We start from the raw sequence: 55,359 nt of genomic DNA, 5'->3' as shown, positions 1-55,359 counted from the left end.
CTCTTCCCGCGCCGCCGCCCGCCGCGCCAGCCCCGCCCGTGCGCCCACATCACCACCCCGACGCCGGAAGCGGAGATCCGCGCGGCGTAGGGGTACGGCGGGACGTCCCGCCCGCCTCACCGGCCCAGGGGGTGTCATGCGGATCAGGGCGAGCCCGCAGGATCCGAAAGACACCCCCTAGGCTGGGCGTATGAGTACGTTGCGCGGACGGGGCACGGCCATCGGCCTGCCGGAGTGGGATCGCTGTGCGGTCATGGGGGTCGTCAATGTGACGCCCGATTCCTTCTCCGACGGCGGTCGCTGGTTCGACACCACCGCCGCGGTCAAGCGCGGCCTCGACCTGGTCGCCGAGGGCGCCGACCTCGTAGACGTCGGCGGTGAGTCGACCAGGCCGGGCGCCAGCCGCGTCGACGAGGACGAGGAGCTGCACCGGGTCATCCCCGTGGTCCACGGCCTCGCCTCCGAGGGTGTGACCGTCTCCGTCGACACGATGCGCGCCTGTGTCGCCGAGAAGGCGGTCGCCGCCGGCGCCGTGCTGGTCAACGACGTGAGCGGCGGCCTCGCCGACCCCCGCATGGTCCCGGCCGTCGCCGCCACCGGCGTCCCCTTCGTCGTCATGCACTGGCGCGGTTTCAGCCAGGACATGAACGCCCGAGCCGTCTACACCGACGTCGTCGCCGAAGTCGTCGCCGAACTGCGCGCCCGTATGGACGCAGTCGTCGCGGGCGGCATCGCCCCCGAGCGCATCGTCATCGACCCGGGCCTCGGTTTCGCCAAGCAGGCCGAGCACGACCTCGCCCTCGTCGCCCACCTCGACGAACTGCACGCACTCGGCCGCCCCCTCCTCGTCGCCGCCTCCCGCAAGCGTTTCCTCGGCCGCGTACTGGCCAAGGAGGGTGCCCCGCCACCGGCTCGCGAGCGGGACGCCGCGACCGCAGCCGTGTCCGCCATAGCGGCCCACGAGGGCGCGTGGGCCGTCCGCGTGCACGAAGTCCGCGCCACGGCCGACGCCGTCCGCGTCGCCCGTGCCGTCGAGGGTGCGCGGTGAGCCGTACCGACGTAGAGCTGGTCGAAGAGGCCAACACCACGTTCTACGAGACGATGGAGCGCGGTGACTTCGAGGAGCTCTCCGGCCTCTGGCTTGACGAGGGCATCTCCTGCATCCACCCTGGCTGGCCGGTCCTCACAGGCCGCGGTGAAGTGCTCCGCTCGTACGCCCTGATCATGGCGAACACCGAGTACATCCAGTTCTTCCTCACCGACGTGAAGGTCAGCCTCGCCGGCGACACCGCCCTGGTCACCTGTACGGAGAACATCCTCAGCGGCGGCCCCGCCGAGGAGGGCGGCGAACTCGGCCCCCTGGTCGGCCAGCTCGTCGTCGCCACCAATGTGTTTCGCCGCACATCGGACGGTTGGAAGATCTGGTCACATCACGGATCACCCGTTCTGGCGGAAAGTGACGACGAAGAGGACGACGAAAGCCCCTCATAAGTGGGTAGGCGGGCCTTCGGGGATTGGCAATCCGGCCCTCGGGGTAGGGGCGGCTACCAGCCTCGCGGGGGCCTCGTCCACAGCACCCGTTGGCGGGCACTGTCGGTGCTCGCAGGTAGATTCGATCGTGGACACCGTGCCGCCCGCACGCGGCATCGTGCCCGCAGGACCAACGACAGCAGGAGTGATTCGCGTGGATCGTGTCGCGCTGCGCGGCCTCAAGGCCCGCGGGCACCATGGCGTTTTCCCCCGGGAGCGCGAGGAGGGCCAGACCTTCATCGTGGATCTGGTGCTCGGCATCGACACCCGCTCCGCGGCGGCCAGCGACGACCTGGCCAAGACCGTGCACTACGGCGTCGTGGCGGAGGAGGTTGTGGCGGTCGTCGAGGGCGAACCCGTCGACCTGATCGAGACGCTGGCGGAGCGGATCGCGCAGCAGTGCCTCAAGCATGACGGCGTCGAACAGGTCGAGGTGGTCGTGCACAAGCCGGACGCACCGATCACGGTGCCTTTCGACGACGTGTCCATCACGATCACCCGGAGCCGAGTATGAATTCGATCCAGAGCGACCCGACCGTGCAGCCGGTGCCCGCCTCCGTGGTGGAACAGGTCGACGCGGCGGATGTCACCCTGTCCAACCCGAAACGGGCGGTGATCTCCCTCGGCTCCAACCTGGGCAACCGCCTGGAGACCCTGCAGGGCGCGATCGACGCGCTCGAGGACACGCCGGGCCTGCGGGTCAAGGCCGTCTCTCCGGTGTACGAGACGGAGCCGTGGGGCGTCGAGCCGGGCACCCAGCCCTCGTACTTCAACGCGGTGGTCGTGATCAAGACGACGCTTCCCCCGTCCTCCCTGCTGGAGCGCGGCCAGGCCATCGAGGAAGCCTTCGACCGGGTCCGGGAGGAGCGCTGGGGACCGCGCACGATCGACGTCGACATCGTGGCCTACGCCGATGTGGTCTCCGACGACCCGGCGCTCACGCTTCCCCACCCGCGCGCCCACGAGCGGGCGTTCGTACTCGCGCCGTGGCTCGATGTCGAGCCGGGGGCCCAGCTGCCCGGCCGCGGAGCGGTCGCCCAGCTGCTGGCCGGCGTCGGCCAGCACAATGTGCTCGCCCGGGCCGACCTGGAACTCCGTCTCCCCGAGTAGTCGTTAGGCTCTTCGAATACCCAGGACAGGTGAAGGGCGGCGCTCTCGGTGAAGCAACTACGGCTCGGAGTACTGGCCGGTCTCTTCGCCGCGGCGGGCGTGCTGTCGTGGGGCGGCGCCCGCCTGTGGGAGGCCTTCGGCACCCTGCCGAGCGTGCCGCTGGCCGCGCCGATCGTGCTGGCGGTGATCGCCGTCATCCTCACGGCGACGGCACTCTCCCTCCGCGCCCGCCTCCGGGCCCAGCGCGAACGCCGCCCGGGGGCGAAGGGCGTGGAACCCCTGATGGCGGCCCGGGCAGTGGTTTTCGGCCAGGCGAGCGCGCTGGTGGCGGCGCTGGTCTCGGGCATGTACGGCGGTACGGGCGTCTACCTGCTCGGCTCCCTGGACATTCCGGCCCGCCGGGACCAGGCGATCTATGCGGGCTTCTCGGTCGTGGCGGGCATCGGCGTGATCGCGGCGGCGTTCTTCCTCGAGCGGGTCTGCAAGCTCCCCGAGGACGAGGACAACGGGTCGGGTGCGGCCCCGACGGCTCACTGAGGCAGCTTCGGCTGCTGCGGCACCCCTCGCCCCTGACGCAGCTTCGCTCCTGAGGCTGGTTCCTCAGAGCTTGGTCACGGCCGTCACCGTCTCGATCGTCTCCAGCGTGACGTCTTTGCGCGGAATGTCCTGCGCGTCCGCGTCGATCGAGCGGCGCAGTGCCTCGTGCAGCCGGGCAGGGGTGAGCACCCCGAGGAAACGCCCGGTCTCCTCCTTGTCGATGACCGCGATCCAGCCCGCGTCGTGCTGGAGCATCGTGGCGAAGGCATGCTTGAGGGAGGCGCCTACGGGCAGCCAGGCCTCCATCCGGCGGGCGTGTTCGCCTACGGTGCCCTTCTGTCGTGCCTCCTCGGCGGAGATCCAGCCGTGCAGGTCGCCCGATCCGTCCAGGACGACGGCCCAGCGGGAGCCGAGGTCGAGCGGCAGCGGGTCATCGAGGCGGACGACGGGCGGCTGGTCGAGATCGCTCTCCTCGATGGGGGTGACCGACAGCCGCTTGAGACCGCGGTCCGCGCCGACGAAGTCCGCCACGTACGCGGTGGCCGGGGTGCCGAGAACCGCGGCCGGTGCGTCGAACTGCTCGATGCTCCCCTGTCCGTAGACGGCGATACGGTCGCCGAGGCGTACGGCTTCCTCGATGTCGTGGGTGACGAAGAGCACAGTCTTGCGCACCTGGGACTGGAGCCTGAGGAACTCGTTCTGAAGGTGCTCGCGCACCACCGGGTCGACCGCGCCGAACGGCTCGTCCATCAGCAGCACGGGCGGGTCGGCGGCCAGCGCCCGGGCCACTCCCACGCGCTGGCGCTGGCCGCCGGAGAGCTGCTCGGGGTAGCGGTCGCCGTACACCGACGGGTCCAGGCCCACCAGATCGAGGAGTTCGGCGGCGCGCTCGCGGCCCTTGCCGCGCTTCCAGCCGAGGAGATGAGGGACGGTCGCGACATTCTCCAGGACCGTTTTGTGGGGGAACAGGCCGACCTGCTGGATCACATAGCCGATGCGGCGGCGCAGTTGGACCGGGTCGATGGCGGATATGTCGTCCCCGTCGAGGAATATCCGGCCACTACTCGGCTCGATCAGGCGGTTGACCATCTTCATGGTGGTGGTCTTGCCGCAGCCGGACGGTCCGACGAGCGTGACCAGTTCGCCCTCGGCGACCTCGAACGACAGGTCGTCGACCGCTGTCGTTCCGTCCGGGTACCGCTTGGTGACGCGCTCGAATCGGATCATGGTTCCCCATTGTGACGGGTGTTGTGTGAAAGCCATGTTGCTGCAATGTGGCGGCCCTCGGCGATTGTCAGTGCTCGGGGATAGGGTCGCCAGACGTACGTTCGGTGCTGCTGGGGAGGTGGGTGTGCATGAGTTCGCAGGTGGCTGCCCAGAGCTGTCTGGCGGCCAATGACTGGATCTGCGGGGAGTATCTGCGCAGCCGCAGCCAGGAGTTGACCGACGCGACGATCCAGCACGTCTGGATCACCGCGGCGTCCGTCCTGATCGGCCTTGCCGTGGCCTTTCCGCTGGCTCTGCTGGCGCGCGCCGAACCGCGGTTCGCGGGCCCGGTCCTGGGGCTGACGACCCTGCTCTACACCATTCCGTCACTGGCGATGTTCTCGCTGCTGCTGCCCGTCTTCGGACTGTCTGCCGGGCTGGTTGTGACCGGTCTGGTGCTGTACTCGCTGACCATTCTCGTACGGAACATCATGGCGGGGCTCGACGCGGTGCCCGACGAGGCGAAGGAAGCCGCCCGCGGGATGGGGTACGGGCCGGGGCGACTGCTCTGGGAGGTCGAACTGCCCCTCGCGCTGCCCGCGTTGATGGCGGGCCTGCGCATAGCGACCGTCTCGACGATCGCGCTGACGACGGTCGGTGCGCTGGTCGGCAAGGGCGGTCTGGGCAATCTCATCGACGACGGCGTGCAGACCACCTTCAAGGCGCAGGTGCTGACCGCGTCCGTGCTCTGTGTGCTGCTCGCGGCCGTTGCTGATCTGCTGCTGCTCGGCCTGCAGCGGCTGTTCACCCCCTGGACCCGCATACGCACGGCGAAACCGGCCTCGGCGCCGGCGCCGAAGGTGAAGGTGGCGGTCTGATGGGTGTGCTCGCCGACGCCTGGACATGGCTGACCACCGGCTCCAACTGGTCGGGGGAGAGCGGTGCCTGGCGCCGGCTGGGCGAGCATGTGTATGTCAGCGGGGTGTCCCTGGCGCTGGCCTGCGCGATCGCCCTGCCGATCGCGCTGTGGCTCGGGCATCTCGGCAAGGGGGGCGCGCTCGCGGTCAATATCTCCAACGCGGGCCGGGCCATTCCGGTCTTCGCGGTCCTCGCCCTCTTCATGCTCACGCCGCTGCGCAGCGCCGGCTATCTGCCGACGATCATCGCTCTGGTGCTGTTCGCCCTGCCGCCGCTGCTGACCAATGCCTATGTGGGGATGCGGGAGGTGGACCGGGCGGTGGTCGAGGCCGCCCGGGGGATGGGCATGTCGGGCCCCCAGCTCTTCTTCCGGGTCGAACTGCCCCTCGCCTACCCCCTGCTCATGACCGGGCTCAGGTCGGCCGCCGTCCAGGTGGTGGCCACGGCCACGATTGCCTCGATGGTGGGCCAGGGCGGGCTGGGCCGGATCATCACCGCGGGCTTCAACACGTACAACACGCCGCAGGTCGTTGCGGGCGCACTCCTCGCGGCGCTGCTCGCGCTGCTCGTCGAGGGGGTGCTGGTCGCGGCCGACCGGCTGCTGAACCCCCTCCGTAAGACCGTGTGACACCACTTGGACGGAGAGAACCTGATGAGCAAGACCTCGCGCATCGCGGGAGCTGTACTCGGTGTGGTGGCCCTGACGGGTTCTCTCGCCGCATGCGGCGGCGACAGCCTGGAGAAGGCGAAGGACGGCCCGGCGTCGGGCGGCGGCTCGGACAAGAAGGGCTCCCTCGTCATCGGCGCCGCGTCCTTCACCGAGTCCAAGGTGCTCGCCGAGCTCTACGCACAGCTCCTGGGCGACGCCGGATACAAGACCTCGGTCACCACGGTGAAGAACCGTGAGCTGTACGAGCCGTCCCTGGAGAAGGGCGAGATAGACGTCGTACCGGAATACGCGGCGACGATCGCCGAATTCCTCAACGCGAAGGTGAACGGCCCGAAGGCGCCCGACGAGAAGCCGGTCGCGTCCGGCGATGTGACCGCCACCGTCGCGGCTCTCACCAAGCTTGCCGAGCCGCGCGGACTGAAGGTGCTGGCTGCCGGTGCGGCCGTCGACCAGAACGCCTTCGCGGTGAGCAAGGAATTCGCCGAGAAGAACAAGCTCAAGACGCTTTCCGACCTCGGGAAGTCGAAGCTCCAGGTGAAGATCGCGGCGGGCGACGAGTGCGAGGTGCGGCCCTTCTGTGCGCCGGGACTGAAGAAGACGTACGGCATTGATGTCACGGGCATCGACCCGAAGGGCGTGGGCACCCCCCAGTCGAAGCAGGCGGTCAAGGACGGCGCCGACCAGCTGGTGCTGACCACGACCACGGACGCCGTGCTGGACGGCCTGGTCTTCCTTGAGGACGACAAGAAGCTCCAGAACGCCGACAACGTTCTGCCGGTGGTCAATGCCAAGGAAGCGGATTCCCCGGAGATAGCCGCGGTACTCGACAAGCTCACCAAGGTGCTGACCACCGAGGATCTTGCCGAGCTGAACCGCAAGGTGGACGCGGAGCGCGCGAAGCCACAGGACGCGGCGAAGGCATATCTCGAGTCGAAGGGGCTGCTCAAGAAGTAGCGGGAAGCCGCCCGGGAAGGGGCAGCGGGGCGGCCCGGCGTTCTTGAACGAGAGATTTGCCGGGCCGACACCCCATTCGGCGTCTACGCAGGGTAAATTTCGGGCCATGCCACGTGGACGCCACCGCCATTCCCCGCCCCTTCACAGGCTGCTGCCGCCCTCGGCGGTCGCCGGAGCGTCGGTTATCTGTGCCGCCGGCGCGTGGTTTTTGACGGAGCCGGTCATGCTCCGCTCGCTGGTGACCGCGGCGACGGCCGCGGCCGTGACCGGCTCGGTCCTCATGCGCAGCTGGGACCGTTCCGCAGGTCGCCGCGTCGCGGAGCTCACCCGCGCACGCGCCAGCGACGCGTGGAAGACCGAGGAGCGCATAGCCGAACTCGAAACCGACATCGACGAATCGCGCGAGCTGCGCGCCAAGCTCGATGCGAAGCTGCGCGCCAAACGTGTCGAGCTGGCGGCGCTTCGCGGTGAGCACGCCGAGCTGCTGCGGCGTTATGCGACCGCCGAGACCGAGCGGGCCGGTGTCCTGGAGGACCGCCGTCAGCTCGCGCTGGAAGCGGCGTCCCCGGTCAAGGCGCTGCCCCCGGCGGGGACCACGCCCACCCCGGCGACCTATCTGCGGGCCAACAAGGCGTTGGACGAGCTGTCCCGCAACGCCGCCGCGCAAGAGGCGAAGAGGACCGTCGAAGAGGCCCGCGCCCGGGATCTGGCCGAGCGGTCCCGTGAGGCGGACGAACCGCAGGGGAAGCACGCGGCGGTCGCCGGGGAAGATCAGCACACCCGCCCGACGTCCGCCGTTCCCGCCCGTCGTCCCGTTCCCGCAGCCGCCGCGATCGTTCCGTACGGCCCGCAACCTCGCCCCAAGCGCCCCGAGAGCGGCTTCGACTTCTTCGGCACGGCCGAGGGGGCGGGTGCGCAGAAGGCCATCGAGGCCGTGCAGCACGAGGACCTCGCCGATGTGGTGGGCGAGGAGGCCCTGGCCGAGCAGCAGTCGACGGACTCCCGTGCGGTCGGCAAGGTCATCGACCTGACCGCGCACGACGAGACGGAGCAGTTCGACGTGGGCGAGCTGCGCAACGCGGTCAGCTGAGGCATTGCCCGACCGGTCGTGCCCCAGGGCCTGTCCGACCGGTCGTGCCCCAGGGCCTGTCCGGCCGGTCCTGCCAGGGGGCGCTCCCGCCGGGAGCGCCCCTACTTGTCGATGTCGCCGACGACGAAGAACAGCGATCCCAGGATCGCCACCATGTCGGCGACCAGCGTTCCCGGCAGCAGCACCGTCAGCGCCTGGATGTTGTTGTACGAAGCCGAGCGCAGCTTCAGCCGGTAGGGCGTCTTCTCGCCCTTGGAGACCAGGTAGTAGCCGTTGATCCCGAGAGGGTTCTCGGTCCAGGCGTAGGTGTGGCCCTCGGGGGCTTTCAGCACCTTCGGCAGCCGCTGGTTGATCGGGCCGGGCGGCAGGTCCGCGATCCGGTCCAGGCAGGCGTCCGCGAGTTCCAGCGCGTTGTGCGTCTGATCGAGCAGCACCTCGAAGCGGGCCAGACAGTCGCCCTCCGCGCGCGTGACGACCTTGAGGGTGTCCTGGAGTTCCCCGTACGCGAGGTACGGCTCGTCGCGCCGCAGATCGAAGTCGACACCGGACGCGCGGGCGATCGGGCCGCTCACTCCGAAGGCGTGCACCGCCTCGGCCGGGAGCACGCCCACGCCGCGGGTCCGGCCGCGGAAGATCTCGTTGCCGAGGACGAGGCGGTCGTACACGTCCATCCGCGAGCGGAGCTCGGCCACCGCGTGCCGGGCCCGGCCGAGCCAGCCGGCCGGGAGGTCCTCCTTGAGGCCGCCGACCCGGTTGAACATGTAGTGCATCCGGCCGCCGGAGACCTCCTCCATGACGTGCTGGAGATCTTCGCGTTCGCGGAAGGCGTGGAAGATCGGGGTGATTCCGCCCAGTTCGAGGGGGTACGACCCGAGGAACATCAGGTGGTTCAGTACCCGGTTGAGCTCGGCGAGGAGCGTACGGGTCCAGACCGCGCGCTCCGGGACCTCCATGCCGAGCATCCGCTCGACGGCCATGACGACGCCGAGTTCGTTGGAGAAGGCGGAGAGCCAGTCGTGGCGGTTGGCCAGCATGACGATCTGGCGGTAGTCGCGCGCCTCGAAGAGCTTCTCGGCGCCGCGGTGCATATAGCCGATGACCGGCTCGGCATGCTGGATGCGCTCGCCGTCCAGGACGAGGCGGAGGCGGAGGACGCCGTGGGTGGAGGGGTGCTGGGGGCCGATGTTGAGCACCATGTCGGTGCTCTCCGCCGCGCCGCCGATGCCGACCGTGGTCTCCGTCATGCGGCCAGTATCCCTTGTGCGGTCGGCGCCCAAGGCTCCGCCCCGGACCCCGGTCACCGGATGCGCTGCACCAGCCAGCCGAAGTCGCCGAGGCCGCCGCGGGCCGTCAGTTCGGCCGCCTCGCTCGCCGAGGCCAGCGCGCGGACGTAGGCCGTCGGGTCGGACGACGCCAGGGACAGCGGCGGGCGTTCGCCGGTGAGGCCCAGGTCGCGCAGGGCCTCCCGCTGGGTGCGCAGTTCCGCTCCGGGCAGCGCGCAGGCGTCCAGGGCCACATGCGCCGTGATGTCGCAGCTGCCGTCCGGGACCGGGCGCACCTCGCGGCCCGCGCGGAAGCCCGTCAGCGTGCCGAACGGCGGACGGGAACGCGCCGTGTGCGCGTAGTCGACCGCCACGGCGAGACCCGCCCGCAGCGTGCCCACCGCCGATGCCCACGCCTCGTCGCGCGGGCGCCCGATCTCCGCCCGTGTTCCGGGCTCGGTCAGCGGCCACCAGCGCGCCAGCCACCTCGCGTCCGCGCCGTCGACCGGAGAGCCGAGGCGCTCGGTGCCGTCCGGGCGTACGAGGACATAGCGCGCCACCCCGTTCGGGTCGGCCTCGGCGACGTCCACCGGGACGTTGTCCAGCCATTCGTTCGCGAACAGAAGTCCGCTCACGCCTGAGGGCGGCTCGGCGCACCACTCGATGCGCGGGTCCAGACCGGCGGGCCGGGGAGCCTGTTCGACCGCGTAGGCACGGACGGGGAAGCCGGAGGGGAGCGCGGCCAGTACGCCCGTGAGGAGTTCACCGCGACCCGCGCCGACGTCGACGAGTGCCATGTCGTCCACGCCGGGGCCGTCGAGTCCGAGCGAGGTCAGCAGACGGGCGACTGCCGAGGCGAACAGGGGCGAGGCGTGCACGGACGTACGGAAGTGCCCGGCAGGTCCCTCGGGCTGCAGATAGAAGCCGCCGGGACCGTACAGCGCGGCCTGGGCGGCTTCCTGCCAGCCCCGCCATTGACGCGTCACTTCCGTCACATCATCCATCACGCGCACAAGTCTCCACCTTGGGGAGTACGCCTCCGCCGCCCGGATCGCTCCTCCGGTTGACCCCTGCACCTATCCGCTTTCCCTACTCTGGGTTACGTGCAGCGCCTCTACGACTTCATCCGCAGACACCCGACGGGCGTCGACACCTTCTGGGCTGTCGTGCTCTTCGGGTTCTCCATGCTGTGGGTGATCGACGTGCCGGTCGGGGTCGAGACCCAGTGGTCGGCCGGATTCATCGTTCTCCTGCTGAGCGTGGTGGTGGCGCTGCGCCGCCGGATGCCGGAGAAGATGCTGATCCTCGCCGCGCTCCTCGGAGCCGCCCAGCTCGCGCTCGACGTCGAGGTCAATCCGGGCGACTTCGCGATGCTCGTGATCATCTACACCGTCGCCGCGCATGACGGGCCGCGCTGGACGTCCCGTCTCGCGCTGGCCGGAGGACTGTCCGCGGCCACCCTGGCGCAGCTGCGCTGGCCGGAGGAGGGCGGCGGCGTCGGCAGCAGGATCTTCGTCACGATCGTCATGAGCGTGCCCTTCGCCCTCGCCTGGGTGCTCGGCGACTCGATACGCACCCGGCGGGCGTACTTCGCCCAGCTCGAAGAGCGTGCCACCCGGCTGGAGAAGGAGCGCGAGGCGCAGGCGAAGGTCGCCGTCGCGGCGGAACGGGCGCGGATCGCCCGCGAACTGCACGACGTCGTCGCGCACAACGTCTCGGTGATGGTTGTGCAGGCCGACGGGGCCGCATATGTGCTGGACGCCGCCCCCGACCAGGCCAAGCAGGCGCTGGAGACCATCTCCAGCACCGGTCGCCAGGCGCTGGCGGAGATGCGCAGACTGCTCGGCGTCCTGCGCACCGGCGACGCCCCCGAGAGCGGTGAGTACGTCCCGCAGCCCGATGTGCAGCAGATCGAGGACCTGGTCGAGCAGGTGCGCCGCGCGGGCCTGACGGTGAACTTCAAGATCGAGGGCACCCCGCGGTCACTGCCGAGCGGCGTCGAGCTCACCGCCTACCGCATCGTCCAGGAGGCGCTGACCAACACCCGCAAGCACGGCGGCCCCGAAGCCGGTGCGAGTGTGCGGCTGGTGTACTTCGACGACGGCCTCGGCCTGCTGGTCGAGGACGACGGCCGCGGTTCGGCGCACGAGCTGTACGAGGACGGCGGGGCCGACGGTAAAGGCCATGGTCTGATCGGCATGCGTGAGCGCGTCGGTATGGTCGGCGGCACGCTCGACGCGGGGCCGCGGCCCGGCGGCGGCTTCCGGATCAGCGCACTGCTTCCCCTCAAGCCCGCCCACTAGGCAGGGCCCGCCCGACCCGCCCACTAGAGACCGAGGAACCGACTGACATGTCCATCCGCGTGATGCTCGTCGACGATCAGGTGCTGCTGCGCACCGGATTCCGTATGGTGCTCGCCGCCCAGCCGGACATGGAGGTCGTCGCGGAGGCGGGCGACGGAGCGGAGGCGATCGAGAACCTCCGCTCCACGGCCGTGGACGTGGTGCTGATGGACGTACGCATGCCGAGGCTGGACGGAGTCGAGGCGACCCGCCGCATCTGTGCCGAGCCCGACGCGCCCAAGGTACTGATCCTGACCACCTTCGACCTGGACGAGTACGCGTTCTCCGGGCTGAAGGCGGGCGCCAGCGGCTTCATGCTCAAGGACGTGCCGCCCGCCGAACTGCTCGGCGCGATCCGCTCAGTGCACAGCGGCGACGCGGTGGTCGCGCCGTCCACGACCCGCCGGCTCCTCGACCGCTTCTCGCCGATGCTGCCGAGCAGCGTGAACGAGCCACAGCACAAGGAGCTGGAGCGGCTCACCGAGCGCGAGCGCGAGGTGATGATGCTTGTCGCCCAGGGCTTGTCGAACGGCGAGATCGCCGCGCGTCTGGTGCTGTCCGAAGCGACGGTCAAGACCCATGTGGGCCGCATCCTCACCAAGTTGGGCCTGCGGGACCGGGTCCAGGTGGTGGTGCTGGCGTACGAGAGCGGCCTGGTGCGGGCGGGCGGCGGACACTGACGCGAAGCTGGCCCGACAGGAGCTAGTCGATGACGACAGGGCCGTCCGTCGGCTTGCCCGGGCCGTCCTGCTTCTCCAGGCCCTTTTCGGCCAGGCGCCCCACCAGACCGAGCGGGCCTTCGCCCTTCTCCGGGCGGTGGTCGGAACCGCTCAGGTTCTTCCTGACCGAGTCCAGGATGGTCAGCCCCTGGCCCACCAGACCCGCAGCGATCTCTCCGAGGCCGTCGGCGCCGTTGAGCACATTGACATTGGCGCCCGCGAGGCCGCCCGCCGCCTCCTTCACGATCAAAGGCAGCTGGTCGATCAGCATCCGGTCCAGCGCCACCCGGTCGTACGAGGCGGCGGCCGCGGCCTGGATCTTCATCCGCTCCGCTTCGGCCACTGCCAGCACTCGGATCCGTTCGGCCTCGGCCTCGGCCGGCTTGACGATCTCGGCCATCAGTTCCTGCTGGCGGAGCTTGGCAGCGCGCTGGGCCAGCTCGGTCTGCGCGGCGAGCACCTCCTGCTGCGCGTGCGCCTTCGCCAGGGGCCCGGCCTGAGCCGCCTTGGCCTGTGCGCGTTCCACCTCCGCGGAGTACTCCGCCTTCACCACCGCGGTCTGCCGGGCGTACTCGGCCTGGTTCCGCGCGGCCACCTGCTCCGCCTCGACCGCCGCCTGGGTGGCCTGGGCCTGGGCGATCTGGGCCTGCCGCTGGATGGCCGCCTTGTGCGGGGCCGACATCGCGTCGATGTAGCCGGTGTCGCCGTCGTCGATCGACTGGATCTGCAGTGAGTCCACGATCAGGCCGATCTTGGCCATCTCGGTCTTCGAGGTGTCCAGGACCTCGGCCGCGAGCTTCTGCCGCTCGGTGACGATCTCCTCGACCGTCATCGAGCCGATGATGGCCCGCAGATGGCCGGCGAAGATCCGCCCGGTCAGCACCGACATCTGGTCCTGGTCGGAGAGGAATCGCTGGCCGGCGTTGATGATGCTCTCGTGGTCGTTGCCGACCTTGAAAGCGATCACGGCACGGACGTGAAGTGCGATGCCCTGCCGGGTGACACAGGTCTCGGTGACTTCGGACTCGCACATCGACAGGGTGAGGAAGCGCGTCTTGCGGAAGACCGGGAGTACGAACTTGCCGTGGCCCGTCACCACACGGAACGGCGCACCCCCAAGACCGCGCCTGCCTCCCGAGATCAGCATCGCCTCGTCGGGAGCGGGAACCCGGTAACCGAACATCCTTCGTCTCCTTAACCGGCGCCGACGGCGTCGCCGCCCAGCGCATCCAACGGATCGGCCCACTCGATGACGTCCACCTGGCGATGGCCGCGGGATCCGATCACAAGCACGGTCGCGCCTCTGGGCAGAGGCTCTTCCGACCAGGCGACGAATGTCTCCGATCCGCCTCTGACCCGCACCAGGATCTCGCCGGGACCGCCCGGTCCGCGTGTGCCGATGAGCAGCTCTCCGGGACAGCCGATCACGGCGTCGTCCTGTGCCACTGGCGGCCGCCTCCCTCGTTCTGTTCCCATTTCAGACCTTAGACCCGCCGGGATCGGCGGGACATCCTCGGGGTGCCGAACAACCGCTCCGCGGCCTGCGGTCGGCGGCGCCCTTCGGGCGGGCGGTGAACGTCGGCAACGCAGGTGAGGGGGACCGGAGTTCAGCCCGTCCTTCGATGGAGGTCAGAGGGCGGGGTGGGCGGGCTGTCCCAGCCGCCGCACAAACTCCTCCACCGCCTCCCGCACGTCCTGTCCCGTCCACTCAAGCCCCTTTGCCCCCACCGTCACCTCTGTGACCGCGATCCCGGGCGGGCACCCCTCCGTGAACCAGCGGCGGAACAGCGTCACGCCCGTTTCCTCCGCCTGGGTCAGCGACGCCTCGTTCAGCGCCTCCTCGTCGCCGGCCAGCCAGACCTGGAACTGGTGGGTGTGCGGCTCGCCGGGGTGGACCCGGAACCACGGCACCGACGCGGCCTCCAGACCCTCCGCCAGTGCCGCCGCGACGACCTTCGCGTGGGCGACGTACGACGGCAGCCGGGGCAGCTCGCGCTCCAGTCCGAGCAGTGCCGACAGCGCCGCCGGGTACTGCTGGAAGAGCATGCCGCCGTATCGGTGCCGCCAGGCGCGGGCCTCGTCCATCAGGTCCGTGGGCCCCGCCAGTGCCGCGCCCGAGAGCGCGTCGAGCGACTTGTAGAACGACACGTACACGCTGTCCGCGAGCGAGGCGATCTCCTCCAGCGGGCGGCCGAAGTGCGAGACGCACTCCCACAGACGCGCGCCGTCGAAGTGGACCACGGCGTCGCGGGAGCGCGCCGCCTCGACCACGGCCACCAGTTCGTCCCACGTCGGCAGCACGAAACCCGCGTCGCGCAGCGGCAGTTCGAGCATCAGCGCCCCGAAGGGCTCCTCGAATTCCCGTACGTCGTCCTCGGTGGGCAGTCGCGGTTCACTCGTCGGGTGGACAGTGCGCAGCCCGCTCAGCGCCCCGAACGCGCCCCGCTCGTGCACTTGTGGATGTGCCATCGGATGCAGCGCGACCGTCGTGTTCCCGGTACGTCCCGCCCAGCAGCGCAGCGCCACCTGCTGTGCCATCGTCCCGGTCGGGAAGTAGACCGCCGCCGGGAAGCCGAGCAGTCCGGCCACCCGCTGCTCCAGTTCGGCGACGACCCCGTTTCCGTAGATGTCGGTCCATTCGTCCAGGTCGTAGACCGATCGCGCGTCCGCCGCCAGCACCGACAACCGCTCCCCGACGCTGTGGTCGGCGGAGCCCCGCCACAGCACCCGGTCACAGGCCCGCCATGCCCTGAGCCTCCGCCGGCGCTGGTCCTGCTCGCTCTGCTCAGTCATCCACAGATCATCGCGCACGCTCCGCTCTCGCGGATCACCCACAGCCTGTGGACAACTTCAAGAGAGGGACAGGCGCTGGCGTAGCATGACGAGAAATCGTCCGGTACCCCCCGCGGACTGGAACGGAAGGCCCCGCCGCGTGAATGCCACAGCACCACAGGAACCGCTCGACCCGCGGGACCGTCCCGCCCGCCTGAGCGTCGGCGTTGTCGGAGCGGGCCGTGTCGGTCCCGCTCTCGCGGCGTCGCTGCAGCTTGCGGGACACCGTCCGGTGGCGGTCTCCGGAGTCTCCGAAGCGTCGGTGAGGCGGGCGGCCGCTCTGCTCCCCGACGTTCCCCTGGTGACACCCGCCGATGTACTGGCCCTCGCCGACCTGGTGCTGCTGACCGTCCCGGACGACGCCCTGCCCGCGCTCGTCGAAGGACTCGTCGAGACCGGCGCGGTCCGCCCGGGCCAGCTGCTGGTGCACACCTCGGGGCGTTACGGCACGAGGGTGCTGGACCCCGCCAGGCGGGCCGGTGGGCTGCCGCTCGCGCTGCACCCCGCGATGACGTTCACGGGGACGAGCGTGGACGTCCAGCGGCTGGCCGGCTGCTCGTTCGGCGTGACCGCCCCCGACGAACTGCGGCTGGCCGCCGAGGCGCTCGTCATCGAGATGGGCGGCGAGCCCGAGTGGATCGAGGAGGGGAACCGCCCGCTCTACCACGCGGCCCTCGCGCTGGGCGCGAACCACCTGGTGACCCTGGTCGCCCAGTCGATGGAACTGCTGCGCAAGGCCGGAGTCACGGCTCCCGACCGGATGCTCGGCCCGCTCCTCGGCGCCGCCCTGGACAACGCCCTGCGCTCCGGTGACGCGGCCCTGACCGGACCCGTCGCCCGCGGCGACGCGGGCACCGTCGCCGCCCATGTCGCGGAGCTGCGCAAGCACGCCCCCGGAAGCGTCGCCGGATATCTGGCGATGGCCCGCACCACCGCCGACCGCGCCCTCGCGCACGGTCTGCTCAAGCCGGAGCTCGCGGAGGACCTGCTGGGCGTGCTTGCGGAGGATGACCAGCGATGAGTCATGGTTTCGCACTCGTTCCGGCCGTGGACGAACTGAACAGCGTCCTCGGCCGGCGCGCCGTCCCCGGCCGCACCGCCGTCGTGATGACCATGGGCGCGCTCCACGAGGGCCACGCCACCCTCATCCGCACGGCCCGCGCGCACGTGAGCCCGGAGGGTTTCGTCATCGTCACCGTCTTCGTCAACCCGCTGCAGTTCGGCGCGGGAGAGGACCTCGACAGATACCCGCGTACCCTCGACGCCGACCTGAAGACGGCCGAAGCAGCAGGCGCGGACGTTGTGTTCGCCCCCTCGGCCGACGAGGTCTACCCCGGTGGCAGGCCACAGGTCACCATCGCCGCGGGCCCGATGGGGGAACGGCTCGAAGGGGCCTCGCGCCCCGGCCACTTCGACGGCATGCTCACCGTCGTCGCCAAGCTGCTCAACCTCACCCGCCCCGATGCCGCCTTCTTCGGACAGAAGGACGCGCAGCAACTGGCCCTGATCCGCCGGATGGCGCGCGATCTGAACTTCCCGGTCGAGATCGTCGGCGTACCGACCGTGCGAGAGCCGGACGGACTCGCCCTGTCCAGCCGCAACCGCTACCTCTCCGCCGAGGAGCGCCGCACCGCACTCGCCCTGTCGGGGGCGCTGTTCGCGGCCCGTGACCGGCTCACCGCCCAGCAGGCGCTGCGCGCGCGTGCCCGGTCCCAGCCCGCGTCGCAGTCCCGGGCCGCCGCGCTGTCCAAGCTGGGCGAGGCCCGGGCCGCGGCGGACGCGCATGCGGTGGCGCAGGCGGGACCTGGCGGCGCCGATGCCGTACGGGCCGCCGCCCGCGCCGTCCTCGACGAGGCGGCCAGGGCCAGGCCCCCGCTCGTACTGGACTATCTGGCCCTCATCGACCCGGCCGACTTCACCGACGTCCCCGACGACCACACCGGCGACGCCGTCATGGCCGTCGCCGCCCGGGTCGGCACCACACGGCTGATCGACAACATTCCCCTGACCTTCGGAGCCCCCGCATGACCGGAATACGGCTGAACGCTCCCGCCCCCGGATGGGCCATCGACGCGGACGTCGTCGTGGTCGGCTCCGGCGTCGCAGGCCTGACCGCGGCGCTGCGCTGCGCCGCCGAGGGGCTGAGCACGGTCGTGGTCACCAAGGCCCGCCTGGACGACGGCTCCACGCGCTGGGCCCAGGGCGGGATCGCGGCCGCGCTCGGCGAGGGGGACACCCCCGAGCAGCATCTGGACGACACCCTCGTCGCGGGGGCGGGACTGTGCGACGAGCAGGCGGTACGCACCCTGGTCACCGAGGGGCCGGGCGCCGTACGCCGCCTGATCGCCACCGGCGCGCACTTCGACACCTCCGACGCCGGCGAGATAGAGCTCACGCGCGAGGGCGGCCACCACAGGCGCCGTATCGCTCACGCGGGCGGCGACGCGACCGGCGCCGAGATCTCCCGGGCGCTGGTCGAGGCGGTGCGCGACGCGGGCCTGCGGACGATCGAGAACGCCCTCGTGCTTGACCTGCTGACGGACGCCGGGGGCCGTACGGCCGGTATCACCCTGCATGTCATGGGCGAGGGTCAGCACGACGGCGTCGGCGCGGTCCACGCCCCCACGGTCGTCCTGGCCACCGGTGGCATGGGCCAAGTCTTCTCCGCCACCACCAACCCCGCGGTCTCCACCGGAGACGGCGTGGCGCTCGCGCTGCGCGCCGGGGCCGAGGTCAGCGACCTGGAATTCGTGCAGTTCCACCCCACGGTGCTCTTCCTCGGCACGGACTCCGAGGGCCAGCAGCCGCTGGTCTCCGAGGCGGTACGGGGCGAGGGCGCCCATCTCGTCGACGCGTCCGGGACCCGCTTCATGCTCGGACAGCACGAACTGGCCGAACTCGCGCCCCGCGACATCGTCGCCAAGGGCATCATGCGCCGGATGCAGGAGCAGGGCGCCGACCACATGTATCTCGACGCCCGCCACTTCGGCGCCGAGATGTGGGCCGCCCGCTTCCCCACGATCCTCGCCGCCTGCCGCGCCCACGGCATCGACCCCGTCACCGAGCCGATCCCGGTGGCCCCAGCCGCGCACTACGCCTCCGGCGGCGTCCGCACGGACCTGCACGGCCGCACCACGGTCCCGGGCCTGTACGCCTGCGGCGAGGTGGCCTGCACGGGCGTCCACGGTGCGAACCGGCTGGCGTCCAACTCCCTGTTGGAGGGCCTGGTCTTCGCCGAGCGCATCGCCGCCGACATCGCCTCCCGGGCCCCGCTGCGGGCCGGTGCACCGGCCGCGCCGGTGGCCCCCTCCGTACTGCCGCTCATCGCCCCCGAGGCGCGGGCCGAGATCCAGCGGATCATGTCGCACGGCGCGGGCGTGCTCCGCTCGGCCGAAAGCCTCACCGCTGCCGCCGCCGCGCTCGACGCCGTCCACCGCGACGCGGTCGAGGGCCGAGGCGGCTCCGCCGCCAAGACGGCCGAGCCCGGCGTCGAGACCTGGGAGACGTCGAACCTTCTGTGCGTGGCCCGCGTGCTGACCACCGCCGCGCTGCGCCGCGAGGAGACCCGCGGCTGCCACTGGCGCGAGGACCGTCCCGAGCGCGACGACGTCCAGTGGCGCCGCCACCTCGTCGTACGCCTCGCCCCCGACCTCCCGCCCGTCGCCTCCCTCGGCCCTGCAGAGGAGACGCTTCGCGTCGCACCTCCCCTTTTCGACGTCAGCCGCACCGAGAACACCGCATTCGCCCCGACCGACCCCGCCGTACCCGTCGCCCCCAGGGAGCCGTAACCGTGAGCACGCCCGAAGAACGTCCCCGTCCCGTGGACGTACCGCTGATCCAGATCGGCGCACCCGCCGCCGCCTCCACGGGCGGCTGTGGCGACGCCTGCGGCTGCGGAGGCGACGAGGAGGGGTACGACGAGCTGGAGTGCGGCCTCGACCCCGGCCTCGCCCAGCTGCTGGCAGACGCGGGCCTCGATCCCGTACAGGTCGAGGACATCGCGCACCTCGCCCTCGCCGAGGACCTGGACGGCGGCGTGGATGTCACCACCGTGGCGACCGTCCCCGAGGACGCCGTCGCCACCGGCGACTTCACGGCCCGCGAGGCAGGTACGGTCGCGGGCCTGCGCATCGCCGAGGCCGTCCTGTCCATCGTCTGCACCGACGCCTTCGAGGTCGAGCGGCATGTCGAGGACGGCGAGCGCGTCGTGGCGGGCCAGAAGCTGCTGTCCGTCACCACCAACACCCGCGATCTGCTCACCGGCGAGCGCAGCGCCCTCAATCTGCTGTGCCGCCTCTCCGGCATCGCGACCGCCACGCGCGCGTGGGCCGACGTGCTCGAAGGCACCGGCGCCAGGGTCCGCGACACCCGCAAGACCACGCCCGGACTACGCGCCCTGGAGAAGTACGCGGTGCGCTGCGGTGGCGGCGTCAACCACCGCATGTCGCTGTCGGATGCCGCGCTGGTCAAGGACAACCACGTCGTGGCCGCGGGCGGCGTAGCGGCGGCTTTCAAGGCCGTACGGGAGGCCTTCCCCGACCTCGCCATCGAGGTCGAGGTCGACACCCTGCACCAGGTCCGCGAGGTCCTGGACGCGGGCGCCGACCTGATCCTGCTGGACAACTTCACCCCCGCCGAGACCGAGGAGGCCGTCGCGATGGTCGCGCACCGTGCCCTGCTCGAGTCCTCCGGCCGCCTCAGCCTCGACACCGCTCGGGCCTACGCCGAGACAGGCGTCGACTACCTGGCGGTGGGCGCGCTCACGCACTCCTCCCGGATCCTCGACATCGGTCTCGACCTGCGCGAGGCAGGCATCTGATGCTGCTCACGATCGACGTCGGCAACACCCACACCGTCCTTGGCCTGTTCGACGGCGAGGAGATCGTCGAGCACTGGCGCATCTCCACCGACGCCCGGCGCACCGCCGACGAACTCGCGGTCCTGCTCCAGGGCCTGATGGGCATGCACCCACTGCTCGGCGACGAACTCGGCGACGGCATCGAGGGCATCGCGATCTGCTCCACCGTCCCCTCGGTCCTGCACGAGCTGCGCGAGGTGACCCGCCGCTACTACGGCGACGTCCCCGCCGTCCTCGTCGAGCCCGGCGTCAAGACCGGCGTGCCGGTCCTGACGGACAACCCCAAGGAGGTCGGCGCGGACCGCATCATCAACGCGGTCGCCGCGGTCGACCTGTACGGCGGTCCGGCGATCGTCGTCGACTTCGGTACGGCGACGACGTTCGATGCCGTCAGCGCCCGCGGTGAGTACGTGGGCGGTGTCATCGCCCCGGGCATCGAGATCTCGGTCGACGCGCTCGGCGTCAAGGGCGCCCAGCTGCGCAAGATCGAGGTGATCCGCCCGCGGAGCGTCATCGGCAAGAACACCGTCGAGGCGATGCAGTCGGGCATCGTCTACGGCTTCGCGGGCCAGGTCGACGGAGTGGTCCGCCGCATGAAGGGCGAACTGGCCGACGACCCGGACGACGTGACGGTGATCGCGACGGGCGGCCTGGCGCCGATGGTCCTGGGCGAGGCGTCGGCGATCGACGAACACGAGCCGTGGCTGACGCTGATCGGGCTGCGGCTGGTGTACGAGCGGAACGTCTCGCGTATGTAGCCGGGGCTTCCCCCAGACTCCGTACGGGGTCTGGGGGGAAGCCCCAGTTCGGGACAGGGGCCACCTCCCACGGCCGCCGGAGGGCGGGTCGGGGACCAGCCTCGCCGTGGGCGCACCCCGCCGCGCCCGGGGTCGCGGAATTAACCCGATTTTGTCCAAGTCGCACGTATCGTCGCCCCATGCCCACGCCATACGGATCCCGCGGCGGCATGGCCTTCAGCGCAGACGAGCTGCGTGTGCTCCGACGCGCTCTCGCCAGTGCCCTCCATCCCGCCCCTCTCGTCGACGAAGACGTCCAGGACTGCCTTCGTCTGGCCGATTCCGTGGACGAGGCGGTACGCGAGGCCGGCCGGCTGCGTACGTTTCTCCTCGCCGACCTCGTCCGCTACCGCGAAGCGCTCCCCGGCTCGGCAGCCGGCTATCTGGAGCTCCTCCAGGACGCCCTGGCCGCCGGCTACGACCCCCGCCCGGAGGATCTGGCCGCACTGCGCACCCTGCGCGGTCATCCCGTCGGTGCCGCCGTGCTGCGCCGCTGCCAGACACTCGCCGAGCACTCCGTACGCGCCCGGCTGGCCGGCCGCGCGGTACGGAGCGGGCCGAGCGCACCGACCCCCCGGGCCCGGCTGCTCGCGCTCCCCGGTGGTCGCGCCGCCGACGAGCCGAAGCCGCAGCAGAAACCCCGCGAGAAGCCCCAGCAGGAACCGAGGCCCAAGGCGCCAGCACCGGGCGATCGCCCGGTGCCCAAGCCATCCGAGGTCTTCCCGCCCCGCCGCAAGCCCGTCCCCCCACCGGAACAGCTCGCTGCGGGCTAGCTACTCTGGGGCCATGGACTACGTATCCGCGCTCCTGCCCCCCGTGGTGATGGCCATCTTCTTCACCTACCTGGTCGTGACGATCGTCAAGAGCCAGGGCGGCCCGAACAAGGCCAAGGAAGACGCGCTCGTGGACGCCGCGCTCGCCCGCGCCGAGTCCACCCGCCAGGCCGGCCGCGGCGACTGACGCTCAACGGCGGGCCCCTTCGTATCGAGGACGTACGGCAGATTTCCCGCCGTACGTCCTTTTCGCTGGGGTAATAACAGGCCATTTGGGCACAACTCGCACTATGGTGGCGCTGTGCCCCGCCAATTGGGAGAGCTGGAAGACGCCGTCATGACACGCGTCTGGCAATGGAACCGACCGGTCACCGTCCGGGAAGTCCTTGAAGACCTTCAGCAGGAACGGTCCATCGCCTACACCACCGTCATGACCGTAATGGACAATCTCCATCAGAAGGGCTGGGTGCGCAGGGAAGTCGACGGCCGCGCCTATCGATATACCGCGGTCTCCACCCGCGCCGCCTACGCGGCAGCACTGATGAACGAAGCCTGGTCCCTGAGCGACAACCCCGCCGCGGCACTGGTCGCCTTCTTCAGCATGATGTCGCCCGAGCAGCGAGAGTCCCTGCAAGCCGCCGTCCGTATGGTTCAGGACGACGAGGCCCCTGAGGGCGGTACCTCGCCGGGGCGATAGCGTCGGGCCATGCCTTATGCCGCAGCAAATGCCATCACCGTCCGGCGGGCCAGGACCAGCGATGTGCCCGAGGTCCGCCGGCTCGTCGACCCGTACGTGAGTGAAGGCATCCTGCTCGACAAAGCGACGGTCACCCTTTACGAGGACATCCAGGAGTTCTGGGTCGCGGAACGCGACGAGGACGCCCGGGTGGTCGGCTGCGGCGCACTCCATGTCATGTGGGAAGACCTCGCCGAAGTGCGAACTCTTGCCGTCGATCCCGTCTTCAAGGGCAGCGGCATCGGCCATCACGTACTCGGCAAGCTGCTCCAGACCGCCCGCTGGCTGGGGGTGCGCAAGGTTTTCTGCCTCACCTTCGAAGTGGACTTCTTCTCGAAGCACGGCTTCGTGGAGATCGGAGAAGCTCCGGTCGACGGAGATGTCTACAGCGAGCTGCTGCGTTCCTATGACGAGGGTGTCGCCGAGTTCCTCGGGCTCGAACGAGTGAAGCCGAACACCTTGGGCAACAGCCGGATGCTTCTGCACCTGTGATCACCGCAAGAGACGGAACCCTATGTCCGAATCGCGCATGTTTCCCGCGTTCTCGGGGTTCTGAACCTCTCCCAAGGGTTTGTGTTTTCCAAGGAAAAGCGGTTTCCTTTCCGCGTACTGCATTTTCGATGAAAGGAAATCCGGTGGCACAGAAGGTTCAGGTCCTTCTTGTCGATGACCTCGACGGCGGCGAGGCGGACGAGACGGTGACGTTCGCTCTGGACGGCAAGACCTACGAGATCGACCTCACCACCGCCAATGCGGACAAGCTCCGTGGTCTCCTCGAGCCGTACGCGAAGAGCGGTCGGCGCACGGGCGGTCGCGCCGCGTCCGGCCGTGGCAAGGGTCGTCCCGCCGCGGGCGGTAACAAGGACACCGCAGAAATCCGCGCCTGGGCCAAGGCGAACGGCTTCGAGGTGAACGACCGCGGCCGTGTCCCGGCCACGGTTCGTGAGGCTTACGAGAAGGCCAACGGCTGAGTATTAGTGCGCGGCGTATTCGTACGCAGCAATCGGGCCCGGTGGCACTCGGTCGCCACCGTGTCCACGAGTCGTACGAGATCGGGGCTGATACCCCCACCAGTTCCGGCACTGAGTCCGAATGGGGCCAGAGCCGGCAGCGTCGGCTCCACCTTGCGCCCCGGCACGGGGGGTCGCAGCCATACGGCGGCCCCCCGCGAGCCAGGCCATCCGGGCGGCGGCGGGGCGGTCATCAGTCCGCCCGCGCCGATGGCGGTCAGATCGAGCGCGATCCCGCCCCACTGAAGCCAGTCGAGCAGCCCGGGCAGCTCCTCCGCGCTTCCCGCGGCCACCAGGAACCGCATTCTGCGCCCCATCAGGACCACGGGCCCCGCCGCCCCCGTCCGGCGCAGCACAGCCGCGCCGACGTCCGCAGGCAGCTCCAGCACATCGAAGTGCAGCCCGGTGAGCAGCAGCACCGGAGACCCCTCCAGGGCGGCCCAGCCGAGTTCGTTCTCGTACCACCGTGCGGCACTGCCGTCGCAGGACGAGCGAGGAAGCGGGACGATGGAAGCCATACCCCCGGAACCGGAGAGCGGGCCCGGGAGTTACGCAAAGTGTGAATGCGATTGCACAGGGTGTCCGAGTTGAGGGCGTACGCGCAGATTGCCAGGCGCAAGGTTGTTCGCCCGTAGCTGAGGGAACCGGTGCGCGCCGCATGGACTGTCAGTCCTTACGGGTAAGACATTCCTAGTGGGGAGGGGCGACACGCTCGCAGGTCAGTCTCACGTTCGCCATCGGCGTAGCGGTGGTGAGGGTAACTGCCTGGCCTGCGGGAACATCGTCTCGCACCATCGGGTTGGAGCAGTTGTCGGCGTTCAGCGGTCAGGAGGCCACAGACGGGTGTCGGCAGTTGGAATGAGCGGTCCCCGCTTGCGGGACTAAGCTGCGGAAGGACAGGGAGGGGACCGACCCCTTACTGCCTGACCGCTCTGAGGAGCGATTAACGATGTTCGAGAGGTTCACCGACCGCGCGCGGCGGGTTGTCGTCCTGGCTCAGGAAGAAGCCCGGATGCTCAACCACAACTACATCGGCACCGAGCACATCCTCCTGGGCCTTATCCACGAGGGTGAGGGTGTCGCCGCTAAGGCCCTGGAGAGCCTCGGGATTTCGCTCGAGGCGGTCCGCCAGCAGGTGGAGGAGATCATCGGGCAGGGCCAGCAGGCTCCGTCCGGGCACATCCCCTTCACCCCCCGTGCCAAGAAGGTGCTGGAGCTTTCGCTCCGAGAGGCCCTTCAGCTGGGCCACAACTACATCGGCACGGAGCACATCCTGCTCGGCCTGATCCGCGAGGGCGAGGGCGTCGCCGCCCAGGTCCTCGTGAAGCTCGGCGCCGATCTCAACCGGGTGCGGCAGCAGGTCATCCAGCTGCTCTCCGGCTACCAGGGCAAGGAAGCCGCCACGGCAGGCGGCCCGGCCGAGGGCACGCCCTCGACCTCGCTCGTCCTGGACCAGTTCGGCCGGAATCTCACCCAGGCCGCTCGCGAATCCAAGCTCGACCCGGTCATCGGGCGCGAGAAGGAGATCGAGCGGGTCATGCAGGTGCTCTCCCGCCGTACCAAGAACAACCCGGTTCTCATCGGCGAGCCCGGCGTCGGCAAGACGGCGGTCGTCGAGGGCCTGGCGCAGGCCATCGTCAAGGGCGAGGTGCCCGAGACCCTCAAGGACAAGCACCTCTACACCCTGGACCTCGGCGCGTTGGTCGCCGGCTCCCGTTACCGCGGTGACTTCGAGGAGCGCCTGAAGAAGGTCCTCAAGGAGATCCGCACCCGCGGCGACATCATCCTGTTCATCGACGAGCTCCACACCCTGGTGGGTGCGGGTGCCGCCGAGGGCGCGATCGACGCCGCGTCGATCCTCAAGCCGATGCTGGCGCGGGGCGAGCTGCAGACCATCGGTGCTACGACGCTGGACGAGTACCGCAAGCACCTGGAGAAGGACGCCGCGCTGGAGCGCCGCTTCCAGCCCATCCAGGTCGCGGAGCCGTCGCTGCCGCACACCATCGAGATCCTCAAGGGCCTGCGGGACCGCTACGAGGCCCACCACCGCGTCTCCATCACGGACGAGGCGCTGGTCCAGGCCGCGACGCTGGCAGACAGGTACATCTCGGACCGCTTCCTGCCGGACAAGGCGATCGACCTGATCGACGAGGCCGGCTCCCGGATGCGTATCCGCCGGATGACCGCGCCGCCGGACCTCCGCGAGTTCGACGAGAAGATCGCGGGCGTCCGCCGCGACAAGGAGTCGGCGATCGACTCGCAGGACTTCGAGAAGGCGGCCTCTCTCCGCGACAAGGAGAAGCAGCTGCTGGCCGCCAAGACCAAGCGCGAGAAGGAATGGAAGGCCGGCGACATGGACGTCGTCGCCGAGGTCGACGGTGAGCTCATCGCCGAGGTCCTCGCCACGGCGACCGGCATTCCCGTCTTCAAGCTCACCGAGGAAGAGTCTTCCCGGCTGCTGCGCATGGAGGACGAGCTCCACAAGCGCGTCATCGGTCAGAAGGACGCCATCAAGGCCCTCTCGCAGGCCATTCGCCGTACGCGAGCGGGTCTGAAGGACCCGAAGCGCCCCGGTGGCTCGTTCATCTTCGCCGGCCCGTCCGGTGTCGGTAAGACCGAGCTCTCCAAGACGCTCGCCGAATTCCTCTTCGGCGACGAGGATGCGCTGATCTCCCTCGACATGTCGGAGTTCAGCGAGAAGCACACGGTTTCCCGTCTCTTCGGTTCCCCGCCCGGTTACGTGGGATACGAAGAGGGCGGCCAGCTCACCGAGAAGGTGCGCCGGAAGCCGTTCTCCGTCGTTCTCTTCGACGAGGTCGAGAAGGCCCACCCCGATATCTTCAATTCCCTTCTGCAGATCCTGGAGGACGGTCGGCTGACCGACTCCCAGGGCCGCGTCGTGGACTTCAAGAACACGGTCATCATCATGACGACCAACCTCGGGACCCGGGACATCTCGAAGGGCTTCAACCTGGGCTTCGCGGCGCAGGGAGACGTCAAGTCGAACTACGACCGGATGAAGGCCAAGGTCAACGAAGAGCTGAAGCAGCACTTCCGGCCCGAGTTCCTCAACCGTGTCGACGACACGGTGGTCTTCCACCAGCTGACCGAGGACGACATCATCCAGATCGTCGACCTCATGATCGCCAAGGTGGACGAGCGCCTGAAGGACCGCGACATGGGCCTGGAGCTCAGCCCCACGGCCAAGTCGCTGCTCGCGAAGAAGGGCTACGACCCGGTTCTGGGCGCCCGGCCGCTGCGCCGGACGATCCAGCGCGAGATCGAGGACATCCTGTCGGAGAAGATCCTCTTCGGCGAGCTGCGCCCCGGTCACATCGTGGTGGTGGACACCGAGGGCGAGGGTGAGGAGAAGACGTTCACCTTCCGCGGCGAGGAGAAGTCGGCGCTGCCGGACGTCCCGCCGATCGAGCAGGCGGCCGGCGGAGCCGGGCCGAACCTGTCGAAGGACGCGTAGCGCTCCGAGAGTCTGAAGGGGCTGCCCCGGACCGTTCGTACGGTCCGGGGCAGCCCCTTTTCTTTGCCCGTCCGGTCAGTGGCATCGCGAGGGCGACCGGAGTTTCAGCAGAACTTCGGCTTCTGCCAGGAGCATTCGAGGTCGGACGGAACCTCATGGGTGCGCACCGCGTTGGGCAGTGTGGCGGTGATCGTTCCCGCCCCCGTGTCCGACCCGGCCAGCGTGACCACGATCGCGTCCTCGATGCTCTTCACCGAGGACGCCAGGTAGTTGTTGAGAACGATGCTGTAGACGAGCTCGCGGCCCGCGGCGTCCTTCACATATCCCGACAGCGCCGAGGCTCCTGTCAACGACCCTGTCTTGCCACGGGCGTTGAGGGCCGCCGAGGTTCCGCACATGCGGGAGCGCAGGGTCCCGCCGATCGCGCGGTCGGTGTTGCAGGCCACCGGGAGAGAGGCGTGCCAGTCGCCGTACCAGGGGGCGTCACGTACGGAGAGGAGCAGCGTGGCGAGTTGTTCGGCCGGGAAGAGGTTCATACGGGTCAGGCCCGAGCCGTCCAACTGGCGGATTGTGGAGGTCCGTACGCCCTCCTTCTGCAGGTAATCGCCGATCGCCGACAGGCCCGCGTCCCAGCTGCCGCGACCGGCGGTCTCATAGCCGATCGTTTTGGTGAGTGTCTCGGCGTGCATGTTGTTGGACAGCTTCATGAAGGGGAACATCAGCTCCCGAAGCGGCATGGAGCTGTGGGAAGCCAGCAGTTTCGCGCCCGGCGGGGTCGCGCGGCCGAGGCGGGGGCTGCCCGCGACGCGTACGCCGTGCTGGGCGAGCGCATCGGAGAAAACCGCGGCGGCGTAGCCCGTGGGCTCCCAGGTGGTCACCCACTCCTTGGTCGCGCTCGCGCCGACGGGGATGTCCCCGCTGACCACGATCGTGTTCGTGCCGTGCTGCCTTTCGATGGCGAGGGTGTCGCTCTGACCGGCGGGGACCGTGGTGCCGAGGTTGTCGATGCGTACGTAGTCGGTGGGCGGGGTGAGGCTCACGCGCGGCTTGTCACCGGGGGCGGCGCCGGGCAGCGCCTCGACGATGACCGTGCCGGAGTCGTAGTCCGTGTCGGGCGCGACGGTGAGGGGGGAGATCTGCGCGGAGTAGTACGAGGACTCGTCGTCGGCTGCCCAGGAGCGGCCGAGGCGCTGGGTGTCGAAACGCGTGTCGTCCGCGACGAGGCGGCCGGTGACGCGCTTCACGCCCGAGGCGGCGAGGTCGGCGGCGAGCCGATCGTAGTCCTTGGCGAGGGTCGTGGGGTCGCCGCCGCCGCGCAGATAGAGGTCGCCGCGCAGGGTGGAGCCGTGACGGCCGCCGGTGGACAGGACGTCGGTGCGGAAGCGGTAGTCGGGACCGAGCAGGGCCATCGCCGCGGTGGAGGTGGCGAGTTTGGTGTTGGAGGCGGGCATCAGGCGGTCGCCGCCGTCCCGCTGGTAGAGCCGCTCCCCGGTGGCGGCGTCGGCGATGACCACGCTTGCTGCCCCGCCGTCCATGCGGGCGTCGGCGAGGATCGCGTCGATGGCGCCTTTGAGCCCGGTGTCGGAGGGTCCGGCTCCCGCGGGTGCGCTCCAGGTGAGTGCGGACGTGAGGATGCAGGCGAGGCCTAAGAGAGCGGGCCTGAGCCGGCCGCGGAGCTGTCCGCGGCCTCGGGAAGGGCGAATCACGGGTCTACTCATGGCACAGGAGCATCCCGGAGGCGGGGCGGGGCGTGAAGGTGGCGGTTCGGTCGTATCAGCCGCTTCCGATGGCTCAATATCGGGCGAAACGGGCAATTGCGGCATGGGAGTTGGTGTGTCGCGGGTAACATCCGCGGGCCCTGCCGCGCCCCGGGGCCGTGATAAGGCACACAGGCCCATCCGGCCCTACTAGCCGGAATAGGAGCACCGGCCGCCCCTCGAAGGGGACCTGCGGTCCGGGTCCCCCCGAGGCCTTTGGTCCATGACTGGGCGAGAGGTGCTTATCCGGGCGTGATGTCGGCTTCGCTCGGTTCGTACAAGGGCTTAAACCTCTCCTCTCTGGGATATTTTGTCCGATTTTCGAGCCACTCCGGTTGAGTCGGGGATGGCGTCAAGAAGTGAATCCAGGGCGCTCCGGCTACGACGCAATGTCGTAGATGGGGGGTTTGGGGTGGAACGGGAGCTCGGGTTACCAAGGGACGGCCAGCCCGGTGCCAGCGCGCCGGGTCCACTTACGCCCGGAGGTTCTCCCGTATGTCGAAGCGCGTCATCAACCACCGTCTCCGCCCGTCCGTGCTCCGCAACCGTGGTGCCGTCGTGGCCGCCGGACTCGGCGCCGTGATGGTCGTCGGAGCCGGTGCGGGTGTCGCCTCCGCAACTGCGGGCCAGGCGGCGGCCAAGACCCCCGCCGCCGCCGTGGCCGTCCAGGCCGACGTGCAGGCCAAGGCCGCCGCAGCAGCGAAGGCTGCCAAGGCCAAGGCCGCCGCGGCCGCCAAGGCCGCCGCCAAGGCGAAGGCCCTCAAGGCCGCGCACGCCAAGGCGCTGAAGGCCGCCGCCGCGAAGGCTGCCAAAGCCAAGGCCGCCAAGAAGGTCGGCTGGGTCAAGCCTGTCGCCCACTACAGCCTGAGCGCGAGCTTCAACCAGGGCGGCGCCATGTGGTCCCACAAGCACTCCGGCCAGGACTTCGCCGTTCCGGTGGGCACCCTGGTCAAGGCCACCCATGGCGGTGTCGTCGTGAAGGCCGGCCCCTACGGCGGCGGCGACGGTCCCGCGTACGGCAACGCGATTGTGATCAAGCACTCCAACGGCAGGTACTCGCAGTACGCCCACCTGTCGAAGATCAACGTGCGCGTCGGCCAGCACGTGAAGACCGGCCAGGGCATTGCCCGCTCGGGCAACACGGGCAACTCCTCCGGCCCGCACCTGCACTTCGAGATCCGTACCACCCCGGACTACGGCTCCGCGCTCAACCCGATCACCTTCCTGCGTGCCAAGGGCGTCTCCATCTGACCCACCGCGCCTGGCGCGGCAGCGCGTCAGCCCTTGACGCCGTGAGCCTGGCTCACGAGATCGATGGCGACCTCGAGGACGGCCATGCGCTTGTCCTCCGGGTCGCCTTCGACGTCCTTGAGCAGGAACATCCCGGCGTGCATCGTGAAGAGTGCGCTGAAGCAGCGGACCTGGTCGGGCAGCGCCGCCTCGGGCTCCTTGATCAGGTCGAGCATCAGCAGCATCCGGTCCTTGAAGGTCTCGCCGATGCTCAGATCCCGCAGCGTTGCCTGGTTCTCCTGCATGAAGCGGAAGAGCGGGGCCGCACCGAGCAGTGCCTCGCTGTAGCGGCGCAGGATCTCCTTCTTCGTCTCCAGGGTGTGCGGCTGGGTCTGCGCCCATTCGATCAGCAGGTCCATGGGCCTGGTCAGGTCCTGGAAGAGGCTGATGAGGATGTCTTCCTTGGTCTTGAAGTGGTAGTACAGCGCGGCCTTGGTGACGTCGAGGGCCTCCGCGATCTCGCGCAGTGACGTCTTCTCGTAGCCCTGCTCGGCGAAGAGCTCCAGGGCCACGTCCTGAATGCGCTGGCGGGTGTTGCCTCTGGCCATGGGGCTCTCCTGGAAACTTACTTGACGCCCGGCTAGTTGCGGGGCTACCGTCCCAGTGTAGTCAACTAGCCGGGCGGCAAGTAAGTGTCGGGGAGTGGGAACGATGGCCGGTATAGCGCGGAACAGGAAAAAGCCGGGCGCCGATGCGCAGGACCAGCAACAGGCGAAGCAACAGTCACAGGAGCAGCAGGAGGCTCAGCCGCAGGCGCGCAGCGTCCGGGTCGTCATCCTCGCGCTCATGATCGCCATGCTGCTGGCCATGCTCGACAACATGATCGTAGGCACCGCGATGCCGACCATCGTCGGTGAGCTCGGTGGCCTGGAGCATCTGTCCTGGGTCGTCACCGCGTACACCCTTGCCACCGCGGCCTCCACCCCGATCTGGGGCAAGCTCGGCGACATGTACGGCCGCAAGGGCACCTTCCTCACCTCCATCGTGCTCTTCCTGATCGGCTCGGCACTCAGCGGCATGGCGCAGGACATGGGCCAGCTCATCGGCTTCCGCGCCATCCAGGGACTGGGCGCGGGCGGTCTGATCGTCGGTGTCATGGCGATCATCGGCGATCTGGTTCCACCGCGGGAGCGCGGCAGGTACCAGGGCATGATGGCGGCCGTCATGGCCGTCGCGATGATCGGCGGACCGCTGGCCGGCGGCACCATCACCGACCACCTCGGCTGGCGCTGGTCCTTCTACATCAACCTGCCGCTCGGTGTCGTGGCCCTCGCCATGGTCACCGCGGTGCTGCACCTGCCGAAGAAGCAGCGGACCAAAGCGCGCATCGACTATCTGGGCGCCGGGCTGCTGACCGTGGGCATCACCTCGATCGTGCTCGTGACCACCTGGGGCGGTACGGAGTACGCCTGGGACTCAGCCGTGATCATGGAGCTCATCGCGATCGGAGTGGCCGCGCTCACCGGCTTCTTCTTCGTCGAGACCAAGGCCGCCGAGCCGATCATGCCGCTGCACATCTTCCGCAGCCGCAACTTCGCACTGATGTCGGTGATCGGCTTCCTGACGGGATTCGTGATGTTCGGCGCGGTGCTGTTCCTGCCGCTGTTCCAGCAGTCGGTCCAGGGCGCGTCCGCGACCAACTCCGGCCTGCTGCTGCTCCCGATGCTGATGTCGATGCTCGTGGTCTCGATGATCGCGGGCCGGGTCACCACCAGCACCGGCAAGTACCGGCTCTTCCCGATCATCGGTGGCGGGCTGATGATGACCGGCCTGTACCTGCTCTCGACGATGGACACCGAGACCTCGCGGCTGACCTCCGGCCTCTACATGGCGGTGCTCGGCGCCGGCATGGGTTTCCTGATGCAGATCACCATGCTGGTCGCCCAGAACAGTGTGGAGCTGAAGGACATGGGCGTCGCGTCCTCCGGCGCCACCCTCTTCCGTACGCTCGGCAGCTCCTTCGGCGTCGCGATCATGGGCGCGCTGTTCACCAGCCGGGTGCAGGACGAGATGGCGGCCAGGGGCGGCTCGGCGATCACCGAGCGTTCCGCGCAGCTGGACGCCGCGAGCCTGGCCAAGCTGCCGGACCCGGTGAGGGAGGCCTACCAGTTCGCGGTGTCGTCCGGCACCCACGCGGCTTTCCTTCTGGGGGCGGCGGTCGCGGTGATCGGCTTCCTGGCGGCGTTCTTCGTCAAGGAGGTGCCGCTGCGCGGGGCGGCACCGGCGCCCGCCTCGGAACCGGGCGCGGACGCCCAGCAGAGTGCGGTCGCGGAACAGGGTGGCGAGAAGGTCGCCGAGACGGTCTGACCGCCCGAACCCCGCAGAATGCCTGGCTGAGGCCCCCGGTGTGCACACCGGGGGCCGTTGTCAGTGGTGCGTGCCAGCATCGGACATGTGGAAAGCACCACTACGGCGCCGGCGCGCCTGGCCCATCTGCGGCAGCTGCGCCTCGCCAAGGACGCCATGGACCGCGACTGGGCCGAGCCGCTCGACCTCGACGCGGTGGCCGCCCATGCCGGGTATTCGCGGTATCACTTCGTTCGCGCCTTCAAGGCGGTGTATGGACAGACGCCCGGCCAGTACCTGTCCCGCAGGCGCATAGAGCGGGCCGAGGAGCTGCTGCGCTCGGCGGATCTGTCCGTCACCGAGATCTGCACGCTGGTCGGCTTCAGCAGCCTCGGCACCTTCTCGACGCGCTTCAAGAAACAGACCGGGCTCACGCCGAGCGAGTACCGCGCCCGGCACGTGGGGCGCGGGGCCGCGCTGATACCGGGGTGTTATGCCCTGCTGTGGGCGGGCGGCTTCCCCGCGAAACAGGGTCCGGGCCGACAGAGCAATTCTGGAGAAGCCGGCTGACCGGGGCGCTGCCTACGGTGGCACCACAAGCAGGGACCAACCCCACCGAGGAGCACCTCATGATCAAGGGTCTTGCCATTTCCACGGTCTGGGTCCTGGACCAGGACCGGGCCAAGGAGTTCTACACCGAGAAGCTCGGCCTCGAAGTCCGCACGGACATGACCATGGGCGACGGCGGAATGCGCTGGCTGACCGTCGGAGCCAAGAACCAGCCGGACGTGGAGCTGACGCTGATGGTGCCGGGCGCGCCCGCGATGGACCCGGAGGCGGCCGAGGCGATGAAGACGCTCATCAGCAAGGGCGTCATGGGAGCGGGGGTTCTGACCACCGACGACGTCCACGGGGACTACGAGAAGCTGAAGGCGCGCGGCGTGGAGTTCATACAGGCGCCGCAGGAGCGTCCGTACGGTACGGAGGCGATCCTGCGCGACGACTCGGGCAACTGGTACTCCTTCACGCAGCGGCGCGAGGGCGGCCTCGACCTCGACAAGGACTGGGCCCCCTAGCCCGCGAGCTCTCCAGTTCTCCAGTTCTCCGGTCCGGGAGTCCTGGAGGCCTCTAGTCCTGGAGCGGCATCATCGGGAAGCTGCCGGTGTTCGTCGGCGCGTGCTCGGGCAGCCACAGCACCGCGATCGCGCCGCCCGACTCGCCCAGCGGCGTCTCCATTCCTTCCGGCGCGGCATTGCGGAAAGTCAGCCGTGCCCCGAGGACGCGCGCCTGGCCCGCAGCGATCGTCAGACCCAGGCCGTGGCCCGTGCCGGCCCGGTCGCTGGCGCCCGTCCGGAAGCGGCTCGGACCCTCGCGCAGCAGCGCCTCGGGAAAGCCGGGGCCGTGGTCGCGGACGCGCACCACGCGGCCCTCCACGGTGACCTCGACCGGCGGCTTTCCGTACTTGGCGGCGTTGGTCAGCAGGTTGAGCAGGATGCGTTCGAGGCGGCGCGGGTCGGTGCTCACCCAGGACTCGTGCACGACCCGGACCACCACGTCCGGATTCAGTGCCGTGATCCTGCGGCTGACGAACTCGCCGAGCGCGATCTCCTGGAGTTCGGCCCGCTCCGACGCGCTGTCGAGCCTGGCCACCTCCAGGACGTCCTCGACCAGTGTCCGCATGGCCTGCGCCCGGTCCCGTACGAGCTCGCTGGGGCGGCCGGGCGGCAGCAGCTCGGCGGCCGTGAGCAGCCCGGTGACGGGAGTGCGCAGCTCGTGCGCGATGTCGGCGGTGACGCGGCGCTCGGCCTCGAGGCGCCCGTTCAGCGCGTCGGTGAGCGCGTCGACGGCGCGGGCCAGATCGTCGGTCTCGTCGCGTACGACACCGCTGATGGCGTGCCTGACCCGTACGTCCGTATTGCCCTGCGCGACATCGCGGGCGGCAGCGGCGGCCTTGCGCAGTCTGCGCGAGAGCTGTCCGCCTATCAGCACGCCGAGCGCGCACCCGCCGAACACCACCGAGACCGAGCCGATGATCAGCGCCCGGTCGAGGTCGTTCAGGATGGTGGCGCTCTGGCCCGCGAACTGGCTGTGCAGGGAGAGCACATCGCCGTTGGAGAGGGGGACGGCGGCCCAGATGTCGGGCGGGCTGCGGTGGCTCTCGTCCACGAAGCTGCCACGCCGCTTCTCCCGCATCAGCTTCTGGAGCGACTTGGGCAGCGCGGGATCATTGACCTTGGTGTTGAAGCGGGGGTCCTTGTTCTTGGACGTCTCGTACCAGCGCTGCGCGAGCAGCACCCGGTCCATCTGTACATCGCGCGCGTTGTCCAGCATCGAGACGCGGGCTGCGTTGTGCACGACAAGACTCAGCGCCACAGCGATCAGTGCACCCACGGACGCGATCGCGATGCTGATCTTCCATCGGACGCCGGTGCGCAGTACGAGCCGCCTCATGCCTTGTGGTCCTGTTCCATGCGCGCGGGCTGTGCGGCCTCTGCTGCCGGGGGTCCGGGGGTTGCCCCCGGGAGATGCAGCCGTCGGACGCCGGTGCGCAGTATGAGCCGCCTCATGCCTTGAGCTTGTAGCCGAAGCCGCGGACCGTCTCGATCCGGTCCTGTCCGATCTTGGTGCGCAGCCGCTGGACATGGACGTCCACGACCCGGGTGTCGCCGCCCCAGCCGTAGTCCCAGACCCGCTCCAGCAACTTGTCGCGCGAAAGGACGGTACCGGGCGCGGAGGAGAACTCCAGCAGCAGCCGCATCTCGGTCGGTGTCAGCGCCACCTGGTCACCGGCCTTGCGCACCTCCATGCCCTCCGTGTCGATCTCCAGGTCGCCGAAGACCAGCAGCGCCGCCTGCTCGTCCTGGCCCGCCGGGCCGGACTCGCCGCGCGCCGCTCCGCCTGCGTGGCCGAAGCGGCGCAGCACCGCGCGGATACGGGCGACCAGCACCGCGCCGTCGAAGGGCTTAGTGACATAGTCGTCGGCTCCGGCCTCCAGGCCGAGCACCACGTCGATGGAGTCCGCCCGCGCCGACAGCATGATCACCGGCACGGTCGACTCGTCCCGGATGCGGCGGCACAGACTCACTCCGTCCAGGCCCGGCACCATCACATCGAGCAGCGCGATGTCGGGACGGTTCGACCGGAACGCGTCGAGGCCCTGCAGCCCGTCGGGCATCGCCGTGACCCTGAAGCCGTCGCGCTCCAGCGCAAGCTGGGTCGCTTCGCGGATGACGTCGTCGTCCTCCACGAACAGGACATGGGTCTCTGCCATCCCGCTGTTCTCTCAGTTCTCGCTCGTCGACTGCGGTTCGGGGACGACGTCATCGCCCACCGCTCTGCTGAATTCGTTGCGTACCCAGTACTGCTGGACGAACTTCCCGCTCGCCCAGTGGTACGTGGTCACTTCCTCGCCTGACGGCTCGGCGACCGGATCACCCTTGGAGTACACCTGCTTGGTCACCACCAGGTCGCCCCGGTCGATCGCCGAGTACACCGCGGGCTCCTCGACCGCGAAGACATTCTCGTACCTCTCGCCATTGTCGCGGTACACGTACGTGCCCATGCCAACCGCGTCACCGCACGTCAAGACGTTGACAACCACGTCCGGCTTGGTCCCGCCGGTGAGGTTTCCATAGGACGTGTCCACAGGGTAGGAGTCCCGGGCGCACGGCTTGAGATCGGCCTTGACCCGCTCGCTGACCTTGGGGTCGGCCATGATCAGCTTCACCGGGCTCACGCCGTCGGTCTTCTGCGCACCGCTCGTGGCGCTCGCGCTCGGCGAGGGGGTGGCCTTGGCGACCACGTCGGCATGAGCCGCGCCCTCGTCCTGGACCCCGGTGCCCCCCGAGGAGCAGGCGACGGTGAACACGCCGACAGCGGCGAGCCCGGCCATTGCCGCGCCGCTCGCCGCCAGGCTTTTGTTGCCGCCTCTTACTTTCAGGCCGCGCACCGCTCCTGCCCCCGTTCGTCGAGCTCACGGTCGCGCCGCAGTTCGCCGCGCTCGAGGGCGCGGGCGTCCAGGTCACGGCTCTCCAGCTCCTGGCGGAGCCGGGCGAGCGCCCGGTGCAGCGTGCTCTTCACCGTACCCGCCGACATGCCCAGCGCGGCAGCCGTCTCTTCGGTGCTCATCTGCTCCCAGTGTCGCAGCACGACGACGCTGCGCTGCTTGGGAGCCAGAACCTTCAGTACGTCCATCAACAGGGCGCGGTCCGCGCGCTGTTCGCTGCCGTCCTCGACGCTCGCGTCCGGCAGCTGCTCGGTGGGTACCTCTTCGAGCTTTCGGGCCCGCCACCACTCCGTACGCGTGTTGATCATCACGCGGCGGAGGTAGGCGTCGGCCAGCGACTTGTCGGCGATGCCGTCCCAGCGGCCGTAGGTGCGGACCAGGGCGGTCTGCAGCAGGTCCTGGGCATCGATCGGGTCGGGTACGAGACGCCGGGCGCTTCGCAGCAGAGCCTCCTGCCGGTTGCGTACGTACTCTTCGAATTCGAGCACCTCGCTGTGCGCCATTTCAACCGCCTCCGTCCCCGTGAATCCCCGTGACAAGCAACTGCCGTCCCCTTACAGCCCATGAAGCTACGGAGGTGTTGTCACGGGCCTGTGCGGTCCAGCCGTCGGAGGGCGCACGGCCATCCATCGGTTGTGTAACAGGAGATGTTTCAGGCACGGTTCGGGTGGGAAACGACCCCCGGGCGTGTGGCGGCGGGCGGCGGGCCCGGCTTTGGCTCTGCTGCCTCTGTGTCTGGTCGGCGTCAGTTCTGGGGGAGGCGGTACACGCCTTTCTCCAGCGGCTCCACCAGGCCGTCGGCGACCAGGCCGTCCAGCGCCCGGGCCCGCTGCACCGGCTCGTGCCAGACCGCGTCAAGCGCCGACTGCGGCACCGGCACCACGGCCTCGCGCAGCACCGCAAGGAGCCTGCCACGCACCTGGCGGTCCGTACCCGCGTACGTCTGGCCGCGGCGCGCCGGCCCCTGGTGCGCGGGCTTACCGGCCAGCCGCCAGGCGCACCGCGCGGCGATCGGGCAGCGCGCGCAGTCCTCGTTCTTGGCGGTGCACACCAGCGCGCCCAGCTCCATCGAGGCCGCGGCCCAGCGGGCGGCGGTCCCCTCGTCGTCGGGCAGCAGCGCCCGTGCCAGCTTGCGCTCGGCCGCGGTCGTCGCGGTCGGCGGGTACTGGATGCCACTCGCCGCGCGGGCGAAGACGCGGCGGACATTGGTGTCGAGGACGGCATGGCGCTGTCCGTACGCGAAGGATGCCACCGCGGCCGCCGTGTACTCCCCGATGCCGGGCAGCGCGAGCAACTGCGCGTGGTCGCTGGGCACATCGCCGCCGTGCCGCTCCGTTATCGCCTGCGCGGCCCCGTGCAGGCGCAGCGCACGGCGCGGATAGCCGAGCCGCCCCCAGGCGCGGACGGCCTCGCCGGGTGCGTCGGCCGCGAGGTCGGCCGGACGCGGCCAGCGGGCCAGCCACTGCTCGTATACGGGCAGCACCCGGCTGACCGGGGTCTGCTGCAACATGAACTCGCTGACCATCACACCCCAGGCACCGGCCTCGGGGCGGCGCCAGGGCAGATCGCGTGCGTGCTCGTCGAACCAGGCGATGACGGGGGCGTGGAGGGCAGCCGCGTCAGCCGGGGCGGGGTTTGTCGTGGTGTCAGTCATCACTCCGATCCTGGCACGTCCCGGGGAGCCGATGGTGTATACGCTCCGTGAGGCTGTCGCCTTCTCTCGGTGACGGGCTCGCGGACGGGGCGGTGCCGCCCGGGGTGATGATCAGCAGAATGTGCGAGTCCCGTGGCGGGTAGGGGCCGGAGTCGGCCCGGATCTCTCGTAGAGTTTGGGCCGTGGGATCTCTGCGCAATCCGATCGGGCCGCTCCCCTCCTCCATCTACTGGCGACGGAGGGCAGTCGCGGCGTCGTTGATCGCGCTGCTCGCGGTGCTGACCGTATGGGCCGTCAGTTCCGGCGGTGGCAACGGAGACAAGGGCGACGGCGACAGCGCCAATGGCGCGACGCCCGCCCGCACCATCACGCCCGGACCCTCGCAGCCCGGCACGGCGATCAGTGAACAGCCGGGCGGGCGCGACGAGTCGGGCGAAACCGGCGGGACCGACGGCAGCGGCGACGACGGTGGTACGGGTGACAGCTCGGGCGGCGGCGCCACCACGGGCAAGAACGGTGACAACGCGGCGGCCGGCGCGGCCAATGGCGGCGCGGGCGGCCAGCAGGTACCGGCCGGCTCCAGCCTGCCCGACTGCGCGCCGGGCGCACTGAAGTTGACCCTGCGTAGCGTCGAAGTCGCCTACGGGCCGGGGGAGAAGCCCTCGTTCCAGCTGGTCGCCTCCAACTCGTCCGCGACGACGTGCAAGGCGGACTTCGGGCCCAGGGCCGCGGTGCTCACCGTCAACGACGACCACGACGACGCGGTGTGGTCGTCCAAGGACTGCCCGCGGACGGCGGGGAGTCTGCTGCTGAGGGTCCCGGCGGGGGCGAGCATCACGCACACCGTGGAGTGGGACCGCAAGCGGAGCGCACCGCAGTGCGCCACACCGCCGGCGGGAGCGGTGGGTCCGGGTACGTATCTGGTGGAGGCGAAGTTCCCGGGGGTGACGGTGCTGCCGGCGTCGTTCCGCCTCGAGAAGGACTAGGGCGTGTTTTAGAAGTAGCGCCGTCCGCCCGCGGGGCAGGCGCGACTTCTAAAACACGCCCCAGGGACTACGGGGCGTCCGGTGTTTCGCCTCGGACGCCGGACGGGCCGGAAAAATCCGGCCCGTCCGTCCGAGGAGAAAGCCTCACACGTACCGCTCCAGGATCGAGGACTCCGCCAGCCGCGACAGGCCCTCGCGCACGCTCCGGGCCCGCGCCTCGCCCACGCCGTCGACCGTCTGCAGATCGTCGACGCTCGCCGCGAGCAGCTTCTGCAGACCGCCGAAGTGCTCGACGAGCCGCTCGATGATCGCGCCGGGCAGCCGCGGCACCTTCGCCAGCAGGCGGTAACCGCGTGGCGAGACGGCCGAGTCGAGCGTCTCGGGCGAGCCGCTGTAGCCCAGCGCCCTTGCGACTATGGGCAGTTCGAGCAGCTCGGTGTGCGTGAGGTCGTTCAGCTCGGCAAGCGCCTCGTCCACCGTGCGCGACCGCTTCGCCGTCGGCTCCGGCACATAGTCGCGTACGACCAGCTCCCGCTCCGGCTCGACGCCCGCGATCAACTCGTCCAGCTGCAGCGAGAGAAGGCGTCCGTCGGTGCCCAACTCCACCACGTACTCGGCGATCTCGGTCGCGATCCGTCGCACCATCTCCAGGCGCTGCGCCACCGCCGTCACGTCCCGGACCGTCACCAGGTCCTCGATCTCCAGCGCCGAGAGCGTGCCCGCGACCTCGTCGAGGCGGAGTTTGTAGCGTTCGAGCGTCGCGAGCGCCTGGTTCGCGCGGGAGAGGATCGCGGCCGACTCCTCAAGGACCCGCCGCTCCCCGTCCACGTACAGCGCGATCAGGCGCATCGACTGGGAGACGGAGACGACGGGGAAGCCGCACTGGCGCGAGACCCGGTCCGCCGTGCGATGGCGGGTGCCGGTCTCCTCGGTGGGGATGGACGCGTCCGGGACCAGTTGCACACCCGCCCGGTGGATCTTGCTGATGTCCTTGTCGAGGATGAGCGCGCCGTCCAGCTTGCACAGCTCGCGCAGCCGGGTCGCGGTGAACTCCACGTCCAGCACAAAGCCGCCGGTGCACATGGATTCGACCGTTTTGTCCATACCGAGGACGATCAGGCCTCCGGTGTTGCCGCGGAGGATGCGCTCCAGGCCGTCGCGCAGGGCCTGCCCGGGCGCGACCGCGCTCAGGGCGGCGCGGATCAGTGCTTCGTTGCCGGAGCCTCCGCCGGACTTTCCGGGTGCTGCTGCCCCGTCCTTGGCTGCCACTGCACTCCTCCGGCTCGTACGGATGGGCGAGACCAGGGCAAAGTCTACCGGCGCGTGTCGCCCGCCCGTGGGGCCTCCGTGCGCTCTTTCCCCGCAGCGGCTCACTGACCCCCTACGGATCTTCTTCCGGAACCCCTTTCCGGACCGCTGTCGGGAGCCGTCCGGCGACCGCGCGGGAGCACCCTGAGAGCGTCCCCCATGTCGGCCACTTCCGTGACCTTCATGCCCGCGGGGATCTTGCCCGGATCGGTGGGGACCAGGGCATGCGTGAAGCCCAGCCGGTGCGCTTCGGCGAGCCTTCGCTGGACGCCCGTCACCCTCCTGACCTCGCCCGCGAGGCCCACCTCGCCGATCGCGACCAGATTCTTGGGCAGCGGGGTGTCGCTGGCCGCCGACGCCAGGGCGAGCGCGATCGCGAGGTCCGCAGCGGGCTCGGAGAGCTTCACGCCGCCGACGGTGGCGCTGTAGATGTCGCGCTTGCCGAGGGCGGTGATCCGGCCGCGCTGTTCCAGTACGGCCAGCATCATCGAGACCCGTGAGGTCTCCAGACCCGAGGTCGTGCGCCGGGGCGAGGGAATCTGCGAGTCGACGGTCAGCGCCTGCACCTCGGCGACGAGAGGGCGCCGGCCTTCGAGGGTGACCGTCAGACAGGTGCCGGGTACGGCCTCCGCGCGGCGGGTGAGGAAGAGGCCCGAGGGGTCGGCGAGGCCGGTGATGCCCTCGTCGTGCAGCTCGAAGCAGCCGACCTCGTCCGTCGCGCCGTAGCGGTTCTTGACGCCTCGTACGAGACGCAGGCGCGCGTGACGGTCGCCCTCGAAGGACAGCACGACGTCCACCAGATGTTCGAGGAGCCTGGGTCCGGCGATCGCGCCGTCCTTGGTGACATGGCCGACCAGGAGCGTGGACATGCCGCGCTCCTTGGAGGCGCGGATCAGTGCGCCCGCGACCTCGCGGACCTGGGCCATGCCGCCGGGCGCACCGTCGATCTCGGGCGACGCGACGGTCTGTACGGAGTCGAGGATCAGCAGCGAGGGCTTGACCGCGTCCAAGTGGCCGAGGACGGCCGAGAGATCGGTCTCGGCGGCGAGGTACAGGTGGTCGTGCAGCGCCTTGATCCGGTCGGCGCGCAGGCGGACCTGGCTCGCGGACTCCTCGCCGGTGACATAGAGGGTGCGGTGGTCGTCGCTCGCGGCCTTCGCTGCGACGTCGAGCAGCAGCGTGGACTTGCCGACGCCCGGCTCGCCCGCGAGCAGCACGACGGCTCCCGGTACGAGGCCGCCGCCCAGGACGCGGTCGAGCTCGTCCACACCGGTGGAGCGGGCGGTCGCCTGCCGGCCGTCGACCTGGCCGATGGGGAGCGCGGCGGTGGAGACGCGCCCGGCGGCGGTCGTACGGACAGCGGGCGCGCCGTACTCCTCGACCGTGCCCCAGGCCTGGCATTCGGGGCAGCGGCCGAGCCACTTGGCGGTCGTCCAGCCGCAGTCGGTGCAGCGGTAGGACGGCCGGTCCTTCGCGGATTTCGTACGGGCAGCCATGCGGGAACCGTATAGGGGCCCACTGACAATGAGGCCCCCGCGGCCCGCACAACTCCCGGGGCGGGGGCGTCGTCGTGCCAAGGCGGACCGGTAGGGGTGGAATTAACGATTCCTGTCCCCCTTCGAGCGAAGTGTTCACCCGTAAGGATTAAAAGTGTTCAAGGGGTACGAAGGGGATGTGTCCAGCGCCTACGGTCGCGGCGTGACGAGCAGCAGGCTGGAGCCACCGACCCACACCACCGGCGCACACCGGGGGCACCGGCGTGCGCCCCGACCGTCCGCGCAAAAGGTGTCCGCACAAAAGGCGTCCGCAAAGGCGTCCGCTCAACAGCCGCCTGCGCGTTATGAGCCCTACCTCGACGGCCTGTTCACCTACTGCCTCTCCGTTCTCTGCGACCATGACGCGGCAACCGCGCTGCTCGGCGACGTACTCGCCATTGCCGAGCGGCAGTACGGGCGTTGCCCTTCGGGCGAGGCCGAGCGGAGGGCGTGGCTGTACGCGCTCGCGCGCTGGGCCTGTCTGCGCCGGCTGGCGGATCAGCGGCGCGAGCGGCAGGGGACGCACACCGGGCGGCCGGCGCGGCCCGACGTCCCCGAGGAGGCCCCGCGCGTCTCCGAGGACGTCGCCGAGCGCCGCCGCGGTGAACTGGCGCTGCTGGCCTGGCCCGAGGCCGCAGGCACGACACCCGAACAGCGCGAGGCCCTCGAACTCGCGGTACGGCACGGGCTCGGGGCAGGCGAAGTCGCCTCGGTCCTCGGCCTCGACGCGCTCGCGGCGCGCGAACTGCTGGCCGCGGCCGCATGCGAGGTCGAGCGCACCCGGGCCGCGCTCGCCGTCGTCGAGAGGGGAAACTGCCCGGCCGTCGCCCGGCTCACCGAGGACCACCGGGTGCTGCTCTCCGCCGCGCTGCGCCAGGAGCTCGTCCGGCACGTCGACGACTGCCCGCGCTGCCGCCGCGCCGCCGAGCGCGCCGGTGCGGGCGGGCCGTGGCCGGGGTCCTCCGTCACCCCCGCCGCGCTGCCCCTGGTCGAGGCGCCGCGGGCCGCCGCGTACATCGCGATGCTGCACGTGCCGCGCGCCCGCGCCGCCGCGCCGCGCTTCGGCCCCGGCGGCTTTCCGCTCGACCCGAAGGACCATGCGGCCCGGCGGGACCGGCTACGGGCACGCGCCGTGACGACCACGGTCGTGGCGACCGTCGTCGCGGCGCCGGTGCTCGCGCTGTGGGCGGCGTACCGGGGCGCGCCGCAGACGGGGGAGGGGCACGACGGGTCGTCGGTCACCGTGAGCGAGGCGGACAGTCGTGCCGGGCTCGACGGCGAGCCGTACGACTACTACGAGAACGCGGGCAACGCGCGCGCGGAGCCGGACCCGAGGTTCACGGCCGGCATGCGCTCGCCCGATGTCTCGGTCGAGGTCATCAGCGCGGGAACCTCCTCCCCGGCGGCCCGCCCCGGAGTCCCGGGCCCCGGCCGCATCACGGTCGAGGCGGAGCCCGCGGGAGACACGACCAGCATCACGCTCAGGGCGTCGGGCGCATCCCCAGTGGCCTGGTCCCTGTGGACGGACGCCCCCTGGCTGTATGTGAGCCGCTCCTCCGGGACCCTGCGGCCGGGCGAGTCGGTCACGATCTACGTGACCGTCGACCACGGGAGCGAGCCGGCGGGCGAGTGGAGTGCGCGGGTGGGCGTGGATCCGTCGGGAGCGGTCCTGGAGATCGACGGCTACGGCGCCACGCCGACGCCGACCCCTTCGAACCGGCCGCCCACACCGGCGCCGGCGGACCCCACACCCACGCCCGCAGATCCGACGCCGACGCCCTCGGACCCGTCGCCCGCGCCGGCGGACCCGACGCCTTCGGACTCGGCGCCGCCCCCCTCGGACCCGCCGCCCGGCGACCCCTCCTCGTCGGGGACCGCCCCGTCGGATCCGCCGCCGTCCCAGGAGGATCCGCCGCCGCCGGCGGGCTGATCCGGGCCCGTCCCGCGATCGAGGACGCGCTCAGTCCCTCTTCGGGTCCGCCGGGTGCGGCGCCACCAGGGGAAGCTGGGACGACAGCCGCGCCTCGCACAGCTCCACCAGCACCGCGTACGCCGCCTTGCCCATCAGCTCCGTCAGCTCTGGCCGGTACGTCACGTACACCGGTTCACCCGCGCCGTGCGCCGACGTCGCCGACGTGCACCACCAGTGCAGGTCGTGGCCGCCCGGGCCCCAGCCGCGGCGGTCGTACTCGCCGATCGACACCTGCAGCACCTTCGTGTCGTCGGGCCGCTCGATCCAGTCGTACGTCCGCCGGACCGGCAGCTGCCAGCACACGTCCGGCTTCGTCTCCAGCGGCTCCTTGCCTTCCCGCAGTGCCAGGATGTGCAGCGAGCAGCCCGCCCCGCCCGCGAACCCGGGACGGTTCTGGAAGATGCAGGACCCCTCCCAGCGCCGCGTCTGGCGTTCGCCGTCCTCGTCGAGCTGGACCCAGCCCGTCTCCGTGCCCACGTCGTGGAACTGCCACAGCTCGGGGGTGAGCCGCGCGACGTTCGCCGCGACCCGCTTCTCGTCGTCCTCGTCGGAGAAGTGCGCGCCCAGCGTGCAGCAGCCGTCGTCCGCGCGGCCCGCCTGGATGCCCTGGCAGCCGCTGCCGAAGATGCAGCTCCAGCGCGAGGTCAGCCAGGTCAGATCGCAGCGGAAGACCTGTTCGTCGTCGGCCGGATCCGGGAATTCGACCCACGCGCGCGCGAAGTCCAAGCCCTTCTCGTCCGGCACGGCGTCTGGCACGGCACCCGGCACGGCGATCCGCAGGCCGTCCCGGTCGTGCTTGCTCTGCTGCTTGCGGGGCTTGGCTTTGCCCGGCTTCGCCTTTTTCGTCTTTGGCACAGGCCAAGGGTATGTCCGCGACCGCAGTAGCGTTCGGTCCATGAGACTCGGAGTCCTCGACGTCGGTTCGAACACAGTGCACCTGCTGGTAGTGGACGCGCACCCCGGCGCGTGCCCCCTGCCCGCCCATTCCCACAAGGCGGAGCTGCGGCTCGCCGAACTCCTCGACGACGGCGGAGCCATCGACCCCGCCGGCATAGACCGGCTGGTCGAGACGCTCGCCGGGGCGGTGCAGACCGCCGAGGACCAGGGCTGTGAGGAGGTGCTGTCGTTCGCCACATCCGCGGTGCGTGAGGCCACCAACGCCGATGCCGTCCTCGCCCGGGCCAAGGCCGAGACGGGCGTGGATCTGCAGGTGCTGACCGGCGAGGAGGAGGCCCGGCTCACCTTCCTGGCGGCCCGCCGCTGGTTCGGCTGGTCCGCCGGGAGGCTGCTGGTCCTGGACATCGGCGGCGGCTCGCTGGAGATCGCGTACGGGATCGACGAGGAGCCGGACAAGGCCGTATCGCTGCCGCTGGGTGCGGGCAGGCTGACGGCCGGGCTGCTGCCGGGCGACCCGCCCGACCCGCAGCACGTGAAGGCGCTGCGCCGCCAGGTGCGGACCGAGATCGCCCGTACGGTCGGCGAATTCACCCGGCTCGGAAAGCCGGACCACGTCGTGGCGACGTCCAAGACCTTCCGGCAGCTGGCCCGTATCGCGGGCGCCGCGCGCTCCACCGAGGGGCTGTACGTGCAGCGTGAGCTGAGTCTCAAATCGCTGAGCGAGTGGGTGCCAAAACTCGCCACCATGACGGTCGAGCAGCGCAGCACGCTCCCCGGCGTCTCCGAGGGCCGCGCCCGCCAGCTGCTGGCAGGTGCCCTGGTCGCGGAGGGTGCGATGGAGCTGTTCGGCGTACCGGTCCTGGAAATCTGTCCCTGGGCGCTGCGCGAGGGCGTCATCCTGCGGCGCCTCGACCACCTCCCGGCTTCCTAGCGTTGGCCCGTACGCTGTCTCCCGTGGCAGAACCAGTGGTGCGCATCCCGGATGCGAAGGTTGTCCTGTCGACGGCTTCCGTGTATCCGGAGTCCACGGCGACGGCCTTCGAGATTGCCGCACGCCTCGGCTACGACGGCGTAGAGGTCATGGTCTGGACCGATCCGGTCAGCCAGGACATCGAGGCCCTGCGCCGTCTGTCCGACTACCACCAGGTGCCGATCCACGCCGTTCACGCCCCCTGTCTGCTGATCACCCAGCGGGTCTGGTCCACAGACCCCTGGGTGAAGCTCCAGCGGGCACAGGCGGCGGCCGAGAAGCTGGGCGCGTCCACGGTCGTGGTGCATCCGCCGTTCCGCTGGCAGCGGCAGTACGCCCGTGATTTCGTCAGCGGGATCTGGCGCATGGCGCACGAGACGGACGTCCGCTTCGCCGTCGAGAACATGTACCCCTGGCGCTACCGGGACCGCGAGATGCTCGCGTACGCGCCCGACTGGGACGTCACCACAGAGGACTACCGGCACTTCACGATCGACCTCTCGCACACCGCGACCTCCCGCGCCGACACCATGGCCATGGTCGACCGGATGGGCGACCGGCTCGGTCATGTGCATCTCGCCGACGGCAAGGGATCTTCCAAGGACGAGCACCTGGTGCCCGGGCGCGGCAACCAGCCGTGCGCCGAACTGCTCGAACGGCTCGCCCGGTCCAACTTCGACGGCCATGTCGTCATCGAGGTCAACACCAGGCGCGCGATGTCCGCCGCCGAACGCGAAGCCGACCTCGCCGAGGCGCTCGCCTTCACCCGGCTGCACCTCGCGTGGGCCGCGTCCTCGGGAGTGCGCGGCTCATGACCGGTGCGGCGGCTCCTAGGCGGCGGGGCCGGCCGGCCCGTACGGAGACCGACGAGGGGCCCGGCGCCCGGGACCGGATCCTTCAGGCGGCCCGTACGGAATTCGCCGAGCGCGGCTACGACAAGACGACCGTCCGCGGCATCGCCAGGGCCGCGGGTGTCGACCCGGCCCTTGTGCACCACTACTTCGGCACGAAGGACGAGGTCTTCGCGGCGGCCATCGAGGTCTCCTTCGAGCCCGCCCTGGTCGTCCCGGTGATCCTGGGCCAGGGCAACGAGGGCATCGGCGAGCGGCTCGCCCGCTACTTCATCGGGGTGTGGGAGAACCCGGCCACCCGCGGCCCGCTGCTGGCCATCGTCCGCTCCGCGCTCACGCACGAGGGCGCGGCCAAGGTGCTGCGCGCCTTTGTGCTGCGGCGGCTGCTCGAACGGATCGCCGGGGAGCTGGACGTACCGGATCCGAAGTTCCGCGCGGAGCTGGCGGCCTCGCACATGATCGGCATCGCGATCCTGCGCTATGTGATCAAGGTGGAGCCGCTGGCCTCGGTGGATCCCGAGGAGATCGTGCGGATGGTGGCGCCCACGCTCCAGCGGTATCTGACCGAGGTGTGAGCGACTGCGGGTCAGCGCTCGCGACGTGAGCGACCGAAGGGTGAGCCATACGTCCCGTATTGCGGACGGAGTGTCCAGATCTTGGAGCCTCGGCGTACGCTCGACTGCAGTCCTGTCTGTCTGAAGGATCTGTCTGAAGGATCCGTCTGAAGGAGCGAGCGACGATGCCCGAGCTGCGGTCCCGCACTGTCACCCACGGCCGGAACATGGCGGGCGCCCGCGCCCTGATGCGGGCCTCGGGCGTAGCGAGCGCGGACATCGGCAAGCCGATCATCGCGGTGGCCAACTCCTTCACGGAGTTCGTCCCCGGGCACACCCACCTCGCCCCGGTCGGCCGGATCGTCTCCGACGCGATCCTGGCCGCGGGAGCGGTGCCTCGTGAGTTCAACACGATCGCGGTCGACGACGGTATCGCCATGGGCCACGCGGGCATGCTCTACAGCCTGCCCTCCCGCGACCTGATCGCCGATTCCGTCGAGTACATGGTCGAGGCGCACTGCGCGGACGCGCTCATCTGCATCTCCAACTGCGACAAGATCACCCCCGGCATGCTGATGGCCGCCCTGCGCCTCAACATCCCGGTCGTCTTCGTCTCCGGCGGCCCCATGGAAGCCGGTCAGGCCACGCTCGTCGACGGTACGGTCCGCAAGCTCGACCTGATCAACGCCATCGTCGACGCGGTCAACGAGAACGTCTCGGACGAGGACGTGCTGCGCATCGAGGAGAACGCCTGCCCGACCTGCGGCTCCTGTTCCGGCATGTTCACCGCCAACTCCATGAACTGCCTGACCGAGGCCATCGGCCTCTCCCTGCCGGGCAACGGCTCCGTCCTCGCCACCCACACGGCCCGCAAGGCGCTGTACGAGAACGCCGCCCGCACGGTCGTCGAGATCACCAAGCGCTACTACGAGCAGGACGACGAGTCGGTCCTGCCGCGCAATATCGCCACCCGCGCGGCCTTCGACAACGCCATGGCCCTTGACATCGCCATGGGCGGCTCGACCAACACGATCCTGCACCTGCTCGCCGCCGCCCAGGAGGCCGGGCTCGACTACGACCTCAAGGACATCGACGCGGTCTCGCGCCGGGTGCCCTGCCTGGCCAAGGTCGCGCCGAACGTCGCCCCCGGCGGCACGTACTACATGGAGGACGTGCACCGCGCCGGCGGCATCCCGGCGATCCTCGGCGAGCTCTACCGGGCCGGAATGCTCAACGAGGACGTGCACACCGTTCACTCGCCCGGCATCAAGGAGTGGCTGTCTACCTGGGACGTGCGCGGCGGCTCGCCGTCCGCGGAGGCCGTCGAACTGTGGCACGCGGCTCCCGGCTGCGTCCGCTCGGCCACGGCGTTCTCGCAGTCGGAACGCTGGGAGACGCTGGACACCGACGCGGCGGGCGGCTGCATCCGCGACGCGGCGCACGCGTACTCGAAGGACGGCGGCCTCGCCGTCCTCAAGGGCAATCTCGCCGTCGACGGCTGTGTCGTGAAGACCGCCGGAGTCGACGAGTCGATCTGGACCTTCGAGGGACCGGCCGTCGTCTGTGAGTCGCAGGACGAGGCCGTCGACAAGATCCTCCGCAAGGAGATCAAGGAGGGCGACGTCGTCGTCATCCGTTACGAGGGCCCCAAGGGCGGCCCCGGTATGCAGGAGATGCTGTACCCGACGTCGTTCCTGAAGGGCCGCGGCCTCGGCAAGGCCTGCGCGCTGGTGACCGACGGCCGCTTCTCCGGCGGCACGTCGGGCCTCTCGATCGGCCACGCCTCGCCGGAGGCGGCGTCGGGCGGCACGATTGCCCTTGTGGAGGACGGCGACCGTATCCGTATCGACATCCCGAACCGCTCGATCGAACTCCTCGTGTCGGAGGACGACTTGGCGGCCCGTCGTGAAGCGCTGGGTGGCGTCTACGCGCCGAAGAACCGCGACCGGCAGGTCTCGGCGGCACTGCGGGCGTACGCGGCGATGGCGACAAGCGCGGACAAGGGAGCGGTCCGGGACGTGTCCCGCCTCGGCTGAACAGCCGGGGGCCGGCCAGGGGATGGGGGTGCCTCCCGCCGGGCCGTAGGGCGAGGGCGGTTGGGGGAAAGGTCCGCCGCAGGCGCACCGCGCCCCGTCACCACCCCGCCGCGCCCCCCGCGTCCAGCGCGAACACGCTCCCGTCCGGCGCCGTCCCGAACACCCTCCCGCCCGCCGCCACCGGCGTCGGCAGCAGCGAGGCGAACGTGTAACGCCCGTCGTCCATCCGGGGTTTCGACTGACCGGTCAGCACCCCCCGCGCCGCGTCCACCGCCAGCAGCCGCCCGTCCCCCGCCGTCACATACACCGCGCGCCTGTCCGCCGCCGGGCGCGAGAGATGCGTGACCTGGGTTTCAAGACGCCACAGCTGCGCGGGTTTCCTCCCGCTGGTGTCGAGGGCGATCAGCGACCCGCCCGACCCGCTGAGGTAGACGACGTCCCCCGATCCGGCCACCGCCGCCTGCGCCTGGTCGAGCGGCGCGGACAGCCCGATCCTGCGAACGGCGCGCTTGCCGCCTGCCGTGTCGAGCCGTACGACCGCGTCCGTGAATCCGTCGGTGTTGGCGGCGAGCAGATACAGGGCACCGCCGACGAACCGCACCGGGCTCAGCGCCCCCTTGACGCGCTTCTGCCACAGCAGCTTTCCGTCGGCCGGATCGACCGCGCTCACCAGCGTCGTCGCGCCGTCCGGCGCAGGCGTCGCGCCCAGCGCGGGCTCCCTGCCACCCGGCGACGAGACCCACTGGGTGCCGCGTCCGCCGCGCTGCCGGTTCCAGCGTTCCTTGCCCGTAGCGGCGTCGACCGCACGCACCCGCCCGCTGTCGGTCACCAGCAGCACCATGTCGCCGCTGTAGCGCACGGAGGAGTACGAGGAGATGTCGAGGTCCCAGCGCAGCGCCCCGGATTCGGGGTCGAGTGCCTCAAGCCGGTTCCCGCCGGGCGCGACCACTTGAAGCAGACCTCCGGAGAGCACGGGTGTCATGCCTTCGTCGGTCTGCGCCGCACTGTCGGCCGCTTTTTTCGACCAGAGGATCGTGCCGTGGTCGGGGTCCACCCGGGCCGCCTTGATCCCGGGCGCCGCGCAGTACAGCCCGGCGCCGGCGGCCGCGCAGACGGGTGTCCTGTTCTCGGCGTTCCCGTCGCGCAGATGCACACTCCAGCCGTGGAAGCTCTGTCCGGCGCGCGGCGTGGAGGCAGAGGGTCCGGGACGCTCGCCCTCCGCCACACTGCCGGCGACGGCGAACGCAGCCGTGACCAGCACCGCCACCGTCACCGCCGCGGCCGCCCATTTCATCTTCCGGCCCGGCCGCCGTCGCGGCCGCGGACCGGCAAAGAGGCCCGGGGGAACGTTCTCGCGGGGGTCCGGCGTCCGTTGCGCCGGTATGTATGCCTGGGTGTCGTACGAGGCAGAGGGTGACGACCCGCGCAGCGCGACCATCAGCTCGTACGGTGTCGGCCGCTCCGCCGGGTCCTTCGCCAGACAGCGCCGGAACAGCGGTACGAGGTCCGCCGGCACGCCCGCCAAGTCGGGTTCGTTGTGCACCACTTGGTACGCCACGATGTACGGGCTGTCCGAGTCGAAGGGCCCGCGGCCGGTCGCCGCGTGCACCAGGACCGCACCCATCGCGAACACATCGGCCGCGGGCCCGACCTCGCGCGGGCGCTGGAACTGTTCGGGTGCCATGAACGGCGGTGTACCGATCAGCTTGCCCGTCTCCGTACGCAGATCGCTGTCCGCGGGACGTGAGATGCCGAAGTCGATGACTTTGGGCCCGTCGGGCGCGAGAAGTACGTTGCTCGGCTTGAGATCGCGGTGCACCACGCCGGCTCGATGGATGTCGCGCAGCGCCTCGGCCAGGCCGGCGCCCGCCTTGCGCAACTCCTCAGCACCGAGCGGCCCGTTCCGCTTCACCCGTTCGGCGAGCGTCGGGCCCTCGATGAACAGCGTGGCCATCCAGGGCCGTTCGGCCTCCGGGTCGGCATCGACGACGGGCGCGGTGAACGCGCCGCTGACCTTCCGGGCGGCCGCCACCTCCTGCCGGAACCGGGCTCTGAACTCCGGGTCCGTCGCATGCTCGGCATGGATGACCTTGACGGCGAGGCGCAACCCCGAGGCAGAGGTGGCCAGATGGACCACGCCCATGCCGCCTGTGCCGAGGCATGCCTCAAGCCGGTACTGCCCGGCATATTCCGGATGTTCCGCTTCCGGGAACGAACCGGTGCTGCGCAGCGGTGGCATTTCCCCACCCCCGTGATGTTCGTGCGCACGCGCGACGCACGGAGCCTAGTCGATGATGCGTGCTATGCCGGTGCGGCTTGCTAGCCTGCGCGGCGTACGGACGAACCGTCCGGATCAAGCCACATTGGCGGGGGAGAGGTTTATGGCTGTCGAAGAAGTGCGGAGTGAGTCGGAGAGCTTCGAGGCGACCACGGTCAAGCGCTACCCGGTCGCGCCGGGCGTCGCGCTGAACGTCCGCAGCGGTCCCGGCACCAACTACCGGCTCATCAGGGTGCTGCCGGTCGGGGCCCGGGTGCCGATCAACTGCCAGAAGCCGGGGGAGTGGATCAGCGGCCCGTACGGCACGTCCAACCTGTGGGACAACATCGCGAACGGGGAGTTCGTCTCCGACGCGTATGTGAACACGGGCAGCGACGGTTATGTGACCATCCGCTGCTCGTGACGGTACGGGGATAATCGCCCCCGTGAGCGAGCAGATCCAGAACACTGACGGCGGCGGCCCGCAGCCCGAGCCCATCCGTTTCTTCGGCACGACCTGGGTGGGCCACGACGGGGGCTACGGGCCGCGCCGCGCAGCCGTCGCCGCCGGTTCGCTCGTCGCCGCGCTCGCGGGCTGCCTCGTCCTGCGCTTCGCCTACCAGGGCCTCGCGATCGCCGACATCGGCGGCTTCGTCAACGTGCTGGTCGTCGTCATGTTCGCGATCTGCAGTGCCGTCGCCTTCCGCAAGACCTGGGAGGGCTTCAGCCGCCGCCCCACCGGCTCCGTCGGCGAGGACCCGCTGCGCAGCCTCAAGGCGATCGGCTTCGTGGGCGTACTCCTCGCGTACTTCTTCCGCTCGCTTGCCGAGGCGCCGGGCGAGAAGCTGCACCGCGAGGAGTACGAGACGGCCCGCAGCCAGTACGAGAAGCGCCGCGGCGCCCGCGCGGGCAACCCGTCCGCACGCAGGCCGAAGGGCGGCAAGTCCAGGCGCAAGTAGCCCTGTCGCGGTGAGGACGGAGCCCATGACGGATACGGATCATGCGCAGCGCGCTCTCCTTCGACACGGCGGCGGCCCAGTACGGCGCGGCCCGCCCCGGCTACCCGCCCGCCCTCTTCGACGCCGTCGAGGAACTGACCGGCCCTCCCCTCAAGGGGTCCCGGGTGATCGACGTCGGCGCGGGTACGGGCATCGCGACCCGGCTGCTGCGCGAGCGCGGCGCCCACGTCACGGCGGTGGAGCCTGGCCCCGGCATGGCGGCCCAACTGCGCCGCGCCCTGCCGGACATACCGCTCCTCCGCGGGCAAGTCCCTGGCCCGGACGGCGTCGTCAAGGAGGCGTACGCGGTCGAGCTCAGCGTGACAGTCCGCGCGTCCGGATCGCTCCGGTCCGGATCGCCCACCGGGTAAAGCCCGCGCGCGGGGAGGCCGCTGTGCAGGGGCGGCGTCTCACCGCCTGCCCCGCGACAGCCGCCCCACCAGCCCCACAACCCCGGCCACAAGCGCCCCCCGCCACAGCCCGTCCCACACGCTGCCGATGAACCCCTGCGACGTCAGCACCTGTCGCACCACCACATCCGCCGCCGCCATCAGCGCCCCCGGAACCGCCGCGACCCGCCAGGGGTGGGCCGCCGCCCAGCGGCGTATCCGCAGGTCCGTACCGCCGTCGGCGGGCGTGCCGCCGCCCAGCACCGCGCCCGCCCCTCCGACGACGAAGAACAGCGTCAGCGCGACCGACAACGCCCCGGCCAGCATCCCCAGTCCGATTCCCTCGTCGATCGCGCCGAGCGCGAGGGCGACCCCGCCGCCCAGCCCGCCGACCACCGCCGCCGCGCGCCACGGCCCGAGCGTCGCCGATGCCATGGCGAGCCGCCGCCGCTCGGCCTTCGAGATCTCACTGTTGTGGCTCATATGTCCACAGTCCGCCCTCTTTCCCCGGGATCGCCATGGGGGATGCCCCTGACGCGTCCCCCATCTCTTGACGAGGCCCAGCCCCAAGCGCATTATTCATCGCATGATGAATTCTTCAGGATTGGCCGTCCTGGCCCGAGGGCTCACCGTCACAAGGGGAGACCGCACCGTCCTGCGCGGTATCGACTTCAGCGTCCCGCCCGGCCGTATCACCGGCCTCCTCGGCCCGTCCGGCTGTGGCAAATCGACCCTGATGCGTGCGGTCGTCGGCACGCAGGCCAAGGTCACCGGAACCCTCGAGATCCTCGGCAGGCCCGCCGGCGACGCCTCACTCCGTTCACGGATCGGCTATGTCACCCAGGACCCGTCCGTCTACGACGACCTGACGGTTCGCCAGAACCTCGACTACTTCGCCGCCGTACTGGAACCGGGCCGCCGCCGTCGCGAGGCCCGCCGCGAACACGTCGCGCGCGCCATCGCCGACGTCGACCTCACCTCGCACGCCGACTCCCTCGCGGGCAGGCTCTCCGGCGGCCAGCGCACCCGCGTCTCCCTCGCCGTCGCCCTGCTCGGCACACCCGAACTGCTCGTCCTCGACGAACCGACCGTCGGCCTCGATCCCGTCCTGCGCCGCGACCTGTGGATCCTCTTCCACCGCCTCGCCGAAGAACGCGGCGCGGCGATCCTCGTCTCCTCGCACGTCATGGACGAAGCCGAGCGCTGCCACCGCCTGCTCCTGATGCGCGAGGGCGAGATCCTCGCCGAGGACAGCCCCGACGACCTGCGCTTCCGCACCCGCTCGGAGACGGTCGAAGCCGCCTTCCTCCACCTGGTCGACGAAGCCGACGCCCGCCGGGCCGACGGCGACGCGACCCGGATGCCGCAGACCCAGGCCCTTGAGGAGAACGCCCGATGAGCACCTCACGCACCCTTGCCACCGCCGCACGGGTCCTGCGCCAGCTGCGCCACGACCCGCGCTCCATCGCGCTGATGGTCTTCGTTCCGTGCCTGATGCTCTTCCTGCTGCGATACGTCTTCGACGGCAGCGAGAAGACCTTCGACTCCATCGGCGCCTCGCTGCTCGGCATCTTCCCGCTGATCACGATGTTCCTGGTGGCCTCCATCGCCACTCTGCGCGAACGCACCTCCGGCACCCTGGAACGCCTCCTCGCCATGCCCCTGGGCAAGGGCGATCTGATCGCCGGCTACGCCCTGGCCTTCGGACTCGTCGCCGTCGTCCAGTCCCTGCTCGCGACCGGGCTCGCGCTGTGGGCACTGGGTCTGGACGTCATCGGCTCGCCCTGGCTGCTGCTCCTCGTGGCCCTCCTTGACGCCCTGCTCGGCACGGCACTCGGCCTGTTCGTCTCGGCCTTCGCCGCCTCCGAGTTCCAGGCGGTCCAGTTCATGCCGGCCGTGATCTTCCCGCAGCTGCTGCTCTGCGGGCTGTTCATCGAGCGGGAGAAGATGCAGCCCGTCCTGGAAGGGATCTCGAACGTCCTGCCCATGTCGTACGCCGTCGACGCGATGAACCAGGTCCTTCGCCACCCGGACGCCACGGGCGACTTCACCCGCGACGTCCTGATCGTCGCGGCCTGCGGGATCCTCGTCCTGACCCTGGGCGCGGCGACCCTCCGCCGCCGCACGGCTTAGGTCCTGTTCGGCCGAATCTTGCCGGGCTCGCGTGCTCTGGCACGCTCCCCCACAGCCTTCGGCGTGGGAGGGGGCCCCCACCCCCGTAGCCCTTCGGGCACGGGCGGTGCCCCCACGCTGCGTTGTCGTCAGTCGCCTACGCTCCGCGTGGGCTCTCCCCCTGCCTTCGGCGGGGGGACCCCCATCCTCCGCCTTGCAGCTGCACGCACCGCGGTGACATCAGCCGCTCCGCGGCGGGCCGCTCACTGATCCGGCCTGATCGGCCGGACAGGACCTAATTGGGGACCACCACGTCCCCGACCTCGAGCTGGTCGTAGACCCACTTCGCGTCGGCCGAGCCCACAGCGATCACGCTCGACGAACGGCTCGTGAGCGGGGACACCTGCGTGATGTAGACGGGAGCACCGCCCGTTCTGGTCAGCTTCACCACCCACAGTGCGTCGTACACGAACTTGTCCGCCGTGGGCAGGTCGGCGTACATGTTGGCCCTCGGGTTCTTCTCGGCGACGGTGAGCCGGATCAAGGCGGTGCCCTTTTTCATCCGCACGCCGATCGAACGAGACCGGCCGTCGCGCCCGGTGACCGTCAGCACCATGTTCTGGGTGTCGAGACTGGCCGCCGCCAGGGGCGGCGGTTTCGGCAGCGAAGGACTCGGCGTCGT

The 55,359-nt window shown here is 70.3% G+C and carries 57 protein-coding genes and 1 pseudogene (2 of these 58 running past the window's edge); 38 read left to right on the top strand and 20 right to left on the bottom strand.

Features of this window, described 5'->3' with window-relative positions:
* From FBY35_RS15875 to FBY35_RS15850, 6 genes are all read left to right on the top strand, one after another.
* Positions 1 to 90, top strand: partial view of a phosphatidylglycerol lysyltransferase domain-containing protein gene (locus FBY35_RS15875; RefSeq protein ID WP_186356948.1) — the 3' end only. The gene continues 1,743 nt to the left of window position 1, outside the view; 90 of the gene's 1,833 nt are visible here — the last part of the coding sequence; its start codon lies off the left edge, out of view; it ends in the stop codon at positions 88 to 90.
* A gap of 100 nt (positions 91 to 190) precedes the next feature.
* Positions 191 to 1,048, top strand: coding sequence for a dihydropteroate synthase (gene folP / locus FBY35_RS15870; protein ID WP_142214420.1), 858 nt, complete (start codon positions 191 to 193; stop codon positions 1,046 to 1,048).
* On the top strand, positions 1,045 to 1,491 hold the full coding sequence (locus tag FBY35_RS15865; RefSeq protein WP_142214419.1) for a nuclear transport factor 2 family protein: 447 nt from the start codon (positions 1,045 to 1,047) through the stop codon (positions 1,489 to 1,491). Before folP ends, FBY35_RS15865 begins: the two co-directional genes overlap by 4 nt.
* 193 nt (positions 1,492 to 1,684) lie before the next feature.
* Positions 1,685 to 2,044, top strand: a complete 360-nt coding sequence (gene folB, locus FBY35_RS15860) for a dihydroneopterin aldolase (protein WP_142214418.1) — start codon at positions 1,685 to 1,687, stop codon at positions 2,042 to 2,044.
* Positions 2,041 to 2,640, top strand: a complete 600-nt coding sequence (gene folK / locus FBY35_RS15855) for a 2-amino-4-hydroxy-6-hydroxymethyldihydropteridine diphosphokinase (protein WP_142214417.1) — start codon at positions 2,041 to 2,043, stop codon at positions 2,638 to 2,640. Before folB ends, folK begins: the two co-directional genes overlap by 4 nt.
* Before the next feature lie 48 nt (positions 2,641 to 2,688).
* A complete protein-coding gene (locus FBY35_RS15850; protein ID WP_142214416.1) occupies positions 2,689 to 3,177 on the top strand; it encodes a DUF3180 domain-containing protein in 489 nt (162 codons plus the stop codon).
* A gap of 63 nt (positions 3,178 to 3,240) precedes the next feature.
* On the opposite strand, the gene FBY35_RS15845 is transcribed toward FBY35_RS15850, so the two are convergent.
* Positions 3,241 to 4,404: an ABC transporter ATP-binding protein gene (locus FBY35_RS15845; RefSeq protein ID WP_142214415.1), complete on the bottom strand. Its 1,164-nt coding sequence runs from the start codon at positions 4,402 to 4,404 to the stop codon at positions 3,241 to 3,243.
* Between the two features lie 140 nt (positions 4,405 to 4,544).
* Here FBY35_RS15845 and FBY35_RS15840 point away from each other — a divergent pair, with 140 nt between their 5' ends.
* The 4 genes from FBY35_RS15840 (at position 4,545) to FBY35_RS15825 (ending at position 8,015) form a co-directional block, all read left to right on the top strand.
* Positions 4,545 to 5,261, top strand: coding sequence for an ABC transporter permease (locus FBY35_RS15840; protein ID WP_142215095.1), 717 nt, complete (start codon positions 4,545 to 4,547; stop codon positions 5,259 to 5,261).
* Entirely contained in the window at positions 5,261 to 5,929 is a 669-nt protein-coding gene (locus FBY35_RS15835; protein WP_142214414.1) for an ABC transporter permease, read from the top strand. Before FBY35_RS15840 ends, FBY35_RS15835 begins: the two co-directional genes overlap by 1 nt.
* A 24-nt stretch (positions 5,930 to 5,953) precedes the next feature.
* Positions 5,954 to 6,925 (top strand): ABC transporter substrate-binding protein, encoded by a 972-nt coding sequence (locus FBY35_RS15830; protein ID WP_142214413.1) that lies wholly within the window; start codon positions 5,954 to 5,956, stop codon positions 6,923 to 6,925.
* Positions 6,926 to 7,031: 106 nt separating this feature from the next.
* On the top strand, positions 7,032 to 8,015 hold the full coding sequence (locus FBY35_RS15825; RefSeq protein ID WP_186356947.1) for a hypothetical protein: 984 nt from the start codon (positions 7,032 to 7,034) through the stop codon (positions 8,013 to 8,015).
* 101 nt (positions 8,016 to 8,116) lie between these two features.
* On the opposite strand, the gene FBY35_RS15820 is transcribed toward FBY35_RS15825, so the two are convergent.
* Together FBY35_RS15820 and FBY35_RS15815 are read right to left on the bottom strand one after the other, a co-directional pair.
* A complete protein-coding gene (locus FBY35_RS15820) occupies positions 8,117 to 9,259 on the bottom strand; it encodes an NADH-quinone oxidoreductase subunit D (RefSeq protein WP_142214411.1) in 1,143 nt (380 codons plus the stop codon).
* Between the two features lie 53 nt (positions 9,260 to 9,312).
* Positions 9,313 to 10,281 carry an SAM-dependent methyltransferase gene (locus FBY35_RS15815; RefSeq protein WP_142215094.1) on the bottom strand — a complete coding sequence of 323 codons (969 nt, stop codon included), beginning with the start codon at positions 10,279 to 10,281 and terminating at the stop codon, positions 9,313 to 9,315.
* A 99-nt stretch (positions 10,282 to 10,380) separates the two neighbouring features.
* Here FBY35_RS15815 and FBY35_RS15810 point away from each other — a divergent pair, with 99 nt between their 5' ends.
* Both FBY35_RS15810 and FBY35_RS15805 read left to right on the top strand, forming a co-directional pair.
* Positions 10,381 to 11,580: a sensor histidine kinase gene (locus FBY35_RS15810; RefSeq protein ID WP_142214410.1), complete on the top strand. Its 1,200-nt coding sequence runs from the start codon at positions 10,381 to 10,383 to the stop codon at positions 11,578 to 11,580.
* A 47-nt stretch (positions 11,581 to 11,627) separates the two neighbouring features.
* Positions 11,628 to 12,299, top strand: coding sequence for a response regulator transcription factor (locus FBY35_RS15805; protein WP_142214409.1), 672 nt, complete (start codon positions 11,628 to 11,630; stop codon positions 12,297 to 12,299).
* 22 nt (positions 12,300 to 12,321) lie between these two features.
* Here the strand turns inward: FBY35_RS15805 and FBY35_RS15800 are convergent, their stop codons facing one another.
* From FBY35_RS15800 to FBY35_RS15790, 3 genes are all read right to left on the bottom strand, one after another.
* Complete coding sequence (locus tag FBY35_RS15800; protein WP_142214408.1) at positions 12,322 to 13,521, bottom strand: flotillin family protein; 1,200 nt, start codon at positions 13,519 to 13,521, stop codon at positions 12,322 to 12,324.
* 11 nt (positions 13,522 to 13,532) lie between these two features.
* The gene (locus FBY35_RS15795; protein ID WP_142214407.1) at positions 13,533 to 13,784 is read right to left on the bottom strand and encodes a hypothetical protein; all 252 of its coding nucleotides are present in this window, start codon (positions 13,782 to 13,784) and stop codon (positions 13,533 to 13,535) included.
* A 183-nt stretch (positions 13,785 to 13,967) separates the two neighbouring features.
* On the bottom strand, positions 13,968 to 15,131 hold the full coding sequence (locus FBY35_RS15790) for a low specificity L-threonine aldolase (RefSeq protein ID WP_142214406.1): 1,164 nt from the start codon (positions 15,129 to 15,131) through the stop codon (positions 13,968 to 13,970).
* 139 nt (positions 15,132 to 15,270) lie between these two features.
* On the opposite strand from FBY35_RS15790, the gene FBY35_RS15785 reads away from it, so the two are divergent.
* The 10 genes from FBY35_RS15785 to FBY35_RS15745 all read left to right on the top strand — a co-directional run bounded on the left by FBY35_RS15785 (position 15,271) and on the right by FBY35_RS15745 (position 23,305).
* On the top strand, positions 15,271 to 16,191 hold the full coding sequence (locus FBY35_RS15785) for a Rossmann-like and DUF2520 domain-containing protein (RefSeq protein WP_142214405.1): 921 nt from the start codon (positions 15,271 to 15,273) through the stop codon (positions 16,189 to 16,191).
* Entirely contained in the window at positions 16,188 to 17,198 is a 1,011-nt protein-coding gene (gene panC / locus FBY35_RS15780; RefSeq protein ID WP_142214404.1) for a pantoate--beta-alanine ligase, read from the top strand. Before FBY35_RS15785 ends, panC begins: the two co-directional genes overlap by 4 nt.
* A complete protein-coding gene (locus FBY35_RS15775) occupies positions 17,195 to 18,958 on the top strand; it encodes an L-aspartate oxidase (RefSeq protein WP_142214403.1) in 1,764 nt (587 codons plus the stop codon). The genes panC and FBY35_RS15775 overlap by 4 nt, the downstream gene beginning before the upstream one ends.
* Positions 18,959 to 18,960: 2 nt before the next feature.
* Positions 18,961 to 19,989, top strand: coding sequence for a carboxylating nicotinate-nucleotide diphosphorylase (gene nadC, locus FBY35_RS15770; RefSeq protein ID WP_142214402.1), 1,029 nt, complete (start codon positions 18,961 to 18,963; stop codon positions 19,987 to 19,989).
* Positions 19,989 to 20,786 (top strand): type III pantothenate kinase, encoded by a 798-nt coding sequence (locus tag FBY35_RS15765; RefSeq protein ID WP_142214401.1) that lies wholly within the window; start codon positions 19,989 to 19,991, stop codon positions 20,784 to 20,786. The genes nadC and FBY35_RS15765 overlap by 1 nt, the downstream gene beginning before the upstream one ends.
* Before the next feature lie 209 nt (positions 20,787 to 20,995).
* Entirely contained in the window at positions 20,996 to 21,598 is a 603-nt protein-coding gene (locus FBY35_RS15760) for a hypothetical protein (RefSeq protein WP_186356995.1), read from the top strand.
* A 13-nt stretch (positions 21,599 to 21,611) separates the two neighbouring features.
* Positions 21,612 to 21,785: a hypothetical protein gene (locus FBY35_RS36430; RefSeq protein WP_186356946.1), complete on the top strand. Its 174-nt coding sequence runs from the start codon at positions 21,612 to 21,614 to the stop codon at positions 21,783 to 21,785.
* Between the two features lie 114 nt (positions 21,786 to 21,899).
* Entirely contained in the window at positions 21,900 to 22,295 is a 396-nt protein-coding gene (locus tag FBY35_RS15755) for a BlaI/MecI/CopY family transcriptional regulator (protein ID WP_142214399.1), read from the top strand.
* Positions 22,296 to 22,304: 9 nt separating this feature from the next.
* Positions 22,305 to 22,826, top strand: coding sequence for an amino-acid N-acetyltransferase (locus FBY35_RS15750; RefSeq protein ID WP_142214398.1), 522 nt, complete (start codon positions 22,305 to 22,307; stop codon positions 22,824 to 22,826).
* Positions 22,827 to 22,969: 143 nt separating this feature from the next.
* On the top strand, positions 22,970 to 23,305 hold the full coding sequence (locus tag FBY35_RS15745; RefSeq protein ID WP_142214397.1) for an Lsr2 family protein: 336 nt from the start codon (positions 22,970 to 22,972) through the stop codon (positions 23,303 to 23,305).
* Here the strand turns inward: FBY35_RS15745 and FBY35_RS15740 are convergent.
* A complete protein-coding gene (locus tag FBY35_RS15740) occupies positions 23,284 to 23,862 on the bottom strand; it encodes an SCO3374 family protein (RefSeq protein WP_142214396.1) in 579 nt (192 codons plus the stop codon). The genes FBY35_RS15745 and FBY35_RS15740 overlap by 22 nt on opposite strands.
* 431 nt (positions 23,863 to 24,293) lie before the next feature.
* On the opposite strand from FBY35_RS15740, the gene FBY35_RS15730 reads away from it, so the two are divergent.
* Positions 24,294 to 26,819 carry an ATP-dependent Clp protease ATP-binding subunit gene (locus FBY35_RS15730; protein ID WP_142214395.1) on the top strand — a complete coding sequence of 842 codons (2,526 nt, stop codon included), beginning with the start codon at positions 24,294 to 24,296 and terminating at the stop codon, positions 26,817 to 26,819.
* A gap of 104 nt (positions 26,820 to 26,923) precedes the next feature.
* On the opposite strand, the gene dacB is transcribed toward FBY35_RS15730, so the two are convergent.
* Complete coding sequence (gene dacB, locus FBY35_RS15725) at positions 26,924 to 28,537, bottom strand: D-alanyl-D-alanine carboxypeptidase/D-alanyl-D-alanine-endopeptidase (RefSeq protein WP_142214394.1); 1,614 nt, start codon at positions 28,535 to 28,537, stop codon at positions 26,924 to 26,926.
* Positions 28,538 to 29,071: 534 nt separating this feature from the next.
* Here dacB and FBY35_RS15720 point away from each other — a divergent pair.
* On the top strand, positions 29,072 to 29,827 hold the full coding sequence (locus FBY35_RS15720; protein ID WP_142214393.1) for a M23 family metallopeptidase: 756 nt from the start codon (positions 29,072 to 29,074) through the stop codon (positions 29,825 to 29,827).
* 26 nt (positions 29,828 to 29,853) lie between these two features.
* On the opposite strand, the gene FBY35_RS15715 is transcribed toward FBY35_RS15720, so the two are convergent.
* Positions 29,854 to 30,414 (bottom strand): TetR/AcrR family transcriptional regulator, encoded by a 561-nt coding sequence (locus tag FBY35_RS15715; protein WP_142214392.1) that lies wholly within the window; start codon positions 30,412 to 30,414, stop codon positions 29,854 to 29,856.
* A gap of 103 nt (positions 30,415 to 30,517) precedes the next feature.
* On the opposite strand from FBY35_RS15715, the gene FBY35_RS15710 reads away from it, so the two are divergent.
* The 3 genes from FBY35_RS15710 to FBY35_RS15700 all read left to right on the top strand — a co-directional run bounded on the left by FBY35_RS15710 (position 30,518) and on the right by FBY35_RS15700 (position 33,228).
* Positions 30,518 to 32,173 (top strand): MDR family MFS transporter, encoded by a 1,656-nt coding sequence (locus FBY35_RS15710; protein ID WP_142214391.1) that lies wholly within the window; start codon positions 30,518 to 30,520, stop codon positions 32,171 to 32,173.
* Positions 32,174 to 32,329: 156 nt separating this feature from the next.
* Positions 32,330 to 32,722, top strand: a complete 393-nt coding sequence (locus FBY35_RS15705) for a helix-turn-helix transcriptional regulator (protein WP_260848695.1) — start codon at positions 32,330 to 32,332, stop codon at positions 32,720 to 32,722.
* A 59-nt stretch (positions 32,723 to 32,781) separates the two neighbouring features.
* Positions 32,782 to 33,228 (top strand): VOC family protein, encoded by a 447-nt coding sequence (locus tag FBY35_RS15700; RefSeq protein ID WP_142214390.1) that lies wholly within the window; start codon positions 32,782 to 32,784, stop codon positions 33,226 to 33,228.
* Positions 33,229 to 33,280: 52 nt separating this feature from the next.
* Here the strand turns inward: FBY35_RS15700 and cseC are convergent, their stop codons facing one another.
* The 5 genes from cseC to FBY35_RS15675 form a co-directional block, all read right to left on the bottom strand.
* On the bottom strand, positions 33,281 to 34,603 hold the full coding sequence (gene cseC, locus FBY35_RS15695) for a two-component system sensor histidine kinase CseC (protein WP_142214389.1): 1,323 nt from the start codon (positions 34,601 to 34,603) through the stop codon (positions 33,281 to 33,283).
* Between the two features lie 112 nt (positions 34,604 to 34,715).
* A complete protein-coding gene (cseB, locus tag FBY35_RS15690; protein WP_142214388.1) occupies positions 34,716 to 35,423 on the bottom strand; it encodes a two-component system response regulator CseB in 708 nt (235 codons plus the stop codon).
* 12 nt (positions 35,424 to 35,435) lie between these two features.
* Entirely contained in the window at positions 35,436 to 36,101 is a 666-nt protein-coding gene (locus FBY35_RS15685) for a hypothetical protein (RefSeq protein ID WP_142214387.1), read from the bottom strand.
* Positions 36,089 to 36,661 (bottom strand): SigE family RNA polymerase sigma factor, encoded by a 573-nt coding sequence (locus FBY35_RS15680; protein ID WP_142214386.1) that lies wholly within the window; start codon positions 36,659 to 36,661, stop codon positions 36,089 to 36,091. The genes FBY35_RS15685 and FBY35_RS15680 overlap by 13 nt, the downstream gene beginning before the upstream one ends.
* Before the next feature lie 242 nt (positions 36,662 to 36,903).
* Complete coding sequence (locus FBY35_RS15675; RefSeq protein ID WP_142214385.1) at positions 36,904 to 37,812, bottom strand: A/G-specific adenine glycosylase; 909 nt, start codon at positions 37,810 to 37,812, stop codon at positions 36,904 to 36,906.
* 182 nt (positions 37,813 to 37,994) lie between these two features.
* Here FBY35_RS15675 and FBY35_RS15670 point away from each other — a divergent pair, with 182 nt between their 5' ends.
* Positions 37,995 to 38,798 (top strand): hypothetical protein, encoded by an 804-nt coding sequence (locus FBY35_RS15670; protein WP_142214384.1) that lies wholly within the window; start codon positions 37,995 to 37,997, stop codon positions 38,796 to 38,798.
* Between the two features lie 144 nt (positions 38,799 to 38,942).
* On the opposite strand, the gene disA is transcribed toward FBY35_RS15670, so the two are convergent.
* Both disA and radA read right to left on the bottom strand, forming a co-directional pair.
* The gene (disA, locus tag FBY35_RS15665; protein ID WP_142214383.1) at positions 38,943 to 40,067 is read right to left on the bottom strand and encodes a DNA integrity scanning diadenylate cyclase DisA; all 1,125 of its coding nucleotides are present in this window, start codon (positions 40,065 to 40,067) and stop codon (positions 38,943 to 38,945) included.
* Between the two features lie 101 nt (positions 40,068 to 40,168).
* On the bottom strand, positions 40,169 to 41,602 hold the full coding sequence (gene radA / locus FBY35_RS15660) for a DNA repair protein RadA (RefSeq protein ID WP_142214382.1): 1,434 nt from the start codon (positions 41,600 to 41,602) through the stop codon (positions 40,169 to 40,171).
* 202 nt (positions 41,603 to 41,804) lie between these two features.
* On the opposite strand from radA, the gene FBY35_RS15655 reads away from it, so the two are divergent.
* On the top strand, positions 41,805 to 43,571 hold the full coding sequence (locus tag FBY35_RS15655) for a BACON domain-containing protein (RefSeq protein WP_142214381.1): 1,767 nt from the start codon (positions 41,805 to 41,807) through the stop codon (positions 43,569 to 43,571).
* A 30-nt stretch (positions 43,572 to 43,601) separates the two neighbouring features.
* Here FBY35_RS15655 and FBY35_RS15650 read toward each other — a convergent pair whose 3' ends face one another.
* Entirely contained in the window at positions 43,602 to 44,468 is an 867-nt protein-coding gene (locus FBY35_RS15650; RefSeq protein WP_142214380.1) for a hypothetical protein, read from the bottom strand.
* A 40-nt stretch (positions 44,469 to 44,508) separates the two neighbouring features.
* Between FBY35_RS15650 and FBY35_RS15645 the strand changes: the two genes are divergently transcribed.
* The 4 genes from FBY35_RS15645 (at position 44,509) to ilvD (ending at position 48,921) form a co-directional block, all read left to right on the top strand.
* Positions 44,509 to 45,441, top strand: coding sequence for a Ppx/GppA phosphatase family protein (locus tag FBY35_RS15645; protein WP_142214379.1), 933 nt, complete (start codon positions 44,509 to 44,511; stop codon positions 45,439 to 45,441).
* 23 nt (positions 45,442 to 45,464) lie between these two features.
* Positions 45,465 to 46,295 carry a sugar phosphate isomerase/epimerase gene (locus FBY35_RS15640; RefSeq protein WP_142214378.1) on the top strand — a complete coding sequence of 277 codons (831 nt, stop codon included), beginning with the start codon at positions 45,465 to 45,467 and terminating at the stop codon, positions 46,293 to 46,295.
* Positions 46,292 to 46,906, top strand: coding sequence for a TetR family transcriptional regulator (locus FBY35_RS15635; protein WP_142214377.1), 615 nt, complete (start codon positions 46,292 to 46,294; stop codon positions 46,904 to 46,906). Before FBY35_RS15640 ends, FBY35_RS15635 begins: the two co-directional genes overlap by 4 nt.
* Positions 46,907 to 47,070: 164 nt before the next feature.
* Complete coding sequence (ilvD, locus tag FBY35_RS15630; RefSeq protein WP_142214376.1) at positions 47,071 to 48,921, top strand: dihydroxy-acid dehydratase; 1,851 nt, start codon at positions 47,071 to 47,073, stop codon at positions 48,919 to 48,921.
* Positions 48,922 to 49,018: 97 nt separating this feature from the next.
* Here the strand turns inward: ilvD and FBY35_RS15625 are convergent, their stop codons facing one another.
* A complete protein-coding gene (locus FBY35_RS15625) occupies positions 49,019 to 51,160 on the bottom strand; it encodes a protein kinase domain-containing protein (protein WP_142214375.1) in 2,142 nt (713 codons plus the stop codon).
* Positions 51,161 to 51,302: 142 nt separating this feature from the next.
* On the opposite strand from FBY35_RS15625, the gene FBY35_RS15620 reads away from it, so the two are divergent.
* The 3 genes and pseudogenes from FBY35_RS15620 to FBY35_RS15610 all read left to right on the top strand — a co-directional run.
* Positions 51,303 to 51,602: a peptidase gene (locus tag FBY35_RS15620; RefSeq protein WP_142214374.1), complete on the top strand. Its 300-nt coding sequence runs from the start codon at positions 51,303 to 51,305 to the stop codon at positions 51,600 to 51,602.
* Positions 51,603 to 51,624: 22 nt separating this feature from the next.
* Entirely contained in the window at positions 51,625 to 52,137 is a 513-nt protein-coding gene (locus tag FBY35_RS15615; RefSeq protein ID WP_142214373.1) for a hypothetical protein, read from the top strand.
* Positions 52,138 to 52,178: 41 nt separating this feature from the next.
* Positions 52,179 to 52,442: pseudogene (locus FBY35_RS15610) on the top strand (class I SAM-dependent methyltransferase); the annotation flags it as partial.
* A gap of 144 nt (positions 52,443 to 52,586) precedes the next feature.
* Here the strand turns inward: FBY35_RS15610 and FBY35_RS15605 are convergent.
* Positions 52,587 to 53,048 carry a hypothetical protein gene (locus FBY35_RS15605; protein ID WP_142214371.1) on the bottom strand — a complete coding sequence of 154 codons (462 nt, stop codon included), beginning with the start codon at positions 53,046 to 53,048 and terminating at the stop codon, positions 52,587 to 52,589.
* Between the two features lie 103 nt (positions 53,049 to 53,151).
* Between FBY35_RS15605 and FBY35_RS15600 the strand changes: the two genes are divergently transcribed.
* Together FBY35_RS15600 and FBY35_RS15595 are read left to right on the top strand one after the other, a co-directional pair.
* On the top strand, positions 53,152 to 53,964 hold the full coding sequence (locus tag FBY35_RS15600) for an ABC transporter ATP-binding protein (RefSeq protein ID WP_142214370.1): 813 nt from the start codon (positions 53,152 to 53,154) through the stop codon (positions 53,962 to 53,964).
* Positions 53,961 to 54,698: an ABC transporter permease gene (locus FBY35_RS15595; RefSeq protein ID WP_142214369.1), complete on the top strand. Its 738-nt coding sequence runs from the start codon at positions 53,961 to 53,963 to the stop codon at positions 54,696 to 54,698. Before FBY35_RS15600 ends, FBY35_RS15595 begins: the two co-directional genes overlap by 4 nt.
* A gap of 274 nt (positions 54,699 to 54,972) precedes the next feature.
* Here the strand turns inward: FBY35_RS15595 and FBY35_RS15590 are convergent, their stop codons facing one another.
* Positions 54,973 to 55,359, bottom strand: the 3' portion of a protein-coding gene (locus FBY35_RS15590; protein WP_142214368.1) for a murein L,D-transpeptidase. Its footprint extends 231 nt past the window's final position; 387 of the gene's 618 nt are visible here — the last part of the coding sequence; its start codon lies off the right edge, out of view; its stop codon occupies positions 54,973 to 54,975.

It is taken from the genome of Streptomyces sp. SLBN-118, from assembly GCF_006715635.1.
GTDB lineage: Bacteria > Actinomycetota > Actinomycetes > Streptomycetales > Streptomycetaceae > Streptomyces.
Note: the sequence above shows the minus strand (reverse complement) of the source record. Positions and strands in the feature narration are given on the sequence as shown.

Coding starts and splice junctions, on each gene's coding strand:
- folP (WP_142214420.1), top strand. CDS start 191: ATGAGTACGTTGCGCGGACGGGGCACGGCCATCGGCCTGCCGGAGTGG.
- folK (WP_142214417.1), top strand. CDS start 2,041: ATGAATTCGATCCAGAGCGACCCGACCGTGCAGCCGGTGCCCGCCTCC.
- FBY35_RS15845 (WP_142214415.1), bottom strand. CDS start 4,404: ATGATCCGATTCGAGCGCGTCACCAAGCGGTACCCGGACGGAACGACA.
- FBY35_RS15835 (WP_142214414.1), top strand. CDS start 5,261: ATGGGTGTGCTCGCCGACGCCTGGACATGGCTGACCACCGGCTCCAAC.
- FBY35_RS15830 (WP_142214413.1), top strand. CDS start 5,954: ATGAGCAAGACCTCGCGCATCGCGGGAGCTGTACTCGGTGTGGTGGCC.
- FBY35_RS15825 (WP_186356947.1), top strand. CDS start 7,032: ATGCCACGTGGACGCCACCGCCATTCCCCGCCCCTTCACAGGCTGCTG.
- FBY35_RS15820 (WP_142214411.1), bottom strand. CDS start 9,259: ATGACGGAGACCACGGTCGGCATCGGCGGCGCGGCGGAGAGCACCGAC.
- FBY35_RS15815 (WP_142215094.1), bottom strand. CDS start 10,281: ATGGATGATGTGACGGAAGTGACGCGTCAATGGCGGGGCTGGCAGGAA.
- FBY35_RS15805 (WP_142214409.1), top strand. CDS start 11,628: ATGTCCATCCGCGTGATGCTCGTCGACGATCAGGTGCTGCTGCGCACC.
- FBY35_RS15800 (WP_142214408.1), bottom strand. CDS start 13,521: ATGTTCGGTTACCGGGTTCCCGCTCCCGACGAGGCGATGCTGATCTCG.
- FBY35_RS15790 (WP_142214406.1), bottom strand. CDS start 15,131: ATGACTGAGCAGAGCGAGCAGGACCAGCGCCGGCGGAGGCTCAGGGCA.
- panC (WP_142214404.1), top strand. CDS start 16,188: ATGAGTCATGGTTTCGCACTCGTTCCGGCCGTGGACGAACTGAACAGC.
- FBY35_RS15775 (WP_142214403.1), top strand. CDS start 17,195: ATGACCGGAATACGGCTGAACGCTCCCGCCCCCGGATGGGCCATCGAC.
- FBY35_RS15765 (WP_142214401.1), top strand. CDS start 19,989: ATGCTGCTCACGATCGACGTCGGCAACACCCACACCGTCCTTGGCCTG.
- FBY35_RS15760 (WP_186356995.1), top strand. CDS start 20,996: ATGGCCTTCAGCGCAGACGAGCTGCGTGTGCTCCGACGCGCTCTCGCC.
- FBY35_RS36430 (WP_186356946.1), top strand. CDS start 21,612: ATGGACTACGTATCCGCGCTCCTGCCCCCCGTGGTGATGGCCATCTTC.
- FBY35_RS15750 (WP_142214398.1), top strand. CDS start 22,305: ATGCCTTATGCCGCAGCAAATGCCATCACCGTCCGGCGGGCCAGGACC.
- FBY35_RS15740 (WP_142214396.1), bottom strand. CDS start 23,862: ATGGCTTCCATCGTCCCGCTTCCTCGCTCGTCCTGCGACGGCAGTGCC.
- FBY35_RS15730 (WP_142214395.1), top strand. CDS start 24,294: ATGTTCGAGAGGTTCACCGACCGCGCGCGGCGGGTTGTCGTCCTGGCT.
- dacB (WP_142214394.1), bottom strand. CDS start 28,537: ATGAGTAGACCCGTGATTCGCCCTTCCCGAGGCCGCGGACAGCTCCGC.
- FBY35_RS15720 (WP_142214393.1), top strand. CDS start 29,072: ATGTCGAAGCGCGTCATCAACCACCGTCTCCGCCCGTCCGTGCTCCGC.
- FBY35_RS15715 (WP_142214392.1), bottom strand. CDS start 30,414: ATGGCCAGAGGCAACACCCGCCAGCGCATTCAGGACGTGGCCCTGGAG.
- FBY35_RS15710 (WP_142214391.1), top strand. CDS start 30,518: ATGGCCGGTATAGCGCGGAACAGGAAAAAGCCGGGCGCCGATGCGCAG.
- FBY35_RS15705 (WP_260848695.1), top strand. CDS start 32,330: ATGGACCGCGACTGGGCCGAGCCGCTCGACCTCGACGCGGTGGCCGCC.
- FBY35_RS15700 (WP_142214390.1), top strand. CDS start 32,782: ATGATCAAGGGTCTTGCCATTTCCACGGTCTGGGTCCTGGACCAGGAC.
- cseC (WP_142214389.1), bottom strand. CDS start 34,603: ATGAGGCGGCTCGTACTGCGCACCGGCGTCCGATGGAAGATCAGCATC.
- cseB (WP_142214388.1), bottom strand. CDS start 35,423: ATGGCAGAGACCCATGTCCTGTTCGTGGAGGACGACGACGTCATCCGC.
- FBY35_RS15680 (WP_142214386.1), bottom strand. CDS start 36,661: ATGGCGCACAGCGAGGTGCTCGAATTCGAAGAGTACGTACGCAACCGG.
- FBY35_RS15675 (WP_142214385.1), bottom strand. CDS start 37,812: ATGACTGACACCACGACAAACCCCGCCCCGGCTGACGCGGCTGCCCTC.
- radA (WP_142214382.1), bottom strand. CDS start 41,602: ATGGCTGCCCGTACGAAATCCGCGAAGGACCGGCCGTCCTACCGCTGC.
- FBY35_RS15645 (WP_142214379.1), top strand. CDS start 44,509: ATGAGACTCGGAGTCCTCGACGTCGGTTCGAACACAGTGCACCTGCTG.
- FBY35_RS15635 (WP_142214377.1), top strand. CDS start 46,292: ATGACCGGTGCGGCGGCTCCTAGGCGGCGGGGCCGGCCGGCCCGTACG.
- ilvD (WP_142214376.1), top strand. CDS start 47,071: ATGCCCGAGCTGCGGTCCCGCACTGTCACCCACGGCCGGAACATGGCG.
- FBY35_RS15625 (WP_142214375.1), bottom strand. CDS start 51,160: ATGCCACCGCTGCGCAGCACCGGTTCGTTCCCGGAAGCGGAACATCCG.
- FBY35_RS15620 (WP_142214374.1), top strand. CDS start 51,303: ATGGCTGTCGAAGAAGTGCGGAGTGAGTCGGAGAGCTTCGAGGCGACC.
- FBY35_RS15605 (WP_142214371.1), bottom strand. CDS start 53,048: ATGAGCCACAACAGTGAGATCTCGAAGGCCGAGCGGCGGCGGCTCGCC.
- FBY35_RS15600 (WP_142214370.1), top strand. CDS start 53,152: ATGATGAATTCTTCAGGATTGGCCGTCCTGGCCCGAGGGCTCACCGTC.
- FBY35_RS15595 (WP_142214369.1), top strand. CDS start 53,961: ATGAGCACCTCACGCACCCTTGCCACCGCCGCACGGGTCCTGCGCCAG.